The organism is Pseudoalteromonas sp. SR44-5, from assembly GCF_014163675.1.
GTDB lineage: Bacteria > Pseudomonadota > Gammaproteobacteria > Enterobacterales > Alteromonadaceae > Pseudoalteromonas > Pseudoalteromonas rhizosphaerae.
The window spans coordinates 1-57,671 of record NZ_JACJDT010000029.1 but is presented as its reverse complement, the minus strand read 5'-3'; the positions used below and the strand labels follow the sequence as shown (position 1 = coordinate 57,671).

Sequence of the window (57,671 nt, the reverse complement as noted above, 5' to 3'; positions counted from 1 at the left end):
GTACTTTATACACGTTCTGTTGACGGAGTTATTTGAGCAAATTATAGTCATTGATATTGGCTAAGAGTAATAATTAATTGACTGCTCACATATTCAAGGATATGAGCGACGCGCGTATATTGTTCCACTTAGCTTTGTTTAAAAGATATTAGAAAACTTAATGATAGTAATATCTTAGTTAATTTGTTAAAAATATATAAAGTATAAATATAAGTGTGGTCGGAGCAGAAATATCCGCCCTTCGCGCACTATAAAATTGTTATACAAAAAGGCTAATTCATGGATTGTGTTGTTAAGCTGAACATAAGCTATATATTAAAAGTATTGATCGGTAAGCTTGTGAGTGATTCAGATTCATGGATGGATTTAAAAACATCTGAAGAATTTAACTTATGGATAATGTTAGAAGATGGTCTCAAAGATAGAATAATATGTGAAAAACAATGCATGGGCTGTTTAGATTATCATTTAGTTAACCGTATTTTTTATGACTTCATTGAAAATATTAAAATCATCAATAATAAAAATACAGATCTTATCAATTGCTTATCAGATAAGTTCTCTTTAAAAAATGAAGAAGATCCTGTAAGTCTTGCTTTTGAATTGATATCAAACCCAGTATATGTCGAGAGACAACTTGATGAAAAAGCTCACCATCTGTACAAGCAGTACGTAAAAGGAGTCGAGCAAGTTCACTCTGCTTTAGCGGTAGGGTACTGTCAGCAAAGAATGACAGAGTTGCATGATATCATAATATCTAATTCCCATTTTGGTGAGATGCAATCTTTAAGCTATGAAGATTTTGAAGTTAGTCCTACTCTGAATACTTTCTATTTGGATCAAAATTTCGTTAGCAAGTGTGTTAACGACAAGAATTTTATGCTCCAAGTGGAAAACTATAAGAAAAGATCAAAATCCATTTTCTTATCTAGTGCATACTTGATTGAAGATGGCATAAAAATGAATAGGGTATTCCTTAAAAGTTATTTTGAACTGTTATTTGAATTAACTAACAACATATTAATTGCAAAGCAGGATCGACATCTTAAGTTTTTTAAAGAACAGATTGATTCAACCGTCGAAAGAGTTATTCTTTGGCTAGAAACTACTCGGGCGGCTGAAGGTTTAAAACTATACAAATCTTTATATAATAATTATGCATATCCTATGTTTAATCGTAAAAGTAATATTACAAAAACCTTAAATAAGGACATAAAAGTATTTTTTGCAGATATTGATGATGATTTTCATCCAGAGTCTTTTGATATGGAGTTTAATAGTCATAATATCATTCATGGGATAATGATAGGTAAAAGTTATCAATTTACAATTCAAGATATCAAAAAAGGGCATGTTACTTTTGATAGTGATTTCGATTGTATGAATAAGATTGAACAATTATCCGAATTAATGGATCTTATAAACTTTGAAACAGAATCAATTAAAGATATCAAAAAAATAAAAAGTAGCTATCAAGATACGGAACACTTAAAACATGCTTGGAAAGCTGATTATTTCATAACTGATGATGTCAAGTTAATAAAACGAGGCGAATATATTTATGCTTTGCTAGGTATTAAAACCAAGTTTTTAAAGATTAGTGACTTTAAAAAAACGATGGTAGAGTTTTACGCACATTGATTTTGCATAATCGGGTAGCCGGAGGTTTCTAACCTTCAGCCCCCAAACCACCCATAATGCACTTTTTATTAACAGGAAGTGCAATGGGCGGTTCATCTCCCGTAATAAATATTATCCAAATATCTCTCAATGACACTAAATCTTGTAAAGCTAAGTACTCATTGCCCAGCGCAATGTTAATTCCTTTTTTTAGCCCTTACTCACTCAAATAAGCCACGCAAACACCTGTAATACCTTTGTAAAATGCAATCAAAACAGCACCAAGCACTCTTTTTATATTTAACATGAAAATTAGTTATCGATTGAATCAAAATAGCAACTCGGCTATGGTTAATGCATCAATAAAAATAAATTTTAAACGAGTAATTCTACAGGCTCGTTAACCATGATAAGGATCTATGATGAGCCTGAAAAATCACTTTGAATTGCTGGCGGCCTATAATCAGCGGATGAATTTAAAGGTGTATGAGGCTTCGAGTCAGCTCTGTGCAACTAATCTGGCCCAAGACCGTGGGGCCTTTTTTGGATCCATTCTCGGAACTCTTAATCACATCATTGTTGGTGATACTATCTGGCTAAAACGGTTTGCTACCCATCCAGCCTGCTTGCGGTCTTTACAGGAGGTAGCTGATATTCCAAATCCAAAGAGCCTGGATCACATAACCTTCAATGACATTGGTAGCCTATCGGAGCACCGGTTCTGGTTGGATCGGATAATTATCAACTGGACAGCCGAGCTATCTGAAAGTGATCTGGATTTCATTCTCAGCTACCAAAACACCAAGGGGATCTCCGCTACCAAACGATATTCGAGTCTAGTTCTTCATTTTTTTAACCATCAGACTCATCATCGTGGCCAAGTTTCTACATTGCTATCGCAGGCAGGCGTGGATATTGGGGTTACTGACCTGTTGGCTGAGATTCAGGAGGAAACGCATGCATAACAAAGCGAACATGCTTTTGAGATCACCGCAATGAATCAAGAATTAAGACTATTGGAAGAAATCCTAAAGAGAAATAGCGAAGATCCTGACTCAATTGATATTGAAAATGAGGTCGATCATTATTTCTTCTTTGATGGAATTAAGAATGAAGAAGATCTCGATGAAGCATCGAGAGTTTTTGATGAACACGAAGAGATAAGGAATAGGCTTTTAAATATAGTAAGTGAAACTGACTCTATATCTAGGTGGGGTTACAGAGTACCAAAGAGTGAGCAGATTAGGTGTGATGATCAGGAACTCAAGAATTTAGTCTCCTTACACATATCGAGTCTTCGACCAATCCTTTTAGAGGAAGACTATAATGCCGAAATTATTGCCTTTATTGATAGCGGCTTTCAAGTTGAAATTGCTCCATCAGGTATAGAATTCCCTGATACATCGGATAACGAACTATTTGGTGTCCTTTATGAAGCGATTGGTGAGTATTGGATTGATAACTTCCCCTATGACAGGGAGCATTATGAAGTCTTAAAAAACTGGGCAATCTACCTTACTAAGTGTGACGAAGTTGCAACTTATTTAATGTGGCCTTTTTTGTCGAACGAAAAAGACCTAGCCCCTTGCACAATGGATGCTGGTGCTAAATTATGGAAGCTTGGTTGTAGAGATCGATTTTGGGTTAAAGATTTAGACTACGTAAGTAAAGTAGTTTATGTAAGGCCACCATGGCTAGACGAATAACCGCACATAATCGGTTAGCCGGAGGTCTCTAACCTCTAGACCACTCGATTCTAAACGCCTATTTTTGGTACTGGTGATATCACATGCTATGGCGAGTCGTTGGCTGATAAGCATTGGCTATTAGGTAATAATATCCCCAACTTCGTGAGTCTAGAATCTGTGTTACTCTAAAGCGGAGTTTTTCAAGTTAGTTGTCGCCTCAAGTTAGAGGCGACAACATTCTGACACAGGGGGCTACTAACGTCTTGATAATTATGTATGTGAGAATGCAGTATAGATAAAAGCCCAGATATAATTTCAAATGAGCTTTATTGTGTGAGTCTGTTAAAAAACGAGAACGAATTTATTCAGAATACGCTTTAATTAATTTATACAAAGTTACTTTTGTTTTAAATATGCTGGCATCATCGTGACGAAAAATACACAGCGTTTTACTATTGTGTCTATCTAAAAATAGCAAATCACCTTCGGTATTTTTACCAATAGTGAGACTTGCAGATAACATCAACATGGACCAACCGTGCCCTTTTTGATCATAAACAGTCGGACCTAAAACATCTTTTAATGTGTTTGCATATGCTTTTAAGGCGCGAACTTCGCTAACTTCCATGTCATTTATGTTAGTTAACTCAATCATCTTCTCAAAACTTAACAGTTCAAACTCTTCACCTTCTACGGTAACGGTTCTCTCTTTTTCTTTAATGAAGTTACAGTAATTTTTTGCAAATAAATTCTGCGCCAGATCAACTGTTTGTAAGATTAAATTTTCATCCATATATATCCTTATTGAATATTTTTAGAGTTTTGCTTTGGGGTGTTAGCTGATTTTGCAAAAGTATTGATAGCCTAAAAGAACAAAAGACGTCAAATATTATCTTCAGACATCAAAATAATTGACCCAGCCCTTATTGCACAAAACGTTTAATATCTTATCTATAGCGCAGTGTCTCTTAACTTCGATGTGAATAATTCACTTAAAAATATTTTGCATTGATGTTTTTTACAAACGCAAGCGCGAGATAAACTCGCGCTTTCTGTAAACGCCCTAGTACCTAATTACCTAGAGCCTAGCACCTAATTACTTATTAAATCGCTGGGTAACCAATGCGATCAGACAAGTAACCAACACTGGTGGCAAAGTAATATGAGCGATTCCAATGCATTAACGCTTTGTAATTATCATAAGCTAAATACATACGGCCATTCATATCATCAGGCATAACCAATGCCGCCGTTACATCTACGGCTGGTAAATCAGTACCATCCATTTTACGTACACCTAAAGCTTGCCAATCAGCTAACGAACGCTCTGAATCAGCCCAAAACTCTAACCATTGAGTACGTGTTTTAGTGCCACGTTGCAATACATAGCTAGGTTCGAAGCTCTGTGGTAACTTAATTTGACGACCCCAAGTAAGATCACTATTCCAGCCAGCTTGCTTTAAATAGTTAGCTATTGATGCAAAGGCATCAACTTGGGTAGTCCAAATATCTTTTCGACCATCTTTATCATAATCTACCGCGTAGGCATTAAATGAGGTTGGCATAAATTGCGTTTGCCCCATTGCACCTGCCCATGAACCATTGAATTTATCTAAAGTAATGTGCCCTTCCTTTAAAATATCAAGCGCGGCCCATAGTTGGTTTTTATACATAGTTTCGCGACGGCCATCAAAAGCCAGCGTGACTACCGATGAAATAACGTTGTGACCACCTTGGATTTTACCAAAATTACTTTCAAGGCCCCATAACGCAACAATAAAGCGTGCCTGCACGCCGTACTCGGCTGCAATTTGTTCTAAAATATCTTTATTTTCAGCGTATAGCTTTCGTGCACGGTCAATTTTCCATTGTGGCACACGCTTTGGTAAGTAAGTCTCTAAGGTTTCTTTAACTTCAGGCTGATTTTTATCAGCAGAAATTACCTTTTCTTTAAAGTGTGCTGTAGCGAAAGCATCTTCAATTAATTGACTATCGTAGCCTTTTTGTGCTGCTTCTTGTTTTAAACCTGCAACATATTCATCAAATTGTGCTTGGGTCTTGGCCAGTGCCGATGTACTGATACAGGCACTACATAAAATTGCAGCCAATTTAGTCATTATATGTTTAGTCACTATCAACTCCATTTTGTTTTCTATGCTCAGCTAGTAAGTTAGCTTCAGGTGGCGGTAACTGGAGATAAAACCCGACATCAGTTAATGATTTCTCAACTAAACTTAAATCAGCCCCGCCTAAATGCGTTCGTTTTGCTAAATTAATTAACATTACGTAATGAGGTTGACCGAACATAGCCATTAAAGGTTCCGGTACCTTGCTAAAATCATCTCTTTTTTCTACAAAAAGGAAGGTATCCGCTTTTTTCTTACTTTTATATACCGCAGTCAGCATTATGACCCTATAAAATCTTGCTTAACAGTGCTGCACACTATAACATGAGAGTCATAATAAGTTAGAAAAATTAGATTAGAAATTTCACCTTATCCATATAAACACAGGCCTTATTCAGCCTGCGTTTATCTAAAATTGATTTCTGATCACACTATTCAATTGAGCGTGTATGTCGGACCAAACTTTTGAGCTAAAAGGGAATCTTTTTACGTTATCAGTTTTACATCTTTATAGTACTGATATAAACCTGTTAGCTGAGCAACTGTATATAAAAATTGCCCAAGCCCCTCGTTTTTTTGAGGGTGCTCCTATTGTTGTTAATTTAATTGAGATAAAAAATAATCTTGTTGATTTTGTTCATCTAAAGTCTTTATTAGAACGAATGAACTTTAATGCTGTTGGAGTCTGTAATGGCTCTGATGAGCAACATACGCAAGCCAAAGCCGCTGGGCTCTCAGTTTTAAATTATTCACAAGACGTTAAGAGTGAACCTGTTACAAAGCAGAGTAATACTTCAATTGTTGAGAAAACAGTTTACTTACCTGCCCAAGTTATCAATGGCACAGTGCGCTCTGGTCAACAAGTGTATGCTAAAGACCGTGACCTAATCGTTATTGGTGCGGTAAGCCATGGTGCAGAAGTGATTGCTGATGGCAATGTACATATTTATGGCACATTACGTGGTCGCGCAATAGCAGGCGCACAAGGTTACAACGAAGCACGTATTTTTTGCCAAAAATTAGAAGCAGAACTTGTTTCTATCAATGGCAACTACTGGATCAGCGATTCTCTGCAAGGTGAGTTCTGGGGCAACGCTGCACAAATCCAACAAAAAAATGAATCATTAGAAATTTCAGCTTTGGTTAAAGGATAAATCTTATGGCAAAAGTCATTGTCGTTACGTCAGGTAAAGGTGGTGTAGGTAAAACTACATCAAGTGCTGCAATTGGCACAGGTTTAGCACTTAAGGGCTATAAAACAGTCATTATAGATTTTGATATCGGTTTACGTAACCTTGATTTGATCATGGGCTGTGAACGTCGTGTTGTCTATGATTTTGTTAACGTTATAAACGGTGAAGCAAATTTAAATCAAGCACTTATCAAAGATAAACGGGTAGATAAATTATTTTTATTACCTGCTTCACAAACTCGCGATAAAGATGCTTTAACTCGCGAAGGTGTTGAACGCGTATTAAACGAGCTGAAAAAAGACTTTGATTATATCGTCTGTGATTCGCCAGCAGGGATTGAAGCCGGCGCTATGATGGCAATGTACTTTGCTGATGAAGCAATTGTAACAACGAACCCTGAAGTATCATCAGTTCGCGATTCAGACCGTATTTTAGGTATTTTGCATAGCAAATCTAAACGTGCTGAAGAAGGACTTGAAAACATAAAAGAACATTTATTACTGACTCGCTATAACCCAGAGCGAGTAGCCCGAGGTGAAATGCTGTCAGTTGAAGATGTGCAAGATATTCTTTCTATCGAATTGTTAGGTGTAATACCTGAATCACAAGCGGTATTAAGTGCATCAAACTCAGGCCAGCCAGTTATATTAGATACAGAGTCTGATGCTGGACAAGCTTATGCCGATGCAATTAATCGCTTATTAGGTGAAACAGTCGAATTTCGCTTCTTAGATGTAGAAAAGAAAGGTTTGTTCAAACGGATATTTGGAGGTTAACGTGTCACTACTTGACTACTTCCGCTCAGAAAAGAAAAATACAGCGTCACTAGCAAAAGAGCGATTGCAGATCATTGTTGCGCATGAGCGCTCACAGCGTGGTACACCTGATTACTTGCCACAATTGAAACAGGATATTCTTGATGTTATCCGTAAATACGTCAACATCAGTAATGACGCGGTTCAAGTCCAATTCGATCAAAACGAAGATGACTTAGCGGTATTAGAACTCAACGTCACTTTACCTGACGAAGAGAAAGAAAAGAAATAACTAAAAGGGCGCTATTACAGCGCCCTTTTCACATTTTAATAGCATAAAAAATCTAATGTTTATTTTAACTACTTAGCTTCATTATTTAATTAAAGTCTGATTAATAAACCTTGCAATTTAAATAAAATAGGCATCCCAACTAAAGAATACCCTTTAAATTTATATTATAAATTATAATTTTTAGAAACTATAATTAGCACCTAAATAAAAACGTCGTCCTGAATACTGGTTATAAGTAAAGCGATTACTTTGTTTCCAATAACCTTCCTCAACTTCCTCAGTTAAGTTAACCACAGAGGCTGTTAATGACAACTGCTCAGTCAAACTATAAGCCGCATTAACATCTAACTGGCCATAATCTTTCGTATACATGTTGTAACCTTTATGGATGCCATTTGCACGATCATCTTTCCAGTTATAAGATGCCCTTACACTAAAGTCATCATTTTCAAAATACACTGAAAGATTATATTGGTGTTTGGCTGTTCCTGGGATTTCAGCATCTGTTTTTTGTCCATTCGTTGAAACTTGGCTGGTGCTTGTATCTGTAAAAGTATAGTTAGCTAACACCCCAAAGCCACTCTCGAAAGAGTGTTGAAAAAACAACTCAACCCCTTGTGATTGAGCGTCACCACCGCCAACTTTAGTATTCATTTCAACTTCTATGGGGCCATTACAACAATCATGCTCTCGTTGAACTATTTCAACAGCAGAAATGGGCAAATTAGCAATATCTTTAGTAAAGTATGTAGCACCTAGTGCTGAGCCTTCACCGTAATACCATTCGATACCTAGATCGAACTGATCAGAAATCATTGGATCTAGGCCTGTATTTACAGATGTACCAGTTCCTCGCCCTGTCCAAGAGTCTGGTGAGTTTATATTAACAGGAGGACCATATGACTCAGCTTGGCTCAGGTCAGAATAGCCTACACGAGACATCGTTCTGGCAGCAGCAAATCGAACAACAACATCTTCATTCGCATCCCATGCAAGGTTAAAGCTTGGTAATAATTCACCATCATCGCTGCTGCGTTCATTAGGCGTAGTGTCATTATTATCTTGACCAATAACATCATCATACGTAAGCGTACTTAAATCGGTATTGACATAGCGTACACCGAGATTGCCGCGAAAGTCCTGCCACTGGAAATTACTTTGCGCATAAACAGACCAAATATTTTCTTCTAGTGTATATGTCCCAGCTAAAGATGGCACAACGGTTTGCGTAAAGTTATTGCGTAGATAACTATCTAATGCAGCAAAATCAAATGCTAAAAAGTTAAAAGCGCCAGTGTTTCCGGCACTGTTATCTACCACGGTATTGCTTACTAACGTTTCTGGATCAGGATGAAAATCTGGGTTATGAAACCATTCGTTTCCGGACAAATAACCACGGTAACCACCGTTATCAGCGATGCCATCATCCCAACGAAAATCATTTTTAATCCCCTTAATTTCATGATTGCGGTATTTAGCCCCAACAAAAAAGGTAGTAAAAATCCCTGTATCGATATCAAATTGCAGATCAGCTTGTGCGTAATCTTCAGTATCTTTATTTTCAGAAGAGTAGGAATCAAACCAGTCATAATATTGATAAGCTTGTTTATCAGACGCTAGATCGGTTGATACTTCATAGCTTGGTTTACCACCCACGGTTGACCACAACCAGCTATTCACAGATCCTTGGCGTGCATCTATATTAGCATAAGTTTCACGTGAAGTTCCGCCTTCAGCCTCTGTATGGCCGATTTTAAAAGTAGCAGTAAATATATCCCCATAATATTTGGCTTCAAAATCAAAACTATCTGATTTAGAACCACCGATCCTTTCTCTCCCTGTTAATTGAGGAGACAATAAGCCACGGCGAACGGCTACGCCATTATTGACATCAGCATCTCCCCAGTTATTATCATTAAGTAAACCATTATCTGCATTACCGTAAGCTACAACCGTATCACCGTCTAAAACAACGCCGTAATAGGGGTTATGATTGTCATTCCATTCCGCAAACAATACGCTCTGCGACGATGAGTCATAATCTAATTTTGCACCAAAGTAGTTCAGGTTTAAGTCTAATTTATCTGTAGGCATCCATTGAATAGCGACTTGATAACCATCGCGTGTGCGATCTTCTGTTGAGTTACCTGCACTCATTGCACGAGGTGCCCATACATTGTTGTAAACTTCGCCTGTTGCTTGGTCAACAATGGCAGGACGCTCTGCCCCTTCGACTGTGTCAGAATGAAAGCGCCAGTGCGAAGCATTATTAGTAATGGTTGTTACCGTTTTATCTTGGCGAGTAAACCCGGCAAGTACACCAAAATTTGATTCATCATTTTTCCATGAATACAGCACATTCACTTGTGGTTTGGTGTCTTCAGACACATCATCATAGGTTGCCTCTAGACTAAGTGCGCCTGAGTTAGCCTCCATATCTAATGGCTTGCGGGTGTGCAATATAACAGTCCCACCAATCCCCCCTTCATCTATACGCGCTTCTGCACTTTTAAATACTTCCACACTACTAATCATACTGGATGGCAACAACGTATAATTAAAACTTCGAGTGGGCACATCAGCCCCAGAAGAAGCAATATAATTGCCATTTAACTGTGTGAGGGTCCAATCTGGTGATGTGCCACGAATACTCACTCGACTGCCTTCACCACCGTCACGGTCAATCAATACACCTGAAACTCGTTGCAATGAATCAGCAACATTTTTATCTGGAAATTTACCGATATCTTCAGCTGTTATCGCATCAACAGTTGCATTAGAGAGTCGTTTTATTGCTAAATTTTCAGCAGTTGAAGAACGAATACCTCTCACTTCAATCACTTCAAAGTCATCGTTATTTTGATTATCTTTTTGATCTGCATACGCGACATTGCAGGCAGCCATTAATGCTAAAAATAATACTGATCTATTAAATTTTCGTGAAAGTTCAGTTGATTTATTAATGTTACTATAATCAGCCATACCAATCTCCATCATTGTGTGTGTTATATTTCACTCAGTAAATTTCTAGTTACGTCGAGTGATTTATTATATCTTTACAGCCACTAACTCATGCGGTTAATAAATTGTAAAGGTCACAGTTAGGATAAGGTTACTGTATATAAAGTGATAATATATTTTCGGTGTGAATCAGTATAAAATCGGCGTAAGCCACAATAAAAAACAATTTAAACGGTAAATATTCACCCTTTACTTTATATAAAATTATTCAATAAAAATCATAATTAAAAATTTCGTTGCTTCCTTAATAATTCACAAAATACTCGCCGCATCTAGTAATTTACTTCCTGTCTTAGAGGTTACTGCATAATTAAAACCAGGTTGAATACAATAAGAGCCATATTCACCAGATTTACTCAAGGCTAAAAAACCGACTTGAAACTGTTTATAATCACCCAGCTTGTGGGCAATTCGCTCAACTGCAGCCTTGCACGCTTGAGTAGGTGTCATACCTTGGCGCATCATTTCAACTACTAAATGGCAGCCTACCGTTTTTATCATCAACTCGCCCATGCCCGTTGCCGTTGCAGCACCGACTTCATTATCAACGTACAAACCTGCACCTATAATGGGCGAATCACCTACTCTGCCTGACATTTTAAAGGCCGCGCCACTAGTGGTACACGCCCCAGATAAATCGCCACTACTATCAAGCGCTAACATGCCGATTGTGTCGTGGTTTTCAATATTGATCACGGGCGCATATTTTGATTCCACCAGCCAATCTTGCCAGGCCTTTTTAGCTTGCGGGGTTAATAAGTTTTCTTCTATAAACCCTTGTGATTTAGCAAATTGCAGCGCCCCTTCACCTACTAACATCACATGCGGGGTGTTATCCATCACTAACCGGGCAACCGAGATGGGATGCTTAATATGTTGTAAACATGCAACAGAGCCGCAGTTTTGATTTTCATCCATAATGCAGGCATCGAGGGTAACGTTCCCTTCTCTGTCTGGATAACCACCATATCCTACTGTCATCACATTCGGGTCTGCTTCAGGAATTCGCACACCGGCTTCCACAGCATCAATGGCTTTACCATGCTCAGCAAGTACCTGCCACGCGGCTTTATTAGCCGCTATACCATGTTGCCACGTTGAGACGACGATAGGCTTATTAACTTTACTTTTAGCTACTGTCTTAAACGGTATTAATGCAACAGCACTTGAAATAGCTGATAACTTTAAAAAGTCACGTCTGTTAGTGATCATTATTGTTCCTCATTAAATTTGCGAGCATCGGCTGTAAATCAAAAGCAAGCGATTTAATTTAACCACGACTTGCATATAGGGTTGGTATATCTGTTTAATCTTTAACTGAGCGTATATTTAAAGACTGTTGAAAACGTTCACTCCAATAATGAGTTCGTTTTAAATAGTAATCAGCAGCTAAAGGGCCGTAATCAAGATACTTATAGTCACCCACTTGCTTCTCAATCGCAGGCTCGATCTGAGTCCCTTCGTGCCATTCATTAAATGAGGTCACTCCGATAAAGGTTGGAGCCACTGCAATTGCTTTTTTAAACATCGTGTCGTAGTACTTTCCAGCTTCGCGTGCTCTGAAGTTTTTTTTGTTCCACGGACGAATTCTATCGTCTGCATACCCAGGACCGACACTTGGAATAAATAGTTTATTATGTTGCTTTGCCCACTTAGCTAGGTATGGCCAGTTTTTAGTGGTACTGCCATAAACAAACCCATCAACAGCAAAGTAGGTATAAAAGCCATCCATACCACTGTTTAAAAAGAATGACTCCTCACCTTCATCAACCCACAGCCCTATAAAGTTAGCATCATACGTTTTACCTCTGACTGTTAATTCGCCTTTTGGTAGCAACACCTTCTGCCATTCACTGATTGGCATTTTGTATGAGTCATAAACATAATATAATGGCTTGCCTTGGTAATGATATAAAGCGGGATGTTGCCCAAAGCGCTGGTCTAGCTGTTTTACTACCTGTAAAAATTCAGCCGCACTGTGATAGATAGGTTCAATATGGAAGTTAACTTTAAGGCCGATTTTAGCGGCTTTATCCATAAAAACTGGCACTGAACTGGTACCAAAATCGCTATCGCCCCACCAGCTTAATATAATTACGCTAACTCCTGCTTGTTTCATCATCGCTAAATGGGTATCCATAAGTGCTTCGTCGTTTGCACTGTAAGTACCTAATTCAGGATAAAAATTAGCACCAATGTCATCGCCGCCAGGGTAGCCTTTACGTCCAACAATAGGTTGATCACCGTAAGGTAATACCTGATGATTCCAGTGCGCCCATTGACCATCAACTTTTAAGTTGCCATACCAACTGTAATAAAATATATGCAGACCACGCTGTTGTGATCCGGCTGCAGATCCAGCAGTCACATAAAAACTGCATAATAAAAAGCTTATTAAGATGGCCGGGCACCTTATTAATCGTGAAAGTTTATTCTTAAACAACATATTATTTACCTTTTCACCTAAAAACAGGCAGCTTGAAGCGCTATTTAGCACCTACAAGCTACCAAACAATCAAAACTAAAATGGTTGCTGTGGGCCTATTAGTTCAAGTTCAGAAACGTGAACTTGCTGAGCATCACCATTGTTAGCACTAATACTTAAGCGATATAAGCTAAAGGCAAAACCATTCCCTATTGTAAAGAGACGTCGTTGATTCAATTGTTCAAATTCCTCGTCTTTAAAGCTCGCTATTTCTAACCATGTTTTACCGCCATCATTTGAGCCTTGTAAGGTGAAGTTTTTCGGATCTTTGTTGTTACTATCACTGCCATTCGTGATTGCGATATTAGTGACAATCTGTGCTTGAGGTAATGCAACATCAAGCCATACAGGCATAGTTTCAGTGGCTGCCGTCCATACCGTCGCTTTATCATCATCCGTTGCATTACTTTCTACCACTCCCTCTTGCTCGCCAGTACCTGCAAGGACTGATGAGGCAGTTGCAGAATGATCAACTGAAGCAACCTGCGGACCTATTAGCTCGATCTCTGCTATTTGCATCAGCGTATCGTCGCCACGGTTTTTAGTTATATTGAAGCGATAAAAACTAAAACCTAAATCGTTAGTAAAAGTGAAAACACGTCGTTGAAAACGCTGTTCAAAGTTCTCACCTAACCAAGCACCAAGTGTGATCCAATTTTCACCATCATTTGACGCTGCTAAGTTAAAGTTTTGCGGATCGCGTGAGTCAGCATCGTTTGCACTTGTTAGTGCCAGCTTATTAACCGCTGTCGTAGTAGTGAACTGTACCATTGCCCAAGATGGATTTTCAGCGCTTGGCGCGCCAGTCCAATCATTATGGTCCAACCATTTGCTATCAACATCACCATCGAACGCTTTAACACCCGCCTCACCATCACCAATCTGATTACGAACAGTAATTATTGCATCGGCTGATAACGCATGATTTAAATCTGCCACTTTAGGTCCTACCAAGGCAATCTCAGCAATTTTTACCCCAGCGCCAGCGGCGGTTTTAGTTATGCTTAAACGATAGCTAGAAAATGCCAGTGTATTATTGGTCGCAAACGATAACCTTTCACCACGACGTTCGAATTTTTCATCTGAATAATCAGCTAAATGAACCCATGTTTGCCCATCATCATTACTTGCAGCAAGTGAAAATGTAGCGGGATCACCATCTGCGTTTTGAGCATCTGAGATCAGTACTAACTTATCAACGGCAGCGGCTTGTGCGAGCGTAGCTGTTATCGAAACGGGTACTTCAGTTGAAGGCACATCAGAGACCCAACTTGTGTCGTCATTATTATCAAATGCCAGTGCATAACTCTCACCTGCACTTGCAGATATTACAGCACTGCCAATTGGTTCTGCGTGATCAACACTTGCATTTATAGGCCCCACAAAAGCAATCTCTGATAACTGCATTAAACCATCATCACCTCTATTTTTAGTGATATTTAAACGATATGAGTAAAATTCTAAACCATTGTCAAAACGAAACTCACGTCGTTGGAAACGCTCATCAAAGTTCTCACCAATAAATTTAGCCAAGGTTAGCCAGTTTTCGCCATCGACAGAACCTTGAATATTAAAGTTTTGAGGATCTCGAGACTCAGCATCATTAGCACTCGTAATGAACACGCTATTAACAGCATGTTTTTCAGCGAAATCAACTTGGATCCAAGATGGGTCTTGCTCACTTGGCGCACCTGACCAATCATTATGATCAAGCCACTTGGTGTTCGTGTCACCATCAAATGCTTTACTTTCAGCTTCGTTGTCACTTATGCGATTACGAGCTGTGATCGTTGCTGTAGCAAGATTTTCAGCATTGGTAATTTCTTTAACAGGGCCACTAGATGCGGCACTTTCAAGAAAAGGGAGCGCAACATCAATGACATCCTCAGCTGATAGCGCTAATTTATCTAGGTAAGGAAAACCAGCAATGGTTTTCAACATTCGCTCACGCAATGGCTGTAAAGCGACTACATCCCCGTCATTGGCTAAGTTAATCGCGCTAATAAGTTCGTTAATAACACCCGCGACAGTTTCATCTTTACTAATACTTGCAAATACTGCGTTAGCTAAAGAAAGTTTAATAATATTAATGTCGGCCAATTGGTCAATACAATTACCTTCACTATCGCAATCTTGGCCTACTACAAAATTATCGTAGCTTTCGGCACTGATCAATTGGGTTTTAAATACATTGGCTTTACTGTCGATCCCCAGTGCTTTTAGTACTAAACGCGAGTTATCCGATAAAGCTAATTCATATAACTCACGCACAGCAACATTTAAACCATTGACAATACCTTGCTCAACTAAGTTAGTAGCGGTTGTAGTTAAAGCATTTACTTGAAAATTAGCGTCTGCTACGCCATCACTTGTGGATGCGAAAGGCACATCAACATATGTTAAAGTCGCTAACTGCAGGTCAGCAATCTCAGTGCCACTGATCTGTTCACCGATTAGGTGTTCAGCACAGCTGGGCGCATCACAGATCATCGTTGAGTTAGCATCCGTATTAACGGTCATCTTAAACATACCGTTAATACCAAAGCCTTGTTGACTTTCTATGCTCAGATTTACCATACCAGCAGCATCGGTTTGACTATTAGACGTCACCTTAATATCTGAGCCATTCATTTGCTTTACAGTGACCGTTGCAAAACCTAATGTCCCTTTCACTGCACTACCGGTAATATCAGCAGAGGTAATATCAATTTTTGCTGGGATATCAGTCGGATCCGGATCATCAGCACCACCACATCCTGATAGGCCGATCATTGCTACCAGCATAATGCTAGATATTTTACTAAGTTTGGGCTTATTCATGTTTATTCCTCTATACGATTTTGGTTATTTGTTCCGTCTCACCTTGCGCTATTAAAAGCGGTAAGTTGCACCTGCGTAAAAACGACGACCACTGTATGCATTTTGAATAAAGCGGTTTTTAGTATCGTCACCTAGATGCATGTAAGTATCTGATTGAGTGAGGTTAATAACGGAAGCAGATAACACGAGAGCATCAGTCAAGTTATAACTTGCATTGACGTCTACCTGATCATAGGCTTCATTGTAATAGTTCATTTCCCATGAGGCGTTGTAGCCTTGAACCGTTGGACCGCGCTTATTGTATGAGGCGCGAACACTGAATAAGTCATCTTCATAAAATACCGATAAATTCATTTGGTATTTAGAACTACCTATCAAAGGTGACTCTCCCACCTTTTCGCCATCAAGCTCTACATTGGCTTGATTAGTGTTATTGCGGGTATAATTAGCATAAAGACCAAAGCCATTATCAAAGAAGTGTTGGATAAAAAACTCAGCCCCTTCAGAAGAAGCATTCGTACCATTAGCTACAGTGCTAAAATCCCTAACTGCAAAATTGTCGCCACTGACATTTACTTGCTCATCACCTGCGTTAGGTAAATTAAATGAAATGTCCGGTGCACTGCGGGTAACATCAATTATTAAAGGCACAACAAAGTTATCAACATCTTTTTTAAATAACGCAATACCAAAGCCAGAGCCAGCTCCGTAGTAGTATTCTAAAGACATATCAAATTGGGTTGACTCAAATGGCGCTAGCTGGTTATTACCACCGGATCCTGTCCACCCTTCGCCATCAATAATTGCATCAAAATTGTCTGCCGATGAGCGATCCGTTGAGTATTCATTCGACGTGTACGTTAAAGTCTGAAACTGGCCTAAATCATCATAACCAGGACGAGCCATGGTTTGTGATGCCGCTCCACGTAGTACCCAGTTGTCATCGATATCCCAGACTATATTAAAGCTGGGCAGTACCTTTGTTTCTGTACTCTCTTTTTCAATAAAAACAAAGTCTTCTACACGTTGTTGGTCGATTGGTAATTCATTGCCATTGTCGTCCTTCCAATCTAATCGGTAGGTGATTTTATCTGATGATCCGGTGGTCGTTTTGGTGCGCACTACGCGTACACCCAAGTTACCCCGTACTTGTGAAAAACGATAATCAGCTTGCATATAAGCCGCTGTAATTTCTTCTTCAACACTATAAACATAGTTAGGTTCTATACGCGTATAATGAACAAAGTTTTCATTTAAATGATCTTGGTATTTATGCCAGTTTACAGCTGGGAATAAGTTCGTATTAATTACATCAGACAAGTTACCTAATGAATCTGAATAAATTAAATCTGCAATATCCGGTATGCCGCCATTTTTAGAATAATCATCATCTAAATCAATGGTGCCTTCAGCTTCACCTTTTGCTATATCAAAATCTGGGGAGAGATAAAAGCTGTTGCGAGTATCGCGATGAATTTTACCTTTGCGATATTTCGCACCAAAATGCAACGTTTCAATTACGCCATAATCCACAAAATAGTCAAAATCAATCTGTCCGTAATCTTCTTCTTGAGTACCGGTCACAAAACTAGAATCGGTGGCTGTTACATCGGGTTCGCCACCAATGCCTGCAGCCAAGTTACTGATCATACTTGGATCCATATAGGTGGTCATGCGCCCATCAGAAAAATCGTAACCATAGTAAAGCGAGGATTCATTTGCATAATAAGCGGCACGATACTTTTGTGAAGGGCCACCTTCAGCTTCGGTATGGCCCAGCACTAGTTTAACGTTGTAATTATCACCTTCGTATTTAGCATAAAAATCATATGTATCAGAGCTGGATTCTTCAATCGTATATTCACCATTAATACGTGGAATAGGAGAAACAGCCTGAGTGCCTGATGCACCAACAGAGTAGTCTATACCTGTAACAAACTGAGACTCTTCATCAACACGGACATCGGTCCAGAAATTATCGTTATTGTTCCATTCTGGGTATTCTAATTGATTTAAAATTGAGTCTTGGCCCAATTTAAAATTAAAATAATTAAAGCCAAGCTCTAAGTTACTAGTTGGTCGCCATTGAGTAGTAAACTGGATCCCAGTTCGATTTCGCTCTTCGTTTAAGACTTCCTGAACCATACTTTGAGCAGCATAACCTTGCGCCCCGTCTTCAACCATTTGATTATCTTTCATTTCAGAATAAAGATAATTTTTATTCATGATATTGATACGCGAGCTTTGTGAGCGATTAGTGCGGTCTTGTTTTGTATAACCCACTAAAACCCCAAAGTCTTCATCATCATTTTTCCATGAATAAATACCGCTAAATTGAGGTTCATACTTATCGGTAATATCAGAATTACTGGTTTCAAAATTAATGATCCCAGAGTTTTTATCCATATCTAGAGGCTTACGGCTATACAACAAGACCGTACCGCCGATTCCGCCCTCATCAAGGCGAGCTTCTGAAGATTTATATACTTCAACGCGTTGGATCATAGTTGCAGGTAATAATGCGTATGAAAATGAACGCGATGGTTCACCGGGCGACGATGCTATAAAGTTGCCATTTAATTGGGTGAAGGTTAAGTCCGATGATAAACCACGAATACTGACAGAGGCGCCCTCACCGCCATCCCGTTGTATAATGACCCCTGGCACACGTTGCAATGAGTCCGCGACATTCTTATCTGGGAACTTACCAATATCTTCTGCGGTAATGGCGTCAACGGTTGCATTAGACAACCGCTTAATCGCTAAGTTTTCAGCTGCCGAGGCGCGAATGCCTCTAACTTCAATTACTTCTAGGTCGTTTTCTGGTGCTTTTTGTTCTTCTTGTGCGTATACGCCATGACAGTTTGCCATCAACGCTAGCAGCAATGCAGATTTCTTAAACCGCCGTGCAAGATCCGCCGATTCACGACTGTTCTTATTATTGGTCATGTTTATCTCCAGTATTATTGTGTGTGGTTAGTTGTGTTAAAGCACTTTAAAACCCATGATAATCCCTGTGGGTAAACCTTAAGGCATTTCAGAACTGGGTTAATAGCTTGTTAAACTGCTTTTCAAGAATAGGGTTCTGTCGAAGAAAGTGATAATAGAAATTCGGTTGCCTCTAGGACAAAATCGGCGTTAAGGTTAAAAAAAGATCCAATCAGTGCTGAGCTAGTTTATAGTCATCAACTTAAATTAATGGCATATAAAAACACTTTTCATATTCATGAAAAGTAAAAAACAAAAATAAACAACTGATTTATAACTGAGTTTTATTTATTCTGATAGTATCAACTATTATTAAATATTTTATTGTTAACAACATCGCTGGTATTTTGGAACGAAACAATGCGTAAAAATTTAGAAGTCTGTTTAAACGCAGATGATCATATTCAGTTAGCTGATAATGTAAAAACCGCATTTACAGCTGGCGCCTCTAGAATTGAACTTTGCAGCACAATGCAACTTGAAGGTCTCACTCCTAGTGCAACAGCAATGACTATCGCAGCTCATGCAATGCCCTCAGAAGGCGAGTTGCTTATCATGATACGACCTGTTGCGAATCAATTTATTGTTGATGCAACAATACTGAAGCTAATGCTTACACAAATAGCACACGCGGCGCACGCAGGTGCTACCGGTGTTGTTTTTGGTGCGCTAAACGCCAATGACGTTGATATCGCAGCTACCACATCGCTTATTGCCTGCGCACATAAATATAATTTAGCAACGACATTTCATCGCGCTTTTGATTGTATAGCAGACAGCGAACAGGCAATTGGCCTATTAACTGAACTGGGCATTGATCGTATCCTCACAAATGGCACTAAATGGACTGATGATAAAGGCGTTATGCAAGGTCTTAATCATTTACAAACAATCATTAGCCACGCCAATGATCATATAGAAATTGTTATTGGTGGTGGCGTAACCACTGATAATGCAAGTACACTTTGGCAACTTGCCAACAATAATTTAGTGTCACTACATGCCTACTCCGGCGTACACAACAAGGATGGCTGGGTGGATCCGTTATTAATTAACGCAATTTTAAATCAACGAACTAACGAGCAGGCTAAAAATGACTAACCACTTTCAACCGCCGCTGTATTTAGGTATTGATGGCGGCGGTACAAAATGCCGAGTCAGGCTTGAAAACGCACAAGGCACCCTACTTGCAGAGGCAGTAAGCGGTGCAGCAAATATTGCAACCTCTGTTGAAGTGGCGCAGCAATCCATTATTGATGCAACAACACACGCATTACAACAGGCTGGTTTAGGGCTATCAACACTTGGGGCAATTTATGCCTATGCCGGACTCGCTGGCGCTGGCATTGCCGGTGCAAATAAAAAGATGGCACAGTGGCAGCATCCATTTGCACAATTTAACTTTTCAACTGACTTACACATAGCCTGCCAAGGTGCCCATGGTGATAACAGTGGTGCGATTATTATTTTAGGCACTGGCTTTTGTGCTGGAGCAATAAAAAACGGTAACGTTATTGAATTAGGAGGCCATGGATTATTATTAAGTGATGGCGCAAGCGGAGGCTGGATTGGTTTAACTTTATTTCGTTATGCATTAGAGGTTTTAGATGGCTTATCCCCCTCAAGCCCATTAATAAATACCTTATTGGCACAGCTTAATTGTGATACAAGTAACCAGCTGACAGAATTAGCACTCAATGCAAAACCCGCTTACTTTGCCGGTTTTGCGCCTTTAGTTTTCGCAATGCAAGATGATCCTTGGACCATTATTATTTTAGAGCAAGCAGCGCGCTATATTACCCGTTATATCGATCATTTAGTTAGCCACGGCTATCACAACATTACATTAATGGGAGGCACAGCCGAGAAAATTACTCCTTGGTTATCTACCAAAGCACAAGGTTATCTATGTGATGCGCATTACCTGCCCGAGCAAGGCGCTATTCAATTAGCCAAACGGCTGGCTTAGGGCTCAATTTGGTCGCGCATTTGCGAGGGGATCTCACCAAATAAGCGTCTGAATTGTTTACTAAAATAGCTAGGCTCAGAAAAACCGCATTGATAGGCTATTTGTGAAATAGGTAAACGAGTTTCAACAAGTAGCTTACGTGCGTTTTCTAAACGTATTTCATTAATAAATTGATTAGGTGTTTTTGCTAAATGTTTTTTAAAACGCCGCTCTAACGCACTTACCGATAAATGAGCAAGCTCGGCAAGTTCTTCAATACAGATATTACGATGATAGTGTTCACGTATATAATTTACTGGCCCTTCAATCGCTCTTACATGCGACAAAGCCTTTGATGTTTTTTGTAAATGTCGTGTAACGCCATAGGTGCCCAGTATTTGACCATCGTCAGCTAAAATTGCTTTTTTGGACGTTGAAAACCAGGCCAATTCACCATTTGAGGTTTGGTTTAGCTCCAAACGATCAGTAACAACATAGCCATTCATTACACGTTTATCGTCATTGACGTATTGAAATGCTAAGTGCTTGGATGAAAAATCAAAATCAGTTTTCAGTAAAATTTGCTCTAATGACTTATACCCTTGATGTTCAATAAAATGTTGATTTGCGTATAGAATTCGACTATCAGAATCCTTCACCCAGAACAAAATATCGGGTAATAAATCAAATGCCGCGATCAGTTGATTTACACCCGCTTTATTTATGATCCCTTGCACTTCCATAATAATATATTCTATAAATATGAATTTATAATAATACATAAAACGCCGATTTTATTGCATTGTCAACCGAATTTTTATTATCCCTTACGCTGTTCATTCTCTATTATCAATAACATGATATTAACTAAACTCAGTAGACGATTACTGACATGGAGCTTTTTTCATGAATAATGCCAAAATCCGCATGGGGATGGTCGGTGGTGCACAAGGTGCATTTATTGGTGCAATCCATCGCATTGCTGCACGCTTAGATGGCTTAATTGAGTTAGTCGCAGGCTCCTTTAGTTCAGATCCAACACGCAGCCAAGCTACTGCTGCAATGCTAGGAATAAATCCAACTCGTTGCTATGACAGCTACCAACAAATGTTTAGCGAAGAAGCTAAGTTACCTGCCGATCAACGAATTGATTTTGTGGCAATAGTGACGCCAAATCATTTGCATTTCCCAATTGCAAAGTGTGCGATTGAAGCAGGTTTTCACGTTTTATCAGATAAACCAGCCACCCTAAATTTAGAACAAGCGCTGTTATTAGAAAAAACTCTGCAAGCCAGTGATTGTTTATACGGATTAACTCATACCTACACTGGTTATCCGATGATCAAAGAAGCACGCCAACGTATTACTGATGGCGAGCTGGGCGCTATTCGTAAAATTATTGTTGAGTACAGTCAAGGTTGGCTTGCCACCAGCGAAGATGAAAATGCCAAACAAGCCAAATGGCGTTTAGATGCTGATAAGGCCGGTATTAGTTGTTGTATAGCTGATATAGGAGTGCATGCTGCAAATCTAGCTGAATACGTGAGCGGCCTAGAAATCACCGCACTATGCGCTGACTTAAATCATGTTGTTGCAGGCAGAACACTCGATGATGATGGCACCGTTTTACTGCGCTTTAACAACAACTCTAAGGGAGTTCTTCTTGCTAGCCAAGTTGCCTTAGGAGAAGAAAACAATCTTAATTTGCGTATTTATGGCGATCAAGCAAGTCTTGAGTGGTCACAAATGGAACCAAATAGTTTGTGGCTCAAAAGTCATAACGCGCCAACCACCCTATTACGTGCAGGTGTTGGCCTAAAAAGTACTGCGGCACAAAATTCACTGCGAACACCTGCAGGTCATCCAGAAGGATACCTTGAAGCATTTGCCAATATCTATGTCAATTTTGCAAAACAAATTCACGCAAAAAAAGCAGGATACTCAGCATCTAACCATGACTTTGACGTGCCTGGTATTAAAGAAGCAATTCGCGGAATGGCATTTATAGAAAATGCTGTAGCAGCGTCGAGCAAAGACACTAAGTGGCAACCATTTAAAATTGGATAAAAAATGAAACAAATTAAAGGTCCAGCGATCTTCTTAGCACAATTTATCAGCGATGAAGCTCCTTTCAACAGCTTTACCACTATTTGTCAGTGGGCAGCAAATTTAGGCTATAAAGCTATTCAGCTACCGACTGCAAATTCTCGTATTTTCGATTTAGAAAAAGCAGCCCAAAGCCAAGATTATTGCGATGAAGTGACTAGTATTGCTGCGCAGGCGGGGCTTACAATTTCAGAGTTATCAACTCATTTACAAGGGCAGCTCGTAGCCGTTCATCCGGCATATGATGACATGTTTGACAATTTTGCCCCTCAAGCACTACGCGGTGATCCTATAGCCAGAACTAAATGGGCCATCAATCAGTTAATGATGGCCGCTAAAGCCAGTAAAAATTTGGGCTTAAAAAGCCATGTGACTTTTTCAGGAGCGCTACTTTGGCATACTTTTTACCCTTGGCCGCAGCGTCCAAAAGGACTGGTAGAGCAAGGATTCCAAGAACTTGCGAAACGCTGGCTGCCAATCCTCGACTACTTTGATGAAATGGATGTGGATGTTTGCTATGAACTTCACCCAGGGGAAGATTTACATGATGGCGTAACGTTTGAGCGCTTTTTAGCTGCGACAAATAATCATCCACGGGTAAATATTCTTTATGATCCCAGCCATTTTATTTTACAACAACTTGATTACTTAGAATTTATTGATATTTATCACCATCGTATTAAAGCATTTCACGTCAAAGATGCAGAGTTTAATCCAAATGGTCGCAGCGGTATTTATGGTGGCTATCAAGATTGGCAAGACCGCCCTGGTCGGTTTCGCTCCTTAGGTGATGGCCAAATTGATTTCAAAAGTATCTTTAGCAAATTAACGCAATATGGTTTTGATGGCTGGGCAGTTCTAGAGTGGGAGTGTTGCATTAAACATCCTGAAGATGGGGCGAAAGAAGGCGCACAATTTATAAAAGAGCATTTGATCCGCCCTACGGCTAAAGCATTTGATGACTTTAGCGCAATGGACACAAATGATCAGCGAAATAAGCGGATATTAGGTATTTAATAAACAGGGTCACACACAATGAATAACAACAATAATGGTATTATTTTTCGGCTTTGCTGCATTGCATTAATTGTCACATCAATGACTTTCGCAATAAGGGCTGGCGTTTTAGGACAACTAGGCGAGCAGTTCGGCCTCACTGGTACACAACTAGGTTGGGTAAATGCCATGGCATTTTTAGGGTTTCCGGTTGCAACCATGCTCGGGGGCATCATTTATAACGCGATTGGTGCTAAAAAGTTGGTTGCATTAGCGTTTATTTGCCACCTAGGCGGACTTATTTTAACTATCACTGCAGATGGTTTTTGGGGATTATTGATCTCGACCTTTTTAATTGGCTTTGCCAATGGATCGGTTGAAGCCGGTTGTAATCCACTGATCGCCCAAATGTATCCTAAAAACACCACCACTATGTTAAACCGCTTTCATGTTTGGTTTCCTGGCGGGATCGTAATTGGTGCATTAGCTTCAAATGCAATGACATCCGCTAGCTTCAGCTGGCAATGGCAAGTTTCTCTGATCCTTGTGCCCACCATTATTTATGGTGCGATGATGCTTAAAGCTCAATTTCCACAGTTTGATACACAGCAAAATTCAACCACCAGCAACTTAAAACACTTACTCTCGCCGCTGTATTTGTTTCTCATTATTTGCATGACACTGACAGCAGTCACCGAATTTGGCACACAGCAATGGATTGAGCAAATCCTTGGCTCGTCAGGCGCTTCGCCAATGGTTATTTTAGCTTTGATCACCGGATTGATGGCATTAGGTCGGTTTTTTGCGGGCCCGATTGTGCACCGCTTTAGTCCATCGGGTGTCCTACTGGGCTCAGCCATTTTTTCAACACTAGGGATATTTTTAATGAGCCAAGCGCAAGGTAATACCATCTACCTTGCCGCAGCACTATTTGCCGTTGGCGTTACTTATTTTTGGCCAACCATGATCGGTTGTGTCGCTGAGTATGCCCCAAAAACAGGTGCACTTGGCATGTCGTTAATTGGTGGAGCTGGCATGTTTGCAATGAGCATCTGGAACCCCGTCATAGGCCATTGGATTGATAATGCGCGAACACAAGCACAAACAACTAGTGTCAGTGTAGAACAAGTTGAAGTGCTCGCAGGACAAGCTGTATTACAAAATCTACTGGTTTTTCCGATTGTCCTGATCATTGTATTTATTGGTCTTCATCTGTTTATAACAAAAAATAAAAACGTTGAAAAATACGTTTAATAGCAACAAGTAACACACAAAAATAAGGGGTATTATATGCTTAAATCAATCTCTGTGTTGTCAATTGCACTGGCTTTTAGTAGCAGTGCTTTTGCCAAGACACCCGATAACCAACTTTCTAAAGAAGAACAAACAGCTGGCTGGCAATTACTGTTCGATGGCAAAGATATGTCGCACTGGCGCAATTTCAAAAGTGAGACACTCAGCCCCAAATGGACCATAGACAATGGCGCAATGTTACTCACTAAAGGCGGCGGCGACATACTCACTAAAAAAGTCTATCGCAATTTTGACTTGAAACTAGATTGGAAAATTAGTGAAGTTGGCAATAGTGGCATTTTTGTTCTAGCCGATGAGTTGGGTAAATATATTTACTCGCACGCCCCTGAAATCCAAATTATAGATAACGAACGTCATTCAGATACGAAAATAGATTCTCATTTATCTGGCTCTATTTATGATTTATTTACGCCACCTACTTCAGCTCACAAACCTGCAACTGAGTGGAACACGGTGCGTATTAGAATGCTTAATGACCATTTACAAGTTTGGCAAAATGATGTCAACACTGCCAGTATTGTTGTGGGCAGTAGTACTTGGAATACCTTGGTTAAAAACAGTAAATTTGCAACTTGGTCTAACTTCGCAACAGCAAAGGAAGGTCGCATAGGTTTACAGGATCATGGTGACAAAGTGTGGTTTAAAAATATAAAAATTAAGGAACTATAAGCATGTCTACATTTGATCATAAAGTACTGGTTGTTGGCTCCGGCGCAGGTGGCGCAATGGCCGCTTATACCTTAACTAAACTAGGCCATAAAGTATTATTACTGGAAGCGGGGCGTGATTACGATCCAAAAAAAGAAAGCCCAATGTTTCGCCGTAACAGTGAAGCTCCTTTAATGGGCGCAGGAAATAAAGACAAAAACTTTGGCTTTTACGATGCAACCGTCGATGGTGGCTGGCAAGTTCCTGATGAGCCTTACACTAACGCCAAAGGCACTGATTTTTACTGGTGGCGTGCACGCATGTTAGGTGGAAGAACTAATCACTGGGGACGTTACTCATTACGCTTTAGTGAACATGATTTTAAAGGTAAAAGCCAAGATGGCAACGGCGCAGATTGGCCTTTCACTTATGATGATATCGCACCATGGTACGACATCACGGAAGAACTAGTGGGTATTTGCGGCACCAATACCGGCCTTGATGATATGCCGCCATCTGCACCTGGGGTATTACAGCCACCACCAACGCCGCGAATTCCTGAGTTACTGATTGCTGCCAGTGCGAAAAAACTGGGTATCGCAGCCGTACCTATGCACAGAGCAGTATTAACTCGGCCAAAAGATGATCGTATGGCATGCTTTTATGCAACACCTTGTGGCCATGGTTGCTCAATCGGCGCGGCGTTTCAAACTACAACCTCATTATTACCTATGGCAAAAGCAACTGGGAATTTAGAAATAATTACTGATGCAATGGTTAAATCAGTCGCTGTTAATGATGACGGTAAAGTAACGGGTGTAACTTATATAGATAAGCAAACCGTAGCTGAAAAAACACTGACAGCAGATATCGTGATCCTTGCTGCTAGTGCCTGCGAATCCGCACGAATTTTGCTAAATTCAAAACACGCCAAGCATCCCAAAGGTTTAGCTAACTCAAGTGGCCAAGTAGGTCGTAACTTAATGGATTCAACCGGTGCTTGGCTTGGTGCGCAAGTTCCAGCATTAAAAGGTCGCCCACGTTATAACGAAGATGGCCACACTGGGAACCATTTATTTATTCCTTGGTGGGGACACAAAGCACATGCCAAAGGTGAGCTTGATTTTCCTCGTGGTTATCACTTTGAGATCAGTAGCGGTTTTAATCAACCTGGCTCTGGAGTCTCTGGCGATAAACGTGGTTATGGTATTGAACTAAAACAACAAGTTCGTGATGCCTACGGATCTTATGTTGGCTTTGCGCTGCGCGGAGAAATGCTCCCCAACGATGATACCTACATGGAAATTGATGAAAATGTTAAAGATAAATGGGGCATTCCGGTTTCGAAATTTCATTTCAAATGGTCAGATCGTGAGCTAAAACAAATTGAGCACGGCTTAAAAACAGCGAAACAGATCCTTGAAAATCTAGGGGCTACTGTGGGCAAATTACCTGCTGCTGAAAAAGCAATTTCAAAAGGTGGTGAGATCATTCATGAAGTAGGCACCACTCGCATGGGCAGCTCAGCAAAGGATTCAGTGACCAATCAATGGGGCCAAACATGGGATTGCGACAACTTATTTGTGATGGATGCAGGGGTATTTGCCTCTAATCCACATAAAAATTGCACATTAACCATCATGACATTGGCAATGCGTAATTCAACCTGGATAGCCAAACAAATAGAACAAGGAGCGCTGTAACATGCATAATGAAGATCGTGTTGACTCATACAAATATATTTCCGGCATGACACGTCGTGAATCGTTAAAGTGGCTTGGTTTATTAGCCGCAGGTTCCGCCGTATCACTTTCAGCAGGATGTAGTAAAGCGTTAGAAGAGAAAATTAGTGATAAAGGACATTGGCCTGACTTAGATTTACAACCTATAACAGCTAAAGGTTATGGCACTGATCCAAATATGGTTATGCCACCACAATCACCTTGGCCATTGACATTAACTCAAGCACAATTAAATTTAGTTGCGGTGTTAGCCGATTATATCGTGCCTAGCGAAGGTAACAACCCAAGTGCAACTGAGGTAAATGTACCGAGTGTGATTGATGAGTGGGTAAGCTCACCTTATAACGGTCAACAAAAAGACCGCGTTACTATTTTACACGGCTTAGCATGGATCGATGATGAGGCTGTGCTGCGTTATAAAGCACCATTTGTCGCATTGAAAAAAGAGCAACAAACAGCCATCTTAAATGATATTGCTTATTTTGATGATGAAACCCCTGCGCAGTTTCAACGCATTGGTAATGCTTTTTTACGCTTTAAAAACCTTGTACTTGGTGCCTACTTTTGTACACCGCAAGGTTGTAAAGATATTGGCTATTTAGGCAATGTGCCTATTGCAGGCGATTACCCAGGACCTACTGACGAAGCAAAAGCCCATTTAGATAGCGTTTTAGCTGAACTGGGTTTGACCGAGTATGCTTATCAAGATTCAGTTGCCAGTTAACGCTAAGTTATTTTTTAGCTAGCCCAGCCCTAAGCAGGGAGCAATTCCCTGCTTTTCCTCCTAGGTGTTTTTTATGTTCAAAATCAAATCATTATTTAATTATGTTATTTCAATTCTGTTTATTTTTTGTGTTTTAAACTCGCTGTCTATCTATGCAAAAACAAGCAAACAACTACTCCCCGTTAGTGTTCAGCTTTGGTCTGTTAAAGATGCCTTAAAAGCGGATTTTGATGGCACCCTTTCATCTATTGCTGATATGGGCTTTCAAGGTGTGGAATTTGCAGGTGACTTTGGGCCTTATAAGAACAATCCAAGTGCACTGAAGGACAAACTCGCGAAGCTAAATTTAGTCGCTAGTAGCGCACATATCGGCTTTGACTCCTTAACGGATGACACCTTAGCAGACACATTATTGTTTTATAAAACCCTTGGTGTCTCGATTTTATTTGTACCTTGGGATGAAAGAGCTTGGCACCCACAAGGAATTACCTCTCTGACCGAACAACTCGTTCAGGTTAATGAAATCGCTCAGCGCTATGCTATGCACATCGGTTTTCACAACCATAATAAGGAGTTTAATCAATTCCAAAACGCGACATACTGGGACGCTATTGCCAGTAATACGCCAAATACCCTGCCACTGCAGCTTGATATAGGTTGGGTACATTATGCAGGAAAAGATCCTGAATATTTCATTAAAAAATACCCAGGACGAACCCTGGCAACCCACTTAAAAGTTCGCACCCATCCTAACGATGGCTTAAGTCCTATATTAGGTGAAAATGATTATCCATGGCAAAAAATAATAGAAACATTGATTGTTGATGGCGCCACTCAGTGGCTAGTCGTAGAGCAGGAAGAATACCCGAATGGGTTAACACCAATGCAAAGCGTGGCTAAATCTAAAGTTAATTTAGATAAGATCCTCGCTAAAATGGGCGAATAAAGTAACTTTCTCCCTCCTCTGACACAAACAGTAGGGACTAACAACAGTACATTAACTATCTTAGTCCCTATGAACTCTTAATAATTATACATCCCACTCTTTCAGTGTGTATTTTAAGTATTCATAACGCCATGAGTTAAGTAAATCGGGCTTTGGAGTCTGTTCACGCTCAGCGCTGGTTAACTTCCAATTCCAACTGATCAACTGGTTGATTTGCTTTTTAGATGCAAATACATCTTCTGGAATGCCCTGTTTTTTAGCAACTGCAGTGATTTTTTGTTTAATTTCTTTGGCTACTTTTTTATAACTTGGAAAGTCAATAAGTCGTCTTAGTGGCTCAGGAAAATCTGCAACAGGGATCACTTTAGCTTTTTCAATACACTTTAAGATTTCAACGCCCGAGCGGTTAACTTCGATGCTATCGACTTCTGGGACATTACGCATTGCAGTTAAACTCGTTGGTTTGCGTTTTGCCAATTCAACCAAGCAATGCTCTTTTAATACAAAGTTAAGCGCTAAATTTTTGCGTATCGCTTTGTTACGACGCCAAGCCGAAAGCTCTCTTAATACAGCAAGATCCGCAGGTTTTAATTGCCAAGCATTTTTAATGTCTCGATACAGATGTTCATCCGGTGTTTGATAAGCCCGTTTTTGTGCAATCAACTCACTTTCATTGATCACAATATCAAAGAAACCAGCGTCGTTGATTTGTTCAATAATAATTTTAAAGCACGGTAATAAATGAAATACATCAGCTGCAGCGTAATCGAGTTGTTTAATTGTTAGCGGACGCTGTAGCCAATTGGTCCGTGATTCGCTTTTGTCGATTTCAATATCGAGTAAATTTTTTACCATATGAGCAAAGCCCATGCAGTTGCCATTGCCTAATAATTGCAAGGCAAACTGGCTATCAAATAAGGGAGCAGGTACGAAGCCGGCGTATTTTTGAAATACTTCAATATCTTCCGACGGTGAATGCAAGACTTTTAACACCGCAGGATCACGTAAAATCTGCCAAAAATCAAACAATGATAGCTCGGCTAGCGGATCGATTAATGCTAAATGTTCGCCGTCATAAACTTGAATAAGGGCAACTTCAGGATACAAAGTACGACGACGCATAAATTCTGTATCAATTGCTAAGATGGGTTTGTTACGGATCTGCTCTACAAACTCATTTAATTGATTTTGGGTTTGGATCAATTGATATTGCACTTAATCTCCTACAATAAAAAAGCCGACAAATGTCGGCTTTTTTAGCTTGCTAATCTTTCAAGGCTCGTCTGAGTATTTTGCCAACGTTTGTTTTTGGCAATTCATCCCTAAACTCAACCAGTTTTGGGACCTTGTAATTAGTTAAATTATCACGACAGTGTTTTATTATATCTTTTTCAGTCAAAGATGGGTCTTTTTTAACAATAAAAACTTTAACTTGTTCGCCGCTAACATCATGAGGGATACCAATTGCTGCTGCTTCTAAAACACCTTCATGCATTGCAATCACTTCTTCGATCTCATTTGGGAACACATTAAAGCCAGATACGATGATCATATCTTTTTTACGGTCAACAATATAAAAGAATCCTTCATCGTCATAAGTGGCTATATCCCCTGTGGCAAACCAACCATCTTGCAAACACTCAGCCGTTGCATCAGGACGATTATAATAACCAACCATCACTTGTGGGCCTTTAACCCATAATTCGCCCGGCTCACCTTTGGCTGCTTCTTCACCATTATCTAACATCAACTTGATCTCAGTATTAGGTGCAGGTAAACCAATCGAACCATTGTATGAATCTAGATCATAAGGACTGACTGTAACTAATGGCGAACACTCAGTTAAACCATACCCTTCCATTAATTTGCTACTGGTGATCTTTTGCCATTTTTCAGCAACAGGTCGCTGTACAGCCATACCACCACCAAGGGACATTTTCAAACTTGAAAAATCAAGCTCGGCAAAACCCGGTGTATTCAACAAACCATTAAATAATGTATTTACGCCCGTGATCGCGGTGAATTTATGTTGGCCTAATTCTTTCACAAAGCCTTTCATATCACGCGGATTGGTGATCAATAAATTTAATCCGCCATACTTCATAAACGTTAAGCAGTTCGCTGTTAGTGCAAAGATATGATAAAGCGGTAAAGCAGTGACAACAACTTCTTTGCCACGTTCTAACACTTGATCTAAGCAACCAGAAACCTGCTCTAAGTTACCTACCATATTGCCATGGGTCAGCATCGCACCTTTAGAGACACCCGTTGTGCCACCGGTATATTGTAAAAAAGCAATATCAGATAAACACACTTCAGGTTTAATGTAATCTTTTTCGTTCGCTGCAAGTAAGGCTTCAAACTTAATGGGGTTAGGCAATGAATAGCTTGGCACCATTTTTTTAATATGCTTAACAACAAAGTTAACCAAGTGCTTTTTAAAGCCACCCACCATATCACCCACTTGGGTAACTACGATGTGTTTTACTTTAGTGTGCGGCAATGCTTTTTCAAGCGTGTCTGCAAAGTTAGCCAGTATAAAAATCGCTGATGTTTCTGAATCATTTAATTGATGTTCAAGCTCACGTACAGTGTAAAGCGGATTAACGTTAACTACGACACAACCGGCACGTAAAATACCGAGTATTGAAACAGGTGTTTGTAATAAATTTGGCATCATTACAGCCACTTTATCGCCTTTTTTCAATCCCAGCTCTTTTTGAATATACACAGCAACACGTTTTGTTGCTTGGTCTATTTCATCATAGCTCAATGTTTTACCCATATTGGTAAAAGCAGGCAAGTCTTTGTAGTCAGTGAAGCTTTTTTCAAACACTTCTAACAACGAGTTGTAGTGCTCAGGATCGATTGTTTCAGGCATACCCTCTGGGTAGCGCTTCAGCCAAATTTTGTCCACTCTTAGCTCCTGTTCTATTTATAATTTATTTTTATTAAACCTTAAACTAAGTAAGGCAATTTCACAATTGAGCAATCACTCTAATTCGCAAATATTCCCACATTTTGTGCAAATATACAATTAACATGCACCAGTTTGCAGCATAAAGGCATGAATCTGCTGTAAACACTGCTCAGGGCTTTGCATATGACAGTGGTGGCCACCTTCAACTTCATTTACTATTAAGCTTTTGTAATAATTAGCATATTTATTTAAATTATCACTAATAAATTGATACCCTTCACTGCCTAGAATTAATTGGCACGGCACATTTATTTCGCTTATTACCGCTATGCATTGTTGCTCATCAAATCTAAAACCTGAATGATTTTTAAGCTTTGGATCAGTTCTTAGCAGCCATCCTTGTTCAGTTTCTCGTATATTTCTGTCCATCAAAAGTGCTATTAAATCCAAAGGTAAGTCACTTTGTACCGCCCGTGCTTGGTGTATTATTTGTTTTGACTCGTACTGTCGGGGTGCTTTTTTATTTACACGACGTCGATTCAAAATTGCATTTCTAAGCTGCTCGACCACTTTTTTACTGGGTGTTGTGACAACTCCCAGTCCTTCTATCATAGTGACCGTATTTACTTTATCAGGAAAACAGCTGGCAAAAAGACCAGCGGCCATTGCGCCCATAGAATGACCAACCAAGTGTACTTTATTAACCCCAAGTTGCTCGATTAAGTTATAAATATCATCAATGTAATCAATGAAATAATAGTGTGCATCGCTTCCACGCCAATCTGATAAACCATGTCCTGGAAAGTCCACACAATACCAAGTTGCAGTTAAGGTGTTATGTTCTAACATGGGTAAAAAACTATGACAATTATCAAGCCAACCATGTAATGCAATGACAACCTCTTTTCCTTGCCCAAATGTTAGGCCATGAAGTGTTAATGCGCCACTTTGAACTGAAAATGGATGCACTGCGTAATTCCCCTTTGTTTTTAGTTTGTTTAACGTAAAAGACATTTATTTATACTACATTGCGTATACAATGGCACTACATAATAAACAGGGTACAAAGATGAAGAAACAAATAAGCCTCTTGGCATTATTATGCTCAGCAAGTGCATACGCAGAGCAAGCACCAAAAAACATAATTTATATGATTGGTGATGGCATGGGCCCCGCTTATACTACAGCATATCGCTACTTTAAAGATGATCCGTCGACCAAAGAAATTGAAGGTACGGTGTTTGATACAATTCTTAAAGGTATGGCACATACTTACCCTGACGACCATACCTATGTAACTGACAGTGCTGCTGGCGCAACAGCTTTGAGCTCCGGCCATAAAAGCTATAATGGTGCAATTGCAGTTGATACCGATAAAAAACCGGTAAAAACCATGCTCGAAATTGCCAAACAAAAAGGCATGATCACCGCATTAGTTGCAACCTCACAAATCAATCATGCCACGCCTGCAAGCTTCGCTGCACATAATGAATCTCGTCGTAACTACGATGAAATTGCCAATGATTACATTGATAATAAAATTGCCGGAAAACTTCCCGTTGATTTAATGCTCGGTGGCGGTACTAAATATTACATCCGCGAAGACCGTAATTTAGTTGCAGAATTTAAGCAAGCGGGCTATCAATACAGTGATGACTTTAGTGCGTTAAAAGATATTAAGCAAATTCCTGCGCTGGGATTATTTGCTCCAGTTGGGCTTGACTTTGCGTTAGATAATAACCCAACACGCTTAGCAAAAATGACCAATAAAGCGCTTGAGTTACTTGATGAAAATGACAAAAATGGCTTTTTCGTGATGATCGAAGGCAGCCAAATTGATTGGTGTGGCCATGCCAATGATATTGCCTGTGCAATGGCGGAAATGGATGATTTTGCTAAATCAATCGAGCAAGCAAAAGCGTACGTTGATAAAAACCCGGATACCTTATTGGTGATCACCGCAGATCACTCAACAGGTGGTTTAACATTAGGTGCGCATGGTCAATATAAATGGGAAACCGAGGTAGTAAAAGGCGTGAAAGCCACAGCCGTTAAATTAACTAAATTAATGTCAGAGTCTGATGATTTAAAAGCCATTTGGACTGCTAACACGAATATAGAATACACTCCCGAAAACCAGATCAAGCTTGAACAAGCAAAAAAATTAGGTGATAAACCACTTAATCTTGCCATTAAAGATATTATCAGTAGAGCCAGTTTCACCGGTTGGACTACCGGCGGTCACACTGCTATTGATGTACAAGTATTTGCCTATGGTAAAGGTGCTGATAAATTTATCGGCTCACAAAACAATACTGATATTGCCGATAAACTGATCGGCTTTATTGAACAGCAGTAATGTTTAATTGGCATGTTGCTTTTCCTGAGGGGAGAGGCTAACTGCAACATTAAAGGTTAATTATAAAAAGCCCAGTCATAACGTATCTGGGCTTTTTTAATCACAGCTGGAGGTAAACTTTTGCCAAATACAAGCACATCAACACAGAGTTAAATTACTGTCTAATTGTTAAGCGTAAATGTCCACACCAATTAAGTTTTGTACTTCAGCTCGGCGTTCTAAATTAGCAAACTCGGTGTAGGTTGAAATAGCACGACTTACTTTGGCTGTCGGTTGGTCATAAATCGTTTGTCGGTAACTAGGTTGGGCAGTATCACTTTGTAACTTATCAGCCAGCGCAATACCTGCTTGGCTTGATTTAACAAACTCCGCAGACTGTTTATTATCAGCAGCAGATTGCTCCAATAAACCCTGAGGTTTATTAGTGTTGATCTGTCTTGAGGTAATTTTACCGGGTATGTCTCCCGAGTAAAACCCTGAGCCAATAGGTAGATTCAAAGTTGCGTCTCGTTACTTAGGTTATTAAATTATGTGCCAAATTTAATAACCTTGCAAGTTGCTTTATTAATCAGTTTATTCGCGTCCAGGTAATTTTTTCCAGGTTACTGTATCACGTACATATTTAGGTTGAGCTTGCGCAGCACTGACCGTACGTTGCGCACTGAAATCATCGCTAATTGTAGCCAACATAAAACCGGCATCAGGTAATATGATGTCGTTATTGATAGCTATTTGTGGGTTATCTGCCAGTGCCTCAGGGTATGTTTGCCAGCCAGTGCCCACTGCAATCCCTGGTTCGTCTGCAAGAGATAATAATGCGGGTTTTAATACTTGTTCGTCACCTTGTAAGGTCATCACACCATTATCACTGAGTCTATAATGGGCAAAATATATTTCTCCCATACGCGCATCAATAGCACTAAATACACTTTTTTCACCGGTTTGTTGATAAGCTTGCTGCGCCATCATTTGCAGCGTTGACACACCAACTAGTGGCAGTTTACATGCATAAGCTAAGCCTTGCGCAATGGCGACACTTATACGCACGCCAGTGAAACTACCTGGGCCTTGGCCAAAACCAATAACATCTAAATCAGTTAAACGGCAATTTGCCTTAGCTAACAACTGATCAACCAACGGTAAGATTTTTTGACTATGCTGTTGCGGGCATACTTCAAAATGGTGAAATAACTGACCATTATAATTGAGCACTAAAGACAATGCTTCGGTAGAAGCGTCAAATGCTAATAGATTAATATCACTAGTACTGATTGCGTTATTCATGGTAATTATTTCTCTAGTTAATGTGTTCTAAAAATTCACTGGCCACTTGAAGGCTTCGTGTGCGGCGCATCGGCGGCAAGCTTTTTAAAAAGACTTGGCCGTATTGGCGTGTCACTAAACGGTTATCGCAAATCACCAACACCCCTTTATCCTTACTATCGCGGATCAGTCGTCCAACGCCTTGTTTTAGTGCAATCACCGCTTGTGGCAATTGAATATAAGCAAAAGGATCATGTCCTTGTAATTGCGCATCTTGCATTTTAGCTTGGAGCAGTGGATCATCGGGTGCTGCAAAGGGTAACTTATCAATAATAACACAACTGAGTGTGCTACCTCTGACATCAACTCCTTCCCAAAACGACGCAGTACCTAATAATACGGCATTACCATGGCGGGTAAATTTTTCTAAAATAATACGTTTAGACATTTGCCCTTGCATATAAATAGGATAATCAATCTGCGTACTTAGCCCTTCGGCGACTAAATGCATCATCCGATAGCTGGTAAACAATACAAAGCAGCGCCCTTTTGCTGCTTTAATTAAATCGAGGGTAAGCTTAACAATCGCATGAGGCATATTCGCTGCATGTGTTTCAGGCAAATAACGCGGTAAACATAATAAGGCTTGCTGATAATAATCAAACGGACTATCAACCATCATACTTTTGGCAGGCTTAAGGCCTAGGCTTGCGTTAAAATGATCAAGTGCATTATCGACAGATAGAGTCGCTGAGGTGAATACAAAGCCAGCCCCCGTGTCTGCCATCATTTGCGCAAATTTAACTGATACGTTAAGCGGAGTTATATGTACGGTTAAATAGCGGCGTGTTGTTTCATACCAATAACTGTTACCTGTTTGGCTTATATCAAACACCCGTTCTAATTGCCCTTTAAAAGCTAAGGTACGCTCAAATGGGTGTTCTATTTTATCGCTACGGTCTAAACAATGTTTGAGTACTTGATACAAAAAGTCTAAATCGCTGATCACCCTATGTAACGCGGCGCAAATTTCTTTACTTGCCAGCATTTGTCGCCAATCACCTCGGCTACCATCTAAGCCAAATTGTAAGCGCAAGTCTGCAACACTGGTTTCAAGCTTATTTAAGGTTTTACCAAGTTGCAGCATATCCGGAATGTCAGAGCGATAAATTGCTCGTAAATCATTAATTAAGTCCACCAGCTTTTTAGTGCTGATACTCTCACCAAAGTAATCACTGGCAATTTCACTTAATTGGTGTGCTTCATCAAATATATAGGCATCAGCTGTGGGAATGAGTTCAGCAAAGCCGGTATCTTTTACCGCCATGTCTGCAAAAAACAAATGATGGTTAACCACTACTATATCGGCATCCATCGCTTTTAAGCGGGCTTTGCGAATATAGCAATCTTGAAAATCAGGACACTCTTTACCTAAGCAGTTATCCGCAGTGGAGCTTACATAAGGTAATACTTTGGCATCTTCTTCGATACCAATACAATCAGCCAGATCACCGGTGTGCGTTTCACTGGCAAATTTAGCCACCATGGCCAATTGATGCATCACATCAGAATCATCGGTCGGTACATGGGCAACATGCTGATTAAGCCGATAAGTACATAGATAGTTACTGCGCCCTTTTAGCAGCGCGGTTTTTTTACTCGCACTAAGCGCTTTGACTAATTGTGGTAAATCACGGTGATATAATTGTTCTTGCAGCGCTTTCGTGCCGGTTGAAATTATTGTTTTACCTTTAGACTTTAGCGCAGGGGCTAAATAAGCGTAGGTTTTACCTGTACCAGTGCCCGCTTCAACCACTAATTGCGAGCGGTTTTTTAATGCATCACTCACCGCAACCGCCATATCGATCTGCGGTTGGCGAGGCGTATAACCATCTAGAGATTGCGCTAACGGGCCTGCTGCACTAAAAAGCTGTTTGATAATAACGATCGCTTTGCTAAAAATAATAGCGGGATTTTACGTAAGCATAGCCCCAAGGGCAAGTGAATACGCAAAGCAAATAGCAAAGGAGCAATGCCCCTTTGCTATTGTTATTATTGTGCGTTGATCGTTAAAGTAATACCACTTGCCGCAGTGTAACCTTGTAAATCAATATACCAAGCACCAGCTTGGGGATTGCTAATAGTACAGCTTTCATTATTACCATTTTTATAAGGTCGACATTGATATGTTGACGTTGATGACGGCGAACCAAAATTCACAGACAGATCAGCATCCCCGCTACCACCTAAAATAGAAATATTTAACGACGCGTAACCCGCACTGATATTTTGACTAAAGCGAGTCCAACCTCCTGTTGCCACACTGACATTCGTCTCGGTACGATTAATCGGTGTCGGTACATTATTGTCACCATCATAACTACCCGTTAAGGAAACACCGGTAATAGCGCTCCATGCTTCAACCATGACATGATATGTACCTGATTGTATATTACTAATAGCGCATGCTTCATTACTGTTTGAATTAGTGCTGTTACAGTCAAAGTCTTGTAAAGTAGGCGGTGCGCCAAACTTAACGTATAGATCAGCATCGCCACTGCCACCTGCTGTAGTAAAGTTTAAATTACTACTTCCTGCAGGGACTGCTAAGGTATAAAAAACTTGCTCTTTAGCAAGCGCATTAATTCCAGACACTGTGACACCATTTTCCAGTTCATTGTCAGTGGGTGGTACTTCATAGCCGGCATTTTTAGCCATTTCAGCTAAGTAGCTCACCGCAAGCTTGGCAAATTTACTCGCATGATCAGCATCAAAATTACTGTCGTTTGCTGTATGGATTAGCGGGTTAATATCAGCCATGCGCGACTCAAATGGCATTGAGGCGGCAAAGCCCTGCTGATACCACGAAGCATGATCTGAACAGCCATAACCACACTGATCAAAACCATAACTTAGGGTGGGTAAATAAGTATCGATCAATTGTCCCAAAAACTGATTTTGGCCGCTGTTAGTATAATCTGTCATCATCACAATATCATCGCTACTGCCATGATTACCGGTCATATCAAATTGCACCATACCTACCACATTTTTGCCCTGTGATTTATACGCCGTTGCAATCGCTTTTGAACCTCGCAGCCCTACTTCTTCAGCTGCAAAACCCATAATTTGGATTGTTCTTTGTGGTTGATAGTTATTATCTACGATTGCCCGAAGCACTTCCGACAAGACCGCAATACCGGAGGCATTATCATCCGCCCCGGGCGCTCTGCCATTACTAGGATTTGATTGATTAATTGAATCTAAATGACCGCCAACAATTACTATTTCATCCGCTTTTTCGCTGCCTTGAATAGTCACAATTACAGATGATTGCGACCAACTATGGCTAAAGTAATCAACACTAATATCAGCGCGGTTGCTCGCTAACTGTTGCCAATAATCTTTTAACCATTGAGATGCATCAACTCCACTTTGTACTGAGTAATAGCGATTATTAAAAGCACTCAACGAATTAACGGTATTGGTTAGATCATTAGGACTAATGTTATTGATCAGTGTCTGTACCGTTTGCGCATTATCTATTGTGTAGTTAATAGCCAAGCTGTTGATTGACTGATTCTGTACTTTAGCTAATTGCTCAGTATAAAGCTGCGCCTCAAGCAATGATTCATGTGCTACAAAGCCACCGCAGCGATGGTAATTGTCGTGCATAAATTCACTTAAATTAGCCACTTCAGTCTGTTTAATACGCATAAAATTAATAGAAGATAAGCTGGATGCTTGTGGAGCGAGGAGCTCGGTACTGTGTTTATGAGCTGTTTGGTTTAATTTGTAATGTTTAGCTGCTACAGGGTCAATACTTACCCAAATACTGTCAGGCTCTTGTGCTATTACCAGCTGACTTACCAATAATGACACAGTGCCAAGCAGGACGCTTGGTGCAAAGATATTCATAACAGTTTCCTTTTTTTCTGTGTTTACCCAAATTCAGACTCTGAAAATATAAGGGTAAAAAAGGGAGCGAATGCTCCCTTAGGTGAGGGATTAGTTAGCCGTTATTGTTAACGTTACGCCACTTGCCGCACTGTAGCCTTGTAAATCAATATACCAAGTGCCCGCTTGTGGAGCAGTAATTTCGCAACTTTCGTTGTTACCATTTTTATATGGTCGACATTGATAAGACGATGTTGATGATGGCGAGCCAAAATTAACATACAAGTCTGCATCACCAGAACCACCCGCTATAGCAACATTCAATGTTGAATAACCTGCGCTTAGTTCTTGACTAAAACGAGTCCAACCACCTGAGCTAACACTTACATTAGTTTCAGTACGGTTTATTGGTGTAGTACCCGTATCACCGCCATCAAAACTCCCCGTGAGTGAAACGCCCGATATTTGGTTCCAGGCTTCAACCATTACATAGTAAGTACCTGCTTGAACATTGCTGATAGCACAGCTTTCAGTGCTGGTTGAAGTCGTGCTGTTACAATCAAAACTATTCAGTGTTGGTCTTTGCGCAAATTTTACATACAAGTCCGCATCACCACTGCCACCTACCGTGTTAAACTGCAAATTAGTGGCATTAGCTGGTACTTCTAAGGTAAAGAACAGTTGCTGTTTTTCTGTACCACTGATCCCAGTGCGTGGCACGCCATTGCTAAGTGGCTCGTCAATTGGTGGCTCTACTCCTCCACAACTACTACCAGGGCTTAAATTTGACGTTACACCCACTGCCGCAAGTGCGCTTTGTACATCATCTGGGCTGTAATCTAAATCACATGCCGCATCCATTACACCATTACCAGCCAAGTCCCAATTAGTACTAGCGGTCCAATATAATTGGTTTGCACGCGCCATAACCTCAAAAGCTTTTCTAGTATCCCAACCAGCTTTAGTTGCTAAGTTATAGAATGCTTTATTAAATACACCTGAGCTGTAATGTACATCCATCCCAGAATAATAACTCGATTGGTTATCAATTGAACTACCATCTTGGGTCGGGTTATTCATGTAACGCAATGCACCATTGCCTTTGAAAATTTCTTGGCCAACTAACCAATCATTAGTGCCTAGCATATAAAACTCGGCAGCTTCACCAGCCATATCAGAAAACGCTTCATTCAAGCCGCCCGATTTCCCACTGTATACAAGCCCTGAATTTTGTTCAGTAAAACCATGGCTAACTTCATGAGCAGAAACATCTAAACTAACTAATGGATAAAAGGTATTTTGACCATCACCAAAAGTCATTGCTGATCCGTCCCAAAAAGCATTTTCATAATTACTGCCGTAATGAACACGCATTTGCAATTGAAAAGACAGCGGAGGAGAACCAATCCAGTCGTTATACATATTAAAAATGACATTACCAAAGTAGTGCGCGTCATTTAATGGCGAATAACCGCCATTTATTTCCTTAAAGGTGTTTTCGGGGCAAGTAAAGGAATACGCTGAAGAGCCACTGGTGCCACCATTTAAATTAATGGTTTTAACATTTGCGTTATTCATGGTGCAAGTGTTGCCTGATTGCGACACATCTAAACTACTAAAATCAGTTCCGTAAATGTACTTTCCTGTTTTTAAATTTCCACCAGGGCCTGTAGCATTGGCATGTTGAAGGTTATCAAAGCTATGCAAAACCTCACCAGAATTCGCATCAATGATCTGATAAGGTCGAGAAGGATTAGCACCATAAGTAACATACGATACTTCATACACTAAATGTGCGACATGTTGCGCATCAAGCCAAATCGCTAAACGCGATTGTTCATTGTGTTTTTTAAGGCTTACTGATTTAGCCGCTGCGGGGGAGTTTTTTAACCCCTGTGTAATAGCCATTTTTTTACTGAGTTTTGGCATCACTGAGCTTATATCGCTACTAATATCATATACAGCAGCACCATGAGCGCGTTTTAATTGGCCATTATTATCAAACGTTAAACTCACAGTATCACCAATGACTGGTAATCCTTGATACTGTTGTTGATAACGCCGAGTCGTATCACCATTATTACTTTTTACTTCTTTTAATACGACTAACTCATTACCTGCATCCAAACCAACTAACTGGATTGGGCTTGCCATAAGTACCGATGACGCACTATTTTGCAAAGCTGTAGTTAGGGCTGCTTGCTCATTCAGATATTGTTTATTTGCAGCTACTGCACTTGATGCTTGCGTTACCGCAAGAGCAGCAAGAGTTGCTAATGTGATTTTAGATAAATTCACGTTTACGCTCCATTTAAATTGTTATTTATTTAATATTTTTGTATTAAACCGGCACTACCCGTTCCCGATTCAAGTTCAGCCTATACTGCTTTCAGTGAAATTGAAAATGAAACAAAAAATTAACATTAAATAACAAAAAACCAAAACAGAAACATTTTAAAACAACAACTTAAACCAACATTGTTAATTAATCACTAACAAAACCCCGGAAAACTGTAAATAAATAATTACATTAAATTAACATGTTGTTACATATTATTTGTTTTTATTATTGGTAATACATTAAATGTCATTGCTACTCGGCTCTATAATTAATTGGCAATAGGACTACCGATATAGATAGCAAACTGCAAATGTTGACGACTAGAAAAAGAAGCTGTTGACGTTTAGAAGCTGTTCATACCCATAAAACTTCAAACAAAACCATCAATTAATTTCGCTGTCATTGCGTCAGTAGCATAAACGCCTATTAAAAGTGTAATTAACAGTATTATCGCGGTGACATTTGAAAGTCTCAGGAGTAACATACCTGCGCGAAAGTACATTCCTTTTTGCTCATTCCAATATATTATTTAAGGTCAAACAATGAATGCTTGGTACCTCATTTGTTTTTTATCTGCATTAGCGATTTTTATCGCATTTGCTAACCAGTATATCCTCAAAATGCAAACCACTATTGCCATAACAACTGGCTCAGTAGTGATTTCACTGTTATTAATACTCGCGGTAAAATTATTGGGCGATTCAACGGCACTGGAGATTACACAGATAGTCTCAAGTATCGATTTTAATCAATTATTACTCAAAGGCATGCTCGGTTTTTTACTGTTTGCAGGCGCATTGGAAATTAACCTTGCAGCACTCAAAAAACAACGTTTCGAAATTACCGTACTGGTGTTATTTTCGACCTTAGCTTCAACCTTTATCATTGGCTTTTTAAGCTTTTACTTATTTGCCGCGTTAGGCTTTGCGGTGCCTTTTATCTATTGTTTATTGTTTGGTGCATTAATAAGTCCAACCGATCCAATTGCAGTGCTTGCAATTATTAAACAAATGCGTGCCCCTGAAGGCATTTCTGTGCAAGTTGAAGGTGAATCATTATTTAATGACGGTATTGGTTTAGTTATTTTTACCACTATTTTTGCCGTGGCTTTTCTCGACACTGAAGCCAGTGCAGCAGGCATTGCAGAGCTATTCTTTGTCGACGCACTGGGAGGGATTGCATTTGGTTTAGTGATTGCGTTAGTGGGTCATTATCTGATCATCAACAGTCGTGATGTAAATATTCGCTTGTTACTAACCTTAACTATACCGACAGCAGGATTCGCCGCTGCCAATATATGGGAAATATCTGGCGCACTGGCGATGGTAACTAGCGGTATATTGTTAGGTAATATAACCCGTACTAAAGCGACAGAGCGCACCGGGCCTGAAGACACTCGCTACGTAAAAGACTTTTGGCACGCCACCGACAGCTTTTTGAATGCATTGTTATTTTTGATTATCGGGATGCTAATTGTCACTATGCCCATCAGCCTAGCTGAAATTGGTTTAGGACTACTAATGGTGCCTGCAGTATTACTTGCTCGCTTTATCAGTGTTGGCGCACCATTTGTGGTATTTAAGAAATTTAGAAAATACGACAAACACTCAGTTAAAATTTTAACCTGGGGCGGCCTACGCGGTGGCCTTGCTTTAGCAATGGCTGCGGCAATTCCTCGTGATCAGGTATTTGTGGGCGGCTCTGATTTACACAACCTGCTTGTTATTGTTACCTACGTTGTGGTGATATTTTCGATTATTGTGCAAGGGCTCACTATTTCGCCGTTAATTCACAGTAGCATTAGTGCCAAACAACAAAACTAACATTTAAACTTACTTCTGGCGCCGCAAGCTAATGCTTACGGTGCTAGAATTAGTTATGCATTTTCTATGCATAAGATCCTAGAAATATTACGCCCATGTGTCTAAATGGGTTTCGTCTTCCTCGTCTGTATTGCGCTCTTTCTTAGCTGTTTCAAGCTTTTCTTTAGACAGTAGTTCTTTGCGCTCCAACTGACGTTTTTGCCGCTTTTCACGTTCAATTCGCTGCGCGTTCGAATCTTTTAGCCCCGCAATATGAAAAGCGCCTTTCGACTCAAGTTGCAAACGAGTGATCTGCCCTAAATAAGGGATCATAATATCCATACGTTCCTCCTTTGGTTACTCTTATCATCGGCCGTTATAGCTTATTCTTTAATTTATGCAAAAAAAACTTGCCAGCTTCCCCACAAATGTGTTTTTCTATATGTGAAATTTACTTAAACAGATTAAACACTTTTGTTTACATGAAGCAATGATAAAACGAAAGTTATTTAGGATATATTATAATGCGCTTAAACCTGACAACAGTACATCATCACCACCATTCACCGGAATAACCTGTCAGGTCTTTCGCTGAGAGGTTATTCCTAAAAGGAACCTCTGGCGAGTCAACATACAATGATTCATTTTTCGCCCTGAGGTTCCCTCGGGGTTTTTAGTTTTTAAATTAAAGGAAAAATGAATAATGAGTAATAGCAACCGTCTACGTATCGCCATCCAAAAAGGTGGCCGCCTTTCTAAAGATTGCCAAGACTTACTAAAACAGCTAGGTGTTAAACTTAACTTGCGTGAGCAACGTTTGATTGCCCACTCGACCAATATGCCGATTGACGTACTACGGGTGCGCGATGACGATATACCCGGTCTGGTAATGGACGGCGTGTGTGATTTAGGCATAGTAGGCGAAAACGTACTCGTTGAAGTACAAGCTGAGCGCCAGCGCCAAGGCGTACCAAGTGAAGTTACTAAACTGTCTAAACTTGATTTTGGCTACTGTCGCCTTGCACTTGCATGGCCGTCAGAACTTGGCAAGCAAGATAAAAGCTGGTTTGAAGGCAAACGCATTGCTACCACCTACCCTGAAATCTTAACTCAATACTTAAAGCGTGAAGGCATAAACGCCAGCACAGTAATGCTGACTGGCTCTGTAGAAGTCGCACCACGTGCAGGACTTGCTGATGCAATTTGTGATTTAGTATCTACCGGTGCCACACTTGAAGCCAACGGCCTTATGCAAGGCGATACTATTTTAGAATCAAACGCCTGCCTTATCCAAAATAAAGACTTACAAGATGCTGACAAACTAGCACTTATCAACAAACTTATGCCACGCTTACGCGGCGTGAGACAAGCCAAAGAAAGCAAATACATCATGCTGCACGCGCCAAAAGATAAACTGGATGAAATTTGCGATATTTTACCAGGCTCTGGCCAACCAACGGTATTAGCGCTTGCTGGCTCTGATGAGTACGTAGCCCTGCACATGGTGAGCAGTGAAACATTATTTTGGGAAACAATGGAGCAATTAAAAGCGCTAGGCGCCAACTCTATCCTCGTTATGCCAATTGAAAAAATGATGGAGTAAGTCAATGTTGCGCTGGAATGAGGTTTCCAAAGATGCACAAGCAGCGGCGCTAATGCGCCCTGCTGTTAGTGCAAGTGTGGAAGTAGAAGCTATTTGCCAAGCAATTATGGCAAACGTAAAAGAGCAAGGCGACACAGCCTTACTCGACATGGCTAAGCAATATGATAACCGCGAAAATCCGCGCTTATTGGTACCGCAAAGTGAGATCAATGCCGCTGAGCAGCAGTTAAGCGCTGAGCTTAAATACGCGATAGACACAGCCTACGCTAATGTAAAACGTTTTCACCAAGCACAGCTACCCAAAGATATTAAATTGTCGACTCAGCCCGGTGTGTTATGTGAACTAAAATACCAAGCCATTGAAGCCGTTGGAATATATGTGCCAGGTGGCAGTGCGCCATTGCCTTCATCAGTGATCATGCAAGGTGTACTGGCGCAGCTAAGTGGTGCGACAACCGTAGTGTTAGCAACACCGGTGCAAGGTGATTTACCGATAAACCCAGCAATTTTATATGCGGCTAAGCTATGCGGTATCAAAACAATCGTAGAAAGTGGCGGCGCAGGTGCAATCGCCGCAATGGCTTATGGTACAGACTCAGTGCCCAAGGTGAATAAAATTTTTGGCCCGGGTAACAGCTTTGTGACTATGGCTAAACAACTAGTAGCTCAGACCATACCAGGCATGGCGATCGATATGCCTGCGGGCCCATCTGAGGTGTTAGTGATTGCCGATGAGCGCGCAAACCCTGAATTTATTGCCGCTGATTTATTATCTCAAGCTGAGCACGGCGCTGATTCGCAAGTAATTTTACTGTGTAACAGTGAACGTATGATTGCCCGCACCGAGCAAGCCATTGAACGCCAATTAGCTAAACTATCGCGTCAAGATATTGCCGCAAAAGCATTGGCTAATTCATCGCTTATTTTGGTTGATTCAATCGAGCAAGCATTTGCTGTATCAGCACAATACGGCCCTGAACACTTAATACTGCAACTGGCTGATGCCAACCCGTATTTAAACAAAGTTAAAAATGCAGGATCTGTATTTGTGGGTGACTATACGCCAGAATCTGCTGGTGATTATGCCTCTGGTACTAATCACGTATTACCAACCTATGGCTACAGTGCCACTTATTCAAGCTTAAACTTACTTGATTTTTTTCGCACTTATACCGTACAAACCATTACTCAAAATGGTTTAAAAAACTTATCAAAAGCAATTTTACCATTGGCTGATGCAGAAGGGCTTGATGCCCACGCAAATGCCGTTAAGGTGCGTTTAGAGGCGATGAACAATGAGCAATAATCCTTTATTACCGGCCAATATTGATGCATTAGCAGCATATAGCTCGGCAAAAAGTGAGAAACTAACCGGCACAACGTGGCTTAATGCAAATGAAAGCCCGTATGTTAAAAGTATCGATATCAGCATTAATGATTTAAATCGCTACCCTGATCCGCAGCCTATGAATGTTATTAACCGCTATGCTGATTACGCAGGACTCAATGCTGAACAAGTACTTATGACCCGTGGTGCGGATGAAGGTATTGAGCTACTGGTACGCACCTATTGCCAACCAGAGCAAGATTCGGTTGCTTTATTTTTACCTACGTACGGCATGTACAAAGTCACCGCCGACACTCACAACGTAGCAATAAATGGCTTAAGCCAAGCATTATTACTCGATGGTACTGTTGATCAAATAATCAACGCTGTTGGTAATAGCAAATTAGTGTTTATTTGTAATCCAAATAACCCAACAGGCAGCTTAACACCGCTTGAAAAAATAAAGGCTATTGCAACAGCACTTGCCGATAAAACACTGGTCGTTGTGGATGAAGCTTATATTGAATTTTGCCCAGAGCAAAGTGCAAGCAAACTCATCAACGAATTTGCCAACATAGTAGTACTTAGAACGCTCTCTAAAGCATTTGCGTTAGCAGGCCTGCGTACAGGCTTTACTCTTGCCCAATCGTCAGTACTAGCGCCAATCCGTAAAGTGATTGCACCGTATCCGGTATCAACGGTAGTGGCAAGCATTGCTGCAAATGCACTCAGCCCAGATGCCATTACTTCAATGCGTCGCCAAGTAAGTATTTTAAATGCACTAAGGGCAAAGCTAAAGCTGTGGCTCGAAGCCTCCCCTGCCGTATTACAAGTGCTCAGTGGCGAAGGAAACTTTGTCACTCTAAAGCTCGCCGATAAAAACAGCTTTAATATCGCACTTGAGCAAGGCTTAGTTATGCGTGCTTTTACTTTATACGGCGAAAACGATTGGCTACGTATTTCAATCGGCAGTGAGCAAGAACTAGAACAAGTAAAAATATGGTTAGATGGCCTAAGCCAATCAGCCACTTTTAAAGAGCAGGAAGTATCATGAGCAACCCGTATTTATTTATCGACCGTGATGGCACTATTATTGAAGAGCCAATCACCGACAAGCAAGTAGACAGTCTTGAAAAGTTAGCGTTTTTACCAAATGTGATCCCTGCTCTTTTGCAATTACAAGGCGCAGGCTATCGTTTAGTGATGGTGTCAAACCAAGATGGCTTAGGCACTGACAGCTTTCCAACGGCTGATTTTGATATTGCCCAAGATAAGATGATGGCTATTTTATCAAGCCAAGGCATTAAATTTGACGACGTATTAATTTGCCCACACTTTAATGAGCAAAATTGTGATTGTCGTAAGCCAAAAACAGGGTTGCTTACCGAGTTAATGCGCTCAGGTAAAGTCGATTTAGCACGCTCATTTGTGATTGGCGATCGCCAAACAGATATTGGCCTTGCACAAAACTTGTGTTGTGAAGGTATTTTGTATGACGGTGATTGGAATGCAATTGTCACTAAACTTACCACCGCTGATCGACAAGGCCGCGTGACTCGCAACACTAAAGAAACACAAATTGATGTAAAACTCAATTTAGATCAAAGTAAAAATGGCGAGATCAGCACCGGCCTAGGCTTTTTTGATCACATGCTTGATCAAATTCGCACCCATGCCAATATTGGCCTTGATATTCAAGCCAGCGGCGACTTGCACATTGACGAGCACCACCTTGTTGAAGATATCGGCATTGCCCTTGGTTTAGCGCTTAAACAAGCCCTTGGTACTAAATCACAAATTGCTCGCTATGGTTTTGCCCTACCGATGGATGAATGCAAAGCAGAGGCACAAATTGACTTGTCAGGTCGTGCTTCGTTTGTATTAAACGCTAACTTTAGCCGTGAAAAAGCCGGTGATTTAGACGTACAAATGGTTGAGCACTTTTTCAAAAGCTTAAGCGACAATGCAGCGATCAGCTTAATATTGTCGGTTAGCGACGGTAACTGTCATCACCAAGTTGAAGGTTTATTTAAAGCGTTTTCTCGCGCTTTACGTATGGCCATTGCCGCTGACGCCAGCCAACAAACAGCAAGCTCTAAGGGGTGTTTATGATTGCCATAATTAACACCGGTTGTGCCAACATAAACTCTGTACGCTTTGCTTTTGAGCGCTTAGGGCAAACGCCAGAAGTGATCACCTCGCCAGAGCAACTTAAAAACTTTGAACGCGCCATTTTACCAGGTGTTGGCCATGCATCTGTTGCTATGAAGCGCTTGGTAGAAGGCGGTTGGCAACAGGCAATCAATGAATACCAACGCCCTCTGATGGGGATTTGTTTAGGCATGCAGTTACTGTGCGAAAGCACTGAAGAAGGTAATGTGCAATGCCTTGGCAAAATACCTGGGCACGTTAAAGCACTTGATGTGGGTAGTTTAACGTCTCCGCACATGGGTTGGAATAACCTCACCGTTAGTCGTGAACATGCTTTAACCAAAGGCCTTGATGCAAACAAGCAAGTATATTTTGTGCATAGTTTTGCTCATACCGTGAATGATGCAACATTGGTTAGTGGCGAATACGGGCAAACCTTCTCAGCGATTGTTGCCAACGATAACTACGCGGGTATGCAATTTCACCCTGAACGTAGCGCTAAAATCGGCACTCAGTTATTGCAGAACTTTTTAGACTGGCAGCTATAAATAAAGCGTATCAACACAAATTAATAAAGAGAATTCAAGTGATTATTCCAGCATTAGATGTATTACAAAATCAAATTGTGCGCTTATATCAAGGTAAATACGATACTGCACAGTTTTACCCGTTTGAGCTTGGTGCGCGCTTACAAGAGTATGCACAAAGCGGCGCAGGTAAATTACACCTTGTTGATTTAGAAGGCGCACGCGATCCTAATAAAAAACAATGGCAACACATTCAAGCAGCCACCAAAGTACTTAACGTACCGTATCAAGTTGGTGGCGGTATTCGTACTGAACAAGACGTAAGCGACTGGCTTAAAGCCGGTGCTAACCAAGTAGTAATTGGCTCTATGGCGGTTGAAAAACGTGATGAAGTAAAAAGCTGGATTGAAAAATTTGGTGCCAAGCACTTTGTTATCGCCCTCGACGTTAATAAAACCGACAATGGCTGGGCACCTGCCACCCACGGTTGGTTAAGTGAATCAGAATTCGGCTTATTTGAATTAGTCGATTTTTATGTAGCACTGGGTGTAATTGATTTTCTATGCACGGACATCAGTAAAGACGGCACCATGACTGGTCCTTCGTTTGCATTATATGAAGACTTAATAAAACACAACAGCAATATTAAAGTACAAGCATCTGGGGGTGTAAGCTCGCTTGATGACATTAAAAAGCTCAAAGAGCTTGGTGTAGGCGGTGTTATTTTAGGTAAGTCACTGCTTGATGGCGCATTTAATGTAGAGGAGGCGTTGGCATGTTATCAAAACGCATAATCCCGTGTTTAGACGTTAAAGACGGCCAAGTAGTCAAAGGCGTTAAATTTAAAGGCCACGAAGTGGTTGGCGACATATTAACAATGGCTAAAGCGTATAGCGAAGCTGGTGCTGACGAACTGGTATTTTATGAAATTAGCGCCAGTGTTGAAAAACGCCTTCTCGATGTAAACTGGGTAGAGAGCATAGCACGTCATATTGATATTCCATTTTGTGTTGCAGGTGGTATTAAATCAGTGGCTGATGCAGCACGCGTATTAGAACGCGGCGCTGATAAAATCAGTATAAACAGCCCTGCTATTGCCCGTCCTGAGCTTATCAAAGAACTACATGATGAGTTTGGTAAACAATGTGTCGTTGTCGGCATTGATAGCTTTTACGATGAAGTAACTGGCAAATATTTAGTGTATCAGCTTACTGGCGATCCTAATGCGTCAAGCCGCACCCGTTATAAAACGCAAGAATGGGTAAAACGCGTGCAAGACTTAGGCGCAGGCGAAATCGTACTCAACTGCATGAACCAAGATGGCGTACGCAATGGCTACGATAACCAGCAGCTGTCTAAAATGCGTGCTTTGTGTGATATTCCTCTTATCGCCTCAGGTGGTGCTGGCACCATGCAAGATTTTGTCGATGTATTTAAACAAAGCCACGTTGATGGCGCACTGGCAGCCAGCGTATTTCACAAAAATGTGATCAACATCGGCGAATTAAAACAATATTTAATAGATAACCAAGTGGCGGCGCGACTATGCAACTAACCAAACAAAACCTTACCCAAGTTGATTTTGCTAAAAGCGAATTGATCCCTGCCATCGTGCAAGATGCCCGTACTGGGGTTATTTTAATGCAAGGCTTTATGAATCAAGAATCGCTGGAAGTCACCTTTGAAAAGCAAAAAGTGACGTTTTACTCGCGTTCAAAAAACCGTTTATGGACCAAAGGCGAAACCTCTGAGAATTACTTAGAAGTAGTGTCTGTCCATACTGATTGCGACTATGACTCTATTTTAGTGCTGGCTAACCCGCTTGGGCCAACTTGTCACTTAGGCACACAAAGTTGTTTTGGTGATGCTGCAAAACCAAGCCTAAGCTTCTTAGCGCAGCTTGAGCAAGTAATTGTATCGCGTAAAAACGACGACCCTGAAAAAAGCTACACCGCCTCTTTGTTTGCTAAAGATTTAAGCCGCAGTTGTCAAAAAGTGGGTGAAGAAGGCGTTGAGGTCGCTTTAGCTGCAATGAAACATGATAACGAAGAGCTAACCAACGAATCAGCTGATTTGTTATATCACTTAATCGTATTGCTACAGCGCCAAGGCCTAGAGCTACAAGACGTAGTAGCGTGTTTGCAAGGAAGACATAAGTAAGTTTATCTGCTCTTGTTTATTAAGCGCTGAGTTTGCTCGGCGCTTTGTTTAAAGACCTTTAAGTAAGTTGTTTACAAAAAGGCTAAGAGGCGCCGCGCTGAATACCAAGCAAAAAGTCTTTTAAAATAAAATAGTTAAAACAGAAAATGCAGCTGCGGAATATGAAAGGCTAGACTGCATCCAAGTCAGCTTTTAAAGTCTAAATCACGCTATTGCTGCAAGAGCTTTATTTTCTGGCAGTGAGAGCATTTTTAACGCTGCGCCTCTTGGTTTACTTTCACCTTGTTCCATTTCCTCACTCGTTATAACTAACATTAAAATAGCAAGCGAATACAGGTTGGGAAAGATTATTTTGTTGCCTAAGACTTCGTACTTTCTCGGGCGTAAATTCATGTACCGTAGTTAAGCAAAGCGCATCAAACTTTCGCATTAAAATAAAAATTATCAAATCCCCTTTAAACCTTTTTAGTCGCTCTATACGACTAAACTTAAAACAGCAAAAAAATGAAAGGGAATAATAATGATTAACGCATTCACACGAGTGACTCTGATTGGCGCTGCACTGCTATCAGCTCAAGCTTTGGCTTGGAATAACGAGATGACGCTACAAGACACAAAAAAGCTTACCCTTGATGCTCAATCACTATCAGCATTAAATGTTGCAGCAGGTTCGGGCTTTTTACATATCGTAGGCAGTAATACCGACACTGTGACGGTAAAGGCTGAAATTTATCAATATGAAGCGCATGACAACTACTGCCTTACTTTAGATAAAAGTGGCAACTCAGCAAAATTAACTGCGAATAATTGTGATAACCACAGTGAAGATCATACGCGCATAGATCTAACGGTGTCGCTACCAGCAACATTCTTGCTTGATATTACCGATGGTTCAGGCGAGAGCTCGATTGAAAATTCAGCTGAAACTAGCATTCATGATGGTTCTGGCGCAATTATAATCAATAATATTTCGGGTCAATTAACCATTGAAGATGGCTCAGGTGCAATCACTGCGAGCAATATTACTGACAGTGTAAACATCCATGACGGCTCGGGCAGTATTGAACTGGCAAACACTCAAGGTGATGTAATTATTCATTATGGGTCGGGTAATATCGATGTGCAAAACATTGTCGGCAAAGTCACAGTAACCGATGGCTCTGGTGGCATTTATGTTAACAAAGCAGGCAGTTTTACTTTACTTGCTGATGGTTCAGGTAGCGTAACAATAAAAAATGTACCTGTTCAAAATCTATAAGTGGCCGCGTTTGCTTAAAGTAATACTTAGTTTTGATGCAAATAATTTTGAAATATTACGCTAAAAACGTTTGATATAAGTCATGCAATGATTTTATTTTCACGTCTTTAATGGCATTTTTTCAAGCCCTTAGGTATCCTTTAAGCAACTACGAAGGATTAGCTATCACAAAAGGATAGTCCACTATGAAAAAGTATTTATCGGTATTATTAACAGGCCTTATTTTATCAGGTTGTAGCAGCTTAACAACAGAGCAAAAAGCAAGTATTGATAACCTCACGCCTTGTGAAAAAATCAATGGTTTATTAGCAGCCTACGACTCACGTTTTGAGGTGTTAAAGCGTACCCGCGTGAATACAAAGTACGCAGAAACCTGGACAGCTAAATACAATCTCGTTGGTGAAGCATGCCAAATCAGTGCTTTGGATGCCGATACAGTGACTTATCGTTGCCAAGATAATTACCAAGAACAAACGCAAGCGGTGGCCATTCATCAAAAGGCTGTTGATTTCACCCGAGCTTGTTTAGCGCAAAATAACTGGCACGAACAACAAAAAGAATCTGCTGATTCATTACGCACTACCTTTGTACTTGATGAAAAAAACCCAGCTATTTCAATTCATACCGGAAAAACTTTATCTCGCTCAACGCCTTGGTCTACCTCATTTGAAGTAGGTAAATCGGTAGCAAATAAATAGCATTAAAACCATAAAACAGGTCAGCAAATGTTGACCTACTTGCTAAGGATTTATGAATTCAACACCCCAAAAAAGTTCATCGCTATTAAAAACCGACTGCATTGGGAAATGCCACCGCCTCAAAGGCTATTGCAGCGGCTGCGGCCGAACTAGCGACGAAATATTTGACTGGATCATTTTATCAGACCAAGAGAAACAAGCTATTTTAGATACTCCTAGAGAGGATGCTAATACCCCATAGCTTATTAAGGTGCATTGCGTTGCGACGGGTCGCGTTTAAAGTCTTTAATTAATTGCTTAGGGTCAACCTGCTCGCGTTGCTTACTTGCTGCCTCAGCCCACCACAGTAACTGATTAAACGACCGCGAAAAATATTCGCGCCATGATGCTTGCTCTGCCTCATTGTTTGTTTCACCACTTTCAATAAATACATCCTGTGCTTTTGGCACATGGATCATAGCCGACACCGGCAAACACCCAAGTTCACTTAAAAAACTGCGCATCCCAACAGCGGCACGAACGCCACCCCACTGCCCCGCAGAATACGTAACAATAACGCTGGGTTTGTAAGCAAATAAAGAGCTACCAAAATGGTTTAATAGATTAGCCAATGCTGGACTCATTGAATGATTGTACTCAGGGCTGACCATAATAAAACCATCACTGGCTTTAATTTTTTCCGCTAGGTCATCGAGTTTTTTAGGCACCTCGGCTTGTGAATAAGCAAAGTGCGGTTTGAATATAGGGTCCAGCTCGTAGTCTAGCGGATCTATCAGTTCAATATCGTGATCACTGTATTGCTCAAGCAAACAGCGTTGGCATGCCTTGGCAACTCTTTCACCGAGACGTGCCGGCTTAGGTGGCGAGCTTTTTCGAACTGAACCTAAAAAAATTAATAGTTTCATGTACTGGCACTCCATTTTATTTAAATCATTATACGAATATAAACGTAAATTTGTGCGGTAGGTCATAAATAAAACCTACCTTACAAGCAAAACATAAAATGCATGTTTAAACATTAATGTGGATCACGCTTTACCCCTGTAGCTAACATTACTAAGCTTTATCGAGCGCTTGGCTTACATCAGCAATGATATCGTCGATGTTTTCAATACCCACTGATAAACGAATTAAATCGCGGCTAACCCCTGCGTTCGCCAATTCTTCATCATTTAATTGTCGATGCGTGGTTGATGCTGGGTGGCAAGCCAGTGACTTTGCATCACCGATATTTACCAAACGTAAAATCATATTCAGTGCATCAATAAAGCGAGTGCCAGCTTCAAGGCCACCCGCTATCCCAAAGCTTAAAATACCAGACGCTTTGCCACTAGTGGTTGTTTTACTCATTGCGTTATAGGGACTTGACGCTAACCCCGCGTAATTAACCCAAAGCACCTTAGGGTGATTCTCTAGGTATTCAGCAAGCTGTTGCGCGTTTTCACAGTGGCGCTGCATTCTTAGCCCTAAAGTTTCAAGACCAATTAAAATGTCAGAGGCGTTTTTAGGCGCAAGTGCCGCACCGGTATTTCTAAGTGGAACAACCCGGCAGCGACCAATAAACGCCGCTTCAGCAAAAGCATCGGTATAAACCACATTATGATACGACGGATCAGGCTCATTCATCATCGCAAAACGAGTGGCATTGGCTTTCCAGTCAAACTTACCCGAATCAACAATTATGCCGCCAATCGCCGTACCATGGCCGTTAATATATTTAGTAAGCGAATGCACCACAATATCGGCACCCAACTCAAATGGCCGGCATAAATACGGCGTTGCTACCGTGTTATCAACAATCAGCGGCACGCCTTTGCTATGGGCTATTTTAGCTAATCGAGCGATATCAACAATATTCCCTGCAGGGTTACCAATCGACTCACAAAAAACCGCACGGGTATTCTCATCAATCGCGTTTTCAAAACCGGCAAAGTCATCCGCTTTAATCATCCGCGCTTCAATACCTTGGCGCGGTAGACTATGCGCAAATAAGTTATAAGTACCACCATACACTTGGCTGGTACTGACAATATTAGTGCCCACTTCACACAAACATTGAATTGCGTAAGTGATGGCCGCCATACCAGAGGCCACAGCAAGCGCACCAATGCCCCCTTCCATGGCCGCAATACGCTGTTCAAGCACCGCATTAGTCGGGTTCATAATACGAGTATAAATATTCCCGGGTACTATTAAATCAAATAAATCAGCACCATGTTGAGTACTATCAAACGTATACGATGAGGTATTATAAATCGGCACCGCCGCCGATTTAGTTGTAGGTTCAGATTCATAACCGTGATGCAGCGCTAAAGACTCAAGTTTCATAATTATTTCCTTCAATTAATTTGCCACTAAGCTAGCATTTATTGGTTATAAAGTGCACATGAAATATATTAAAGGATGTTGAAGTAATTAGATTTAAGTTAAATTCTGCTAAGAGAGAATTATGTTAGTTTGTTCCACCTTAAACGAACACCTGCTTTTCTTAAGAAAGTGGACATAGCTGTTTATTATGGTTTAGGCTGTGAAGCGTGCATTGACTGATTGAACGTATCTTAACTCCAGATCGTCCTCTGGACTTTTCAGCTATAAAAAATAAAAAGAACAATAATCTGTTGTATTTTTCACTTATCATTACAGCCAACTATAATTATCTTCTCGTAGTTTGTAGCTATTTGAAAAAATATTGATTCTCGTCAAACGGTGCTATAAGGAAATAGCCACTCAATACTCTCTATTTAAAACTTCTGTTTTTACAAAAAATGGACTATAGCTATTGTTATATATAGGAAAAGAAAAAACACAATTAACAGTGAGTTCTTATGAGTAATCCCACAAACGATCTCGAAGCGGAGATTGACCAGCTTAAAGTTCAGCTTGCAAACGCTAGAGCTGAAAATATAAAGTATAAGAAGTTGTTTGAAGTATCTGGGGACGCACTATCAATAATCGATCTGAAATCTGGTAAATTCACAGAATGTAACCAAGCTGCAATCAATATGCACGGCGTGGAAAGTAAAGACAACTTTATTAATTTAAAGCCTTCTGATATCTCACCTGAGTATCAACCATGTGGCAGACGTTCAGAGGAAATAGCCGCAGAACACATTGAAAATACTCTGACTAAAGGGCCACAGCTGTTTCAGTGGGTTCACTCTCGATTAGACGGCTCATCTTTTCCATGCCTTGTATCTCTGACTGTATTAAATGTGGATGGTGATGCTTTTATTTTAGCCATAGGTAGAGATATTAGTGAATTAGTTGAGACGCAAAACAAATTGCATAGTGCTTCAACAGACATAGAACGAATTAGCTACGCTTTCAATGAGGAAAAAGAAAAATTTGAACAGTTTTTTAGCTTAGCGCCGGTAGGCATTGCAATTAATAGGTTAGATAATGGTTTATTTGAGTATGTTAACAAGGAACTGAGTCGTTTTAGTGGTTATGACAAAGACGAACTAAATCAAATGGACTATTGGAAGTTGACACCAAAAAAGTACGAAGAACAAGAAAAAGAACAACTAAAATCCCTCTCAGAAACAGGCCGTTACGGACCTTACTATAAAGAATATATTCATAAAAAGGGTTATGAATACCCCGTACAATTGTCGGGCGTTATAATTAAGAGTGCAAATGGCGATGAGCTGATTTGCTCTGTCATCCAAGATACTTCCCATCAGAAACAGATAGAAACCGAATTACAAATAGCAAAAAACCAAGCTGAAACCAGTTCTCTGAGAATGAAATTGGCAAATGAATCAGCTCAAATTGGTGTGTGGGAGTGGGATGTCATTTCGGGAGAATTAATCTGGGATGAATGGATGTACTGTAATGGTCAACAAATTCTGTAGAGATTCTAAGCGGCATTTTTTAATTCATTATATTTCTGATGTGGCGTCATATAATTAAGCGTAGAATGCCTACGTTTGTAATTGTAAAACTGAATATAA

At 40.4% G+C, this 57,671-nt stretch carries 50 protein-coding genes; 29 read left to right on the top strand and 21 right to left on the bottom strand.

The features are described from left to right. Positions 1-279 precede the first annotated feature (279 nt). The 3 genes from H5154_RS15095 (at position 280) to H5154_RS15085 (ending at position 3,326) form a co-directional block, all read left to right on the top strand. Positions 280-1,641 carry a hypothetical protein gene (locus H5154_RS15095; RefSeq protein ID WP_182718796.1) on the top strand — a complete coding sequence of 454 codons (1,362 nt, stop codon included), beginning with the start codon at positions 280-282 and terminating at the stop codon, positions 1,639-1,641. A 398-nt stretch (positions 1,642-2,039) separates the two neighbouring features. After that, the gene (locus H5154_RS15090; RefSeq protein ID WP_310736619.1) at positions 2,040-2,585 is read left to right on the top strand and encodes a DinB family protein; all 546 of its coding nucleotides are present in this window, start codon (positions 2,040-2,042) and stop codon (positions 2,583-2,585) included. Positions 2,586-2,615: 30 nt separating this feature from the next. Next, a complete protein-coding gene (locus H5154_RS15085; protein WP_182718795.1) occupies positions 2,616-3,326 on the top strand; it encodes a hypothetical protein in 711 nt (236 codons plus the stop codon). Between the two features lie 343 nt (positions 3,327-3,669). Here the strand turns inward: H5154_RS15085 and H5154_RS15080 are convergent, their stop codons facing one another. The 3 genes from H5154_RS15080 to H5154_RS15070 form a co-directional block, all read right to left on the bottom strand. Beyond that, complete coding sequence (locus H5154_RS15080) at positions 3,670-4,101, bottom strand: hypothetical protein (RefSeq protein ID WP_182718794.1); 432 nt, start codon at positions 4,099-4,101, stop codon at positions 3,670-3,672. 310 nt (positions 4,102-4,411) lie between these two features. Then, positions 4,412-5,428, bottom strand: a complete 1,017-nt coding sequence (locus H5154_RS15075) for a lytic transglycosylase domain-containing protein (RefSeq protein WP_149980391.1) — start codon at positions 5,426-5,428, stop codon at positions 4,412-4,414. Between the two features lie 4 nt (positions 5,429-5,432). After that, a complete protein-coding gene (locus H5154_RS15070) occupies positions 5,433-5,714 on the bottom strand; it encodes a YcgL domain-containing protein (RefSeq protein WP_145235637.1) in 282 nt (93 codons plus the stop codon). Between the two features lie 169 nt (positions 5,715-5,883). Between H5154_RS15070 and minC the strand changes: the two genes are divergently transcribed. From minC to minE, 3 genes are read left to right on the top strand one after another with little or no spacing between them, the layout of a single operon-like run. Then, positions 5,884-6,588 carry a septum site-determining protein MinC gene (gene minC / locus H5154_RS15065; protein WP_145235640.1) on the top strand — a complete coding sequence of 235 codons (705 nt, stop codon included), beginning with the start codon at positions 5,884-5,886 and terminating at the stop codon, positions 6,586-6,588. Between the two features lie 5 nt (positions 6,589-6,593). Next, a complete protein-coding gene (minD, locus tag H5154_RS15060; RefSeq protein WP_149980230.1) occupies positions 6,594-7,403 on the top strand; it encodes a septum site-determining protein MinD in 810 nt (269 codons plus the stop codon). 1 nt (position 7,404) lies between these two features. After that, the gene (gene minE / locus H5154_RS15055) at positions 7,405-7,674 is read left to right on the top strand and encodes a cell division topological specificity factor MinE (RefSeq protein WP_145235646.1); all 270 of its coding nucleotides are present in this window, start codon (positions 7,405-7,407) and stop codon (positions 7,672-7,674) included. A 180-nt stretch (positions 7,675-7,854) separates the two neighbouring features. Here the strand turns inward: minE and H5154_RS15050 are convergent, their stop codons facing one another. The 5 genes from H5154_RS15050 to H5154_RS15030 all read right to left on the bottom strand — a co-directional run bounded on the left by H5154_RS15050 (position 7,855) and on the right by H5154_RS15030 (position 18,949). Beyond that, positions 7,855-10,656, bottom strand: coding sequence for a TonB-dependent receptor (locus H5154_RS15050; protein WP_182718793.1), 2,802 nt, complete (start codon positions 10,654-10,656; stop codon positions 7,855-7,857). Between the two features lie 291 nt (positions 10,657-10,947). After that, positions 10,948-11,907 (bottom strand): isoaspartyl peptidase/L-asparaginase family protein, encoded by a 960-nt coding sequence (locus H5154_RS15045; RefSeq protein ID WP_149980228.1) that lies wholly within the window; start codon positions 11,905-11,907, stop codon positions 10,948-10,950. 94 nt (positions 11,908-12,001) lie between these two features. Then, positions 12,002-13,063 (bottom strand): alpha-mannosidase, encoded by a 1,062-nt coding sequence (locus H5154_RS15040; RefSeq protein ID WP_310736618.1) that lies wholly within the window; start codon positions 13,061-13,063, stop codon positions 12,002-12,004. Positions 13,064-13,216: 153 nt separating this feature from the next. Beyond that, positions 13,217-16,000, bottom strand: coding sequence for a discoidin domain-containing protein (locus H5154_RS15035; RefSeq protein WP_182718791.1), 2,784 nt, complete (start codon positions 15,998-16,000; stop codon positions 13,217-13,219). A gap of 51 nt (positions 16,001-16,051) precedes the next feature. Next, the gene (locus tag H5154_RS15030; RefSeq protein ID WP_182718790.1) at positions 16,052-18,949 is read right to left on the bottom strand and encodes a TonB-dependent receptor; all 2,898 of its coding nucleotides are present in this window, start codon (positions 18,947-18,949) and stop codon (positions 16,052-16,054) included. A gap of 399 nt (positions 18,950-19,348) precedes the next feature. Between H5154_RS15030 and H5154_RS15025 the strand changes: the two genes are divergently transcribed. Together H5154_RS15025 and H5154_RS15020 are read left to right on the top strand one after the other, a co-directional pair. Beyond that, on the top strand, positions 19,349-20,089 hold the full coding sequence (locus tag H5154_RS15025) for a copper homeostasis protein CutC (protein ID WP_182718789.1): 741 nt from the start codon (positions 19,349-19,351) through the stop codon (positions 20,087-20,089). Further along, positions 20,082-20,957, top strand: a complete 876-nt coding sequence (locus H5154_RS15020) for a BadF/BadG/BcrA/BcrD ATPase family protein (protein WP_182718788.1) — start codon at positions 20,082-20,084, stop codon at positions 20,955-20,957. The genes H5154_RS15025 and H5154_RS15020 overlap by 8 nt, the downstream gene beginning before the upstream one ends. Here the strand turns inward: H5154_RS15020 and H5154_RS15015 are convergent. Beyond that, positions 20,954-21,679 (bottom strand): AraC family transcriptional regulator, encoded by a 726-nt coding sequence (locus H5154_RS15015; protein WP_182718797.1) that lies wholly within the window; start codon positions 21,677-21,679, stop codon positions 20,954-20,956. The genes H5154_RS15020 and H5154_RS15015 overlap by 4 nt on opposite strands. 163 nt (positions 21,680-21,842) lie before the next feature. On the opposite strand from H5154_RS15015, the gene H5154_RS15010 reads away from it, so the two are divergent. The 7 genes from H5154_RS15010 (at position 21,843) to H5154_RS14980 (ending at position 29,412) form a co-directional block, all read left to right on the top strand. Then, on the top strand, positions 21,843-23,003 hold the full coding sequence (locus H5154_RS15010; RefSeq protein ID WP_182718787.1) for a Gfo/Idh/MocA family protein: 1,161 nt from the start codon (positions 21,843-21,845) through the stop codon (positions 23,001-23,003). A gap of 3 nt (positions 23,004-23,006) precedes the next feature. Next, on the top strand, positions 23,007-24,059 hold the full coding sequence (locus H5154_RS15005; protein WP_182718786.1) for a sugar phosphate isomerase/epimerase: 1,053 nt from the start codon (positions 23,007-23,009) through the stop codon (positions 24,057-24,059). A gap of 18 nt (positions 24,060-24,077) precedes the next feature. Then, on the top strand, positions 24,078-25,292 hold the full coding sequence (locus H5154_RS15000) for a sugar MFS transporter (protein WP_182718785.1): 1,215 nt from the start codon (positions 24,078-24,080) through the stop codon (positions 25,290-25,292). 36 nt (positions 25,293-25,328) lie between these two features. Then, positions 25,329-26,021 carry a DUF1080 domain-containing protein gene (locus H5154_RS14995; protein WP_182718784.1) on the top strand — a complete coding sequence of 231 codons (693 nt, stop codon included), beginning with the start codon at positions 25,329-25,331 and terminating at the stop codon, positions 26,019-26,021. 2 nt (positions 26,022-26,023) lie between these two features. Next, positions 26,024-27,703 carry a GMC family oxidoreductase gene (locus H5154_RS14990; protein WP_182718783.1) on the top strand — a complete coding sequence of 560 codons (1,680 nt, stop codon included), beginning with the start codon at positions 26,024-26,026 and terminating at the stop codon, positions 27,701-27,703. A gap of 1 nt (position 27,704) precedes the next feature. Next, positions 27,705-28,466, top strand: a complete 762-nt coding sequence (locus tag H5154_RS14985) for a gluconate 2-dehydrogenase subunit 3 family protein (protein ID WP_145235681.1) — start codon at positions 27,705-27,707, stop codon at positions 28,464-28,466. 73 nt (positions 28,467-28,539) lie between these two features. Beyond that, a complete protein-coding gene (locus H5154_RS14980; RefSeq protein WP_182718782.1) occupies positions 28,540-29,412 on the top strand; it encodes a sugar phosphate isomerase/epimerase in 873 nt (290 codons plus the stop codon). An 84-nt stretch (positions 29,413-29,496) separates the two neighbouring features. On the opposite strand, the gene rnd is transcribed toward H5154_RS14980, so the two are convergent. From rnd to H5154_RS14965, 3 genes are all read right to left on the bottom strand, one after another. Continuing rightward, positions 29,497-30,627 (bottom strand): ribonuclease D, encoded by a 1,131-nt coding sequence (gene rnd, locus H5154_RS14975; RefSeq protein ID WP_182718781.1) that lies wholly within the window; start codon positions 30,625-30,627, stop codon positions 29,497-29,499. 49 nt (positions 30,628-30,676) lie between these two features. Then, positions 30,677-32,329 (bottom strand): long-chain-fatty-acid--CoA ligase FadD, encoded by a 1,653-nt coding sequence (fadD, locus tag H5154_RS14970; protein WP_145235691.1) that lies wholly within the window; start codon positions 32,327-32,329, stop codon positions 30,677-30,679. A gap of 120 nt (positions 32,330-32,449) precedes the next feature. After that, positions 32,450-33,301, bottom strand: a complete 852-nt coding sequence (locus H5154_RS14965) for an alpha/beta fold hydrolase (protein WP_145236301.1) — start codon at positions 33,299-33,301, stop codon at positions 32,450-32,452. A gap of 100 nt (positions 33,302-33,401) precedes the next feature. Between H5154_RS14965 and H5154_RS14960 the strand changes: the two genes are divergently transcribed. Further along, positions 33,402-34,691: an alkaline phosphatase gene (locus tag H5154_RS14960; RefSeq protein WP_182718780.1), complete on the top strand. Its 1,290-nt coding sequence runs from the start codon at positions 33,402-33,404 to the stop codon at positions 34,689-34,691. Between the two features lie 168 nt (positions 34,692-34,859). Here the strand turns inward: H5154_RS14960 and H5154_RS14955 are convergent, their stop codons facing one another. The 5 genes from H5154_RS14955 to H5154_RS14935 form a co-directional block, all read right to left on the bottom strand. Further along, positions 34,860-35,189 carry a hypothetical protein gene (locus H5154_RS14955; RefSeq protein WP_149980212.1) on the bottom strand — a complete coding sequence of 110 codons (330 nt, stop codon included), beginning with the start codon at positions 35,187-35,189 and terminating at the stop codon, positions 34,860-34,862. A 75-nt stretch (positions 35,190-35,264) separates the two neighbouring features. Further along, complete coding sequence (tsaB, locus tag H5154_RS14950) at positions 35,265-35,975, bottom strand: tRNA (adenosine(37)-N6)-threonylcarbamoyltransferase complex dimerization subunit type 1 TsaB (RefSeq protein ID WP_182718779.1); 711 nt, start codon at positions 35,973-35,975, stop codon at positions 35,265-35,267. Between the two features lie 13 nt (positions 35,976-35,988). Beyond that, positions 35,989-37,815, bottom strand: coding sequence for an ATP-dependent DNA helicase (locus H5154_RS14945; RefSeq protein ID WP_220491309.1), 1,827 nt, complete (start codon positions 37,813-37,815; stop codon positions 35,989-35,991). A gap of 191 nt (positions 37,816-38,006) precedes the next feature. Then, positions 38,007-39,872: a M28 family metallopeptidase gene (locus H5154_RS14940; protein WP_182718778.1), complete on the bottom strand. Its 1,866-nt coding sequence runs from the start codon at positions 39,870-39,872 to the stop codon at positions 38,007-38,009. A 90-nt stretch (positions 39,873-39,962) separates the two neighbouring features. Further along, positions 39,963-42,149 (bottom strand): pre-peptidase C-terminal domain-containing protein, encoded by a 2,187-nt coding sequence (locus H5154_RS14935; RefSeq protein WP_182718777.1) that lies wholly within the window; start codon positions 42,147-42,149, stop codon positions 39,963-39,965. Between the two features lie 585 nt (positions 42,150-42,734). Here H5154_RS14935 and H5154_RS14930 point away from each other — a divergent pair. After that, the gene (locus H5154_RS14930) at positions 42,735-44,015 is read left to right on the top strand and encodes a sodium:proton antiporter (protein WP_182718776.1); all 1,281 of its coding nucleotides are present in this window, start codon (positions 42,735-42,737) and stop codon (positions 44,013-44,015) included. 87 nt (positions 44,016-44,102) lie between these two features. Here the strand turns inward: H5154_RS14930 and H5154_RS14925 are convergent, their stop codons facing one another. Then, positions 44,103-44,336, bottom strand: coding sequence for a hypothetical protein (locus H5154_RS14925; protein WP_182718775.1), 234 nt, complete (start codon positions 44,334-44,336; stop codon positions 44,103-44,105). Positions 44,337-44,697: 361 nt separating this feature from the next. On the opposite strand from H5154_RS14925, the gene hisG reads away from it, so the two are divergent. From hisG to H5154_RS14865, 11 genes are all read left to right on the top strand, one after another. After that, positions 44,698-45,597 (top strand): ATP phosphoribosyltransferase, encoded by a 900-nt coding sequence (hisG, locus tag H5154_RS14920; protein WP_145235723.1) that lies wholly within the window; start codon positions 44,698-44,700, stop codon positions 45,595-45,597. Between the two features lie 4 nt (positions 45,598-45,601). Beyond that, positions 45,602-46,903, top strand: coding sequence for a histidinol dehydrogenase (hisD, locus tag H5154_RS14915; RefSeq protein WP_149980206.1), 1,302 nt, complete (start codon positions 45,602-45,604; stop codon positions 46,901-46,903). Further along, entirely contained in the window at positions 46,893-47,978 is a 1,086-nt protein-coding gene (hisC, locus tag H5154_RS14910) for a histidinol-phosphate transaminase (RefSeq protein ID WP_182718774.1), read from the top strand. Before hisD ends, hisC begins: the two co-directional genes overlap by 11 nt. Continuing rightward, the gene (gene hisB, locus H5154_RS14905) at positions 47,975-49,036 is read left to right on the top strand and encodes a bifunctional histidinol-phosphatase/imidazoleglycerol-phosphate dehydratase HisB (protein ID WP_145235732.1); all 1,062 of its coding nucleotides are present in this window, start codon (positions 47,975-47,977) and stop codon (positions 49,034-49,036) included. Before hisC ends, hisB begins: the two co-directional genes overlap by 4 nt. Continuing rightward, on the top strand, positions 49,033-49,623 hold the full coding sequence (gene hisH / locus H5154_RS14900) for an imidazole glycerol phosphate synthase subunit HisH (protein ID WP_182718773.1): 591 nt from the start codon (positions 49,033-49,035) through the stop codon (positions 49,621-49,623). Before hisB ends, hisH begins: the two co-directional genes overlap by 4 nt. Before the next feature lie 38 nt (positions 49,624-49,661). Further along, the gene (locus H5154_RS14895) at positions 49,662-50,396 is read left to right on the top strand and encodes a 1-(5-phosphoribosyl)-5-[(5-phosphoribosylamino)methylideneamino] imidazole-4-carboxamide isomerase (protein WP_149980202.1); all 735 of its coding nucleotides are present in this window, start codon (positions 49,662-49,664) and stop codon (positions 50,394-50,396) included. Beyond that, entirely contained in the window at positions 50,378-51,157 is a 780-nt protein-coding gene (hisF, locus tag H5154_RS14890) for an imidazole glycerol phosphate synthase subunit HisF (RefSeq protein ID WP_182718772.1), read from the top strand. The genes H5154_RS14895 and hisF overlap by 19 nt, the downstream gene beginning before the upstream one ends. After that, positions 51,148-51,762, top strand: coding sequence for a bifunctional phosphoribosyl-AMP cyclohydrolase/phosphoribosyl-ATP diphosphatase HisIE (gene hisIE, locus H5154_RS14885; protein WP_145235744.1), 615 nt, complete (start codon positions 51,148-51,150; stop codon positions 51,760-51,762). Before hisF ends, hisIE begins: the two co-directional genes overlap by 10 nt. A gap of 520 nt (positions 51,763-52,282) precedes the next feature. After that, entirely contained in the window at positions 52,283-53,020 is a 738-nt protein-coding gene (locus tag H5154_RS14875) for a hypothetical protein (protein ID WP_182718771.1), read from the top strand. Positions 53,021-53,205: 185 nt separating this feature from the next. Beyond that, the gene (locus H5154_RS14870; protein WP_145235753.1) at positions 53,206-53,718 is read left to right on the top strand and encodes a hypothetical protein; all 513 of its coding nucleotides are present in this window, start codon (positions 53,206-53,208) and stop codon (positions 53,716-53,718) included. A gap of 52 nt (positions 53,719-53,770) precedes the next feature. Next, positions 53,771-53,959: a DUF1289 domain-containing protein gene (locus H5154_RS14865; RefSeq protein WP_149980198.1), complete on the top strand. Its 189-nt coding sequence runs from the start codon at positions 53,771-53,773 to the stop codon at positions 53,957-53,959. Positions 53,960-53,963: 4 nt separating this feature from the next. Here H5154_RS14865 and H5154_RS14860 read toward each other — a convergent pair whose 3' ends face one another. Then, complete coding sequence (locus H5154_RS14860; RefSeq protein WP_182718770.1) at positions 53,964-54,623, bottom strand: NADPH-dependent FMN reductase; 660 nt, start codon at positions 54,621-54,623, stop codon at positions 53,964-53,966. 151 nt (positions 54,624-54,774) lie between these two features. Continuing rightward, complete coding sequence (locus H5154_RS14855) at positions 54,775-56,046, bottom strand: O-acetylhomoserine aminocarboxypropyltransferase/cysteine synthase family protein (protein ID WP_182718769.1); 1,272 nt, start codon at positions 56,044-56,046, stop codon at positions 54,775-54,777. A 497-nt stretch (positions 56,047-56,543) separates the two neighbouring features. Here H5154_RS14855 and H5154_RS14850 point away from each other — a divergent pair, with 497 nt between their 5' ends. Then, entirely contained in the window at positions 56,544-57,572 is a 1,029-nt protein-coding gene (locus H5154_RS14850; RefSeq protein ID WP_182718768.1) for a PAS domain S-box protein, read from the top strand. Between the two features lie 5 nt (positions 57,573-57,577). Here H5154_RS14850 and H5154_RS24190 read toward each other — a convergent pair. After that, the coding region (locus H5154_RS24190) for an IS3 family transposase (RefSeq protein ID WP_404936147.1) at positions 57,578-57,671 on the bottom strand (94 nt) is incomplete at its 5' end.

Bases quoted from the DNA above. Each gene is read 5' to 3' on its own strand.
- minD (WP_149980230.1), top strand. From the start codon at position 6,594: ATGGCAAAAGTCATTGTCGTTACGTCAGGTAAAGGTGGTGTAGGTAAA.
- H5154_RS14865 (WP_149980198.1), top strand. From the start codon at position 53,771: ATGAATTCAACACCCCAAAAAAGTTCATCGCTATTAAAAACCGACTGC.
- H5154_RS14990 (WP_182718783.1), top strand. From the start codon at position 26,024: ATGTCTACATTTGATCATAAAGTACTGGTTGTTGGCTCCGGCGCAGGT.
- H5154_RS15095 (WP_182718796.1), top strand. From the start codon at position 280: ATGGATTGTGTTGTTAAGCTGAACATAAGCTATATATTAAAAGTATTG.
- hisG (WP_145235723.1), top strand. From the start codon at position 44,698: ATGAGTAATAGCAACCGTCTACGTATCGCCATCCAAAAAGGTGGCCGC.
- H5154_RS15035 (WP_182718791.1), bottom strand. From the start codon at position 16,000: ATGAATAAGCCCAAACTTAGTAAAATATCTAGCATTATGCTGGTAGCA.
- H5154_RS15030 (WP_182718790.1), bottom strand. From the start codon at position 18,949: ATGACCAATAATAAGAACAGTCGTGAATCGGCGGATCTTGCACGGCGG.
- H5154_RS15070 (WP_145235637.1), bottom strand. From the start codon at position 5,714: ATGCTGACTGCGGTATATAAAAGTAAGAAAAAAGCGGATACCTTCCTT.
- H5154_RS15085 (WP_182718795.1), top strand. From the start codon at position 2,616: ATGAATCAAGAATTAAGACTATTGGAAGAAATCCTAAAGAGAAATAGC.
- H5154_RS15015 (WP_182718797.1), bottom strand. From the start codon at position 21,679: ATGGAAGTGCAAGGGATCATAAATAAAGCGGGTGTAAATCAACTGATC.
- H5154_RS15025 (WP_182718789.1), top strand. From the start codon at position 19,349: ATGCGTAAAAATTTAGAAGTCTGTTTAAACGCAGATGATCATATTCAG.
- tsaB (WP_182718779.1), bottom strand. From the start codon at position 35,975: ATGAATAACGCAATCAGTACTAGTGATATTAATCTATTAGCATTTGAC.
- H5154_RS15080 (WP_182718794.1), bottom strand. From the start codon at position 4,101: ATGGATGAAAATTTAATCTTACAAACAGTTGATCTGGCGCAGAATTTA.
- H5154_RS15045 (WP_149980228.1), bottom strand. From the start codon at position 11,907: ATGATCACTAACAGACGTGACTTTTTAAAGTTATCAGCTATTTCAAGT.
- hisD (WP_149980206.1), top strand. From the start codon at position 45,602: ATGTTGCGCTGGAATGAGGTTTCCAAAGATGCACAAGCAGCGGCGCTA.
- H5154_RS14855 (WP_182718769.1), bottom strand. From the start codon at position 56,046: ATGAAACTTGAGTCTTTAGCGCTGCATCACGGTTATGAATCTGAACCT.
- H5154_RS14870 (WP_145235753.1), top strand. From the start codon at position 53,206: ATGAAAAAGTATTTATCGGTATTATTAACAGGCCTTATTTTATCAGGT.
- H5154_RS14860 (WP_182718770.1), bottom strand. From the start codon at position 54,623: ATGAAACTATTAATTTTTTTAGGTTCAGTTCGAAAAAGCTCGCCACCT.
- H5154_RS14945 (WP_220491309.1), bottom strand. From the start codon at position 37,815: ATGGCGGTTGCGGTGAGTGATGCATTAAAAAACCGCTCGCAATTAGTG.
- H5154_RS15050 (WP_182718793.1), bottom strand. From the start codon at position 10,656: ATGGCTGATTATAGTAACATTAATAAATCAACTGAACTTTCACGAAAA.
- H5154_RS14875 (WP_182718771.1), top strand. From the start codon at position 52,283: ATGATTAACGCATTCACACGAGTGACTCTGATTGGCGCTGCACTGCTA.
- minC (WP_145235640.1), top strand. From the start codon at position 5,884: ATGTCGGACCAAACTTTTGAGCTAAAAGGGAATCTTTTTACGTTATCA.
- H5154_RS14940 (WP_182718778.1), bottom strand. From the start codon at position 39,872: ATGAATATCTTTGCACCAAGCGTCCTGCTTGGCACTGTGTCATTATTG.
- H5154_RS14985 (WP_145235681.1), top strand. From the start codon at position 27,705: ATGCATAATGAAGATCGTGTTGACTCATACAAATATATTTCCGGCATG.
- H5154_RS14925 (WP_182718775.1), bottom strand. From the start codon at position 44,336: ATGGATATTATGATCCCTTATTTAGGGCAGATCACTCGTTTGCAACTT.
- H5154_RS15090 (WP_310736619.1), top strand. From the start codon at position 2,040: ATGATGAGCCTGAAAAATCACTTTGAATTGCTGGCGGCCTATAATCAG.
- H5154_RS14930 (WP_182718776.1), top strand. From the start codon at position 42,735: ATGAATGCTTGGTACCTCATTTGTTTTTTATCTGCATTAGCGATTTTT.
- hisC (WP_182718774.1), top strand. From the start codon at position 46,893: ATGAGCAATAATCCTTTATTACCGGCCAATATTGATGCATTAGCAGCA.
- H5154_RS14960 (WP_182718780.1), top strand. From the start codon at position 33,402: ATGAAGAAACAAATAAGCCTCTTGGCATTATTATGCTCAGCAAGTGCA.
- H5154_RS14980 (WP_182718782.1), top strand. From the start codon at position 28,540: ATGTTCAAAATCAAATCATTATTTAATTATGTTATTTCAATTCTGTTT.
- H5154_RS15000 (WP_182718785.1), top strand. From the start codon at position 24,078: ATGAATAACAACAATAATGGTATTATTTTTCGGCTTTGCTGCATTGCA.
- H5154_RS15005 (WP_182718786.1), top strand. From the start codon at position 23,007: ATGAAACAAATTAAAGGTCCAGCGATCTTCTTAGCACAATTTATCAGC.
- H5154_RS14995 (WP_182718784.1), top strand. From the start codon at position 25,329: ATGCTTAAATCAATCTCTGTGTTGTCAATTGCACTGGCTTTTAGTAGC.
- hisIE (WP_145235744.1), top strand. From the start codon at position 51,148: ATGCAACTAACCAAACAAAACCTTACCCAAGTTGATTTTGCTAAAAGC.
- H5154_RS15010 (WP_182718787.1), top strand. From the start codon at position 21,843: ATGAATAATGCCAAAATCCGCATGGGGATGGTCGGTGGTGCACAAGGT.
- hisB (WP_145235732.1), top strand. From the start codon at position 47,975: ATGAGCAACCCGTATTTATTTATCGACCGTGATGGCACTATTATTGAA.
- hisF (WP_182718772.1), top strand. From the start codon at position 50,378: ATGTTATCAAAACGCATAATCCCGTGTTTAGACGTTAAAGACGGCCAA.
- H5154_RS15020 (WP_182718788.1), top strand. From the start codon at position 20,082: ATGACTAACCACTTTCAACCGCCGCTGTATTTAGGTATTGATGGCGGC.
- hisH (WP_182718773.1), top strand. From the start codon at position 49,033: ATGATTGCCATAATTAACACCGGTTGTGCCAACATAAACTCTGTACGC.
- H5154_RS14850 (WP_182718768.1), top strand. From the start codon at position 56,544: ATGAGTAATCCCACAAACGATCTCGAAGCGGAGATTGACCAGCTTAAA.